The following is a 55,260-nucleotide window of genomic DNA, read 5'->3' as shown; positions in this document are numbered from 1 at the left end:
AGTCACTCCCCGTTTGCGCAGCACCCCGGTTCCCCCTCGAAGATCACTCGATCCAGCTAAGACCAGGATCCACGAGAAATCTGACAGTTCGCTGTGAAATCCGGGCCGCGGCCGGTGAACTTCTTGTCACGCGAAGAACCGCCCCGGGGAGCGGGGCGGTTCTTCGCGTTCGGTTGGAGTGAGCGCGGCGGGGTGCCGGAGTTCGCGGGCAGGCTGGGCACGACCCGCCGCGCTCGACCGGCCGGCACGCGAGGGGGAGGGCGGCGCCGGACGGCTGGACTTGTGGACCGGACCGGGGTCAGGAAGCCGCCGTCGAGGTGGTCCCGGCCGAGCGGGCGAGCGCCCAGGACGGCGGACCGCACTGCGGCCGCCACGTGCCCAGGTGCACCCACTGCCGTCCCCAGCTGAACCCGGCGAGCACCACCTGGCGGTGGCACCGCGAGCAGGGCTGCGGCGGCGAATCGACCTTCATGACCACCCCTCCGGTGTTCTCGGCTCCGGTCGCGAATACCAGAGTGCCCGGGAAGAGGAGCCGGGGAACCGGGAGTCCTACGCATCTGGGTACGTAGAACCGGGCTACGTACCGTCCCCCGGTGCGGCGCGCTGCTCGGCCAGCCACGCGCCGATCTGGGCGCGTGAGGTGAAGCCCAGCTTGGTCAGGATGTTCTCCACGTGGGTCTCCGCGGTGCGCTGCGCGACGACCAGCCTGCCGGCGATCTGCTTGTTGCTCAGGCCGTCGGCGACCAGCTCGGCGATCTCGCGCTCGCGCCGGGTCAGCCCGCCCGGGCTGCGCTGCCTGCTCCGGCGCGGCGCCCGCGGCCCGGCCGGCTTCTCGGCCAGCGCGTACGCGATCGCCTCGTCGACGTCGAACCCGCTGGTCGCGGCGAACGCGCGGGTGTAGCCGTCGTCGCCGAGGGCCTCGCGGGCCCGCGCTTCGCACTCCTCGTCGAACTGCCGGTGCGGACCGGTCTCGGCAACGCCGGCGCCGCTGATCCGCCACATCGCGCTGGACGCGCCGAGCAGCCCGGCGGCGCGCTCGTGCTCCCCCGCGGCGCCCGCGCACCAGGCCAGCGCGGTCATCGTGAAGGCCAGCTGGGTGCGGTCGGTCTGCCGCATCGCGATGGCCTCGCGCAGCAGGGCCGACGCGCGGCGGTGGTCGCCCCGCCGCCAGGTGTTGATCGCCACCGCCCACAGGGCGTAGGCCCGGGACCAGTCGGCGTGGTGTTCCTCGCACTGCGCGAGCGCGGCCTCGGCCACCACCAGGCCCTCGGGGTCGTCGACGAAGAACAGCGCCGCGGCCAGCAGGATCCGCGTGTTGCACGCCTGCACCTCGTCGCCGGTGCGCAGGAACCCGTCCAGGGCCTGCTCCATCAGCTCGCGGCCGCGGTCGACCCTGCCGAGGAACATCGAGCCCATGCCGGCGCACTGGGCCCATCCGGCGCGCAGGTTGTCGTCGTCCAGCGCCTCGGCCAGCTCACGCAGCTCGGCGAGCATCGCGCGGGCCGCTTCCTCGTCGCCGATCTGCGCGGCCACGAACGCGGCGCCCTGCAGGGCACGGGCGTGGGCCGGGGTGTCGCGGGCGACCTCCTGGGCCAGCGGCGCCCGCAGCCCGCGGTAGCCCTCGGGCACGAAGCCGCCGGCGAACCAGTAGTCCCACAGCGGTCCGGTGATCTCGGCCGCGCGGCAGGCGCCCTCCGGGCCGCCGGCCAGGCAGTGCTCCAGCGCGACGCGGATGTTGGGCTGCCCGCGCCGCATCCGGCCGACCCAGTCCAGCTGGTGCGGGCCGAAGCTCTCCGCGCGGTAGCGGCGGGCCAGGCGGGCGCAGTGCTCGACCTGGCGGCCCCGCACGGCGTTCTCGCGGCCGGACCGCATGAGCCGGACGTGCCCGTACTCGCGGACGGTCTCCAGCATCCCGTACCACGCGGCGCGCCCGAAGGTGCCGTCCCCGCGGACCAAGATGGACTTGTCCACCATGGCGGCGATCAGGTCGAGCACCTCGTCCGGGGCGATCCCGACCGCGGCGCACACCGCCTCGGCGGCCTCCAGGTCGAAGCCGCCCGCGAACACCGACACCGCCGACCACACGGCCCGCTCGGCGCGGCTGCACAGGTCGTAGCTCCACGCGATCGCCGCCTCCAGCGTCTGCTGGCGGTCCGGCGCGGTGCGGCTGCCGTCGGTGAGCAGCCGGAACCGGTCGTCCAGGCGCTGCAGGAGCTGTTCGACCGAGAGCACCCGCAGCCGGACCGCGGCCAGTTCCAGCGCGAGCGGGATGCCGTCCAAGCGGCGGCAGATGCGGACGACGGTGTCCCGGTTGGACGCGTCGATGGTGAACCCGGGCACCACGGCGGCGGCGCGCTCGGCGAACAACGTCACCGCCTCGACCGCGGGCTCCCCTTCCGAGGGCACCGGCGGCAGCACGACGAGGACCTGTTCGCCGTCGGCGCGCAGCAGCTGGCGGCTGGTGGCCAGCACCCGCACCGACGAGGTGGCCGACAGCAGCTTGGCGACCAGCACCGCGCACGCGTCCAGCACGTGCTCGCAGTTGTCCAGCACCAGCAGGACGCGCTGGTCCTCGAGGTACTCGGCGAGCCCGCCCACCTGCGCGCCGGCCTCGTCGGTCAGGCCGAGCGTGGTGGCGATCGTGTGGGCCAGCAGGGCCGGATCACGCAGCTCGGCCAGCGGCACGAACCACACGCCGTCGGGGAACGCCCGCCGCACGTCGGCGGCCGCGCGCAGGGCCAGCCGGGTCTTGCCGACACCACCGACCCCGGTCAGCGTGACCAGCCTGGCGGCGGCCAGGAGGCGGCGGGTTTCGGCGAGCTCGCGGCGCCGCCCGACGAAGCTGGTAAGTTCGCTGGGCAGGTTGCCGGCGCCTCGCGAGACGTCGGGCATTCCCCGAGTCTAGGCCGGATTCGGGGTTGATCAGGCGGTTCGGCGGTGGCTGTGCCGCCGCAGCAGGGTCACCAAGTGCGCGTTGACCGGCTCCGGGTGCTCCAGCGGGAAGGCGTGGCCGGCGTCGGGCAGGACGACCAGATCCGCGCCGGGCACCGCCCGCGCGATCGCCTCGCTGTTCTCCGGCGGCGTGACCACGTCGTGCGAGCCGGCCAGGACGAGGCAGTCGACCCGGTTCAGCGCGGCCAGTGCGGCGGTCTTGTCGTGCACCCGGAACTGCGGGAAGAAGTCGGCCAGCACGTCCAGCGGCGTCTGCCCGATCTGCTCGACCAGGAATTCGGCGACGTGCGGCGGGACGTCGGAGGCGAACGCGTGCCGGGGCACGACCGCGCCGGTCAGCTCGCGCAGCGGTCCGGCCAGGACGGTGGCCCGCTGCAGCAGCGCCAGCGCCCACGGGGTGACCCAGTGCAGCGCGCGCATGCCGTGCCGGGGCAGGCCGAGTCCGCCGAGCACCGGCTCAGCGCTGGTGGCGAGCAGCGCCACGGCGGCGACGCGGGTGCCGAACAGCTCCGGCTCCTGCTCGGCCAGCGCCATGATCGTCATGCCGCCCATCGAGTGCCCGGCCAGGACCACCGGCCCGCGGGGGGTGGTCTCGTCGAGCACCGCGCGCAGGTCTCGGCCGAGCTGGTCGACGGTCGCGTGCGCGGCCGCGCCGCGCTGGGAGCGGCCGTGCCCGCGCTGGTCCCAGGTGACGACCCGGGCGTGGCGGGCGAGCTCGGCGATCTGGAAGCACCAGCTGGCGCTGGACAGGGCGTAGCCGTGGCACAGCACGACGGTCACCGGCGCGGCCGGGTCGCCGAAGACCTCGGCGTGCAGCTCGACGCCGTCGTCGGTGATGACGGTCCGGGACTGGCCGCGGCCGCGGGTGACCGGGATGGCCGGCCCGGTGCGGGACGCCGGGCCGGCCAGGCCGCCCGTCGCGGCGCGCAGCGCGGTCTTGGTCAGCACCAGCCCGGCCACCAGGCCCAGCTCGACCGCCTTGACCGCTCGCATCGTCACTCCTCCGGGTGCGCAAACCACGACAGAGTGACCCTGCCTGGTCGCGGCCCAACCCGGCACCGGGAAAGTACGTATTCCGGTACCGAGATGTCAGCAGCCGGAATAGCGGTGGGCGGGCAGGCCCCGCACGCCGGGCCGGAGGCGGAACAGGGCCCCGGCTTCGGGCTGCGTGCCCTCCTCGACGCCCTGTCGCGACGTCGTGACGTACAGCTCGGCCAGGTCCGGCCCGCCGAAGGCGCACGCGGTGACCTGGGTGACCGGGAGCTCGGCGCGGGCGACCTGCTCGCCGGCCGGGGTGTAGCAGTGCACCGCGCCGCCGCCCCACAGCGCGACCCAGATGTTGCCCTCCGCGTCGACGGTGAGGCCGTCCGGGGAGCCGATCCCGGCCGGGATGGTGACCACGGGGCGACGGCGTGTGAGCCCGGCCGCGGCGGTGTAGTCGAAGGCGTCGATCCGGCCGGTGGGCGTGTCGACGTAGTAGGCCGTGCCGCCGTCCGGGCTCCAGGCGAGGCCGTTGGAGATCGTCACCGCGGTGAGCACCGTGGTGACGGCGCCGTCCGGGTCGAGCCGGTACAGGGCGCCCCCGCCCGGGGTTTCGTCGTAGGCCATCGAGCCGCAGTAGAACCGGCCGTCCGGATCGCACCCGCCGTCGTTCATCCGCACCCCGGCGCCGGTCCATACCTCCCCCAGCGGCCGCACCTCGGTGAGCGCGGCGTCGGCGAGGGCGAACCCGCGCTCCAGCGCCAGCACGACCCCGCCCGCGGCGCCCGGCCGCAGCGCCGCCGCGACCGCGCCGACGTGGTGGCGGCGGACCTCGCCGCCGTCGAGTTCCAGCACGTCCCCGGCGAGCATGTCCACCCACCGCACACCCGGCCACTCCGGCGCCCACACCGGCCCTTCGCCGTGCGCGGCAACCGGTTCCGTCACCTGGTCCACTGTGGACACCGCGTCAGTCCCCCTCGGGCGTCATCCGCCGCACCGCGTCGGTGGTGGTCTCGATCAGCTTCCGCATCGCCCGCGCGGCCGCCGTCGGCCTGCGGGCGCGGACCGCGACGAGCACCGCCTGGTGCAGGGGCAGCGTCGCGGACACCCCGCCGGGCGCGTGCGAGCTGGCCGCCAGGCCGTGGTGCAGGCTCGCCTCCAGCAGCCGGCCCAGCTGCTCCACGAGCTGGTTGCCGCTCGCGCGCAGCAGGGTCAGGTGGAAGGCCAGGTCGGCCTCGACGAACGCGGCGGAATCCGCGTCGACCCGGCCCGCCTCCTCCGCCATCCGGGCACAGGCGTTCTCGAGCACGGCGAGCTGCTCGTCCGTCGCGCGCTCGGCGGCCAGCTGCGCGGCGGCGGGCTCGACCATGAGCCGCAGCTCGAGCAGGTCCCGCAGGAAGGCCGCGTCGGAGAGCTGGCCGTGCCAGCTGATCACCTCGCGGTCCATCAGGTTCCACTGCTCGCGCGGCAGCACCCGGGTGCCGAGGCGGGGCCGCGGCTCGACGAGCCCCTTGGCGGCCAGCGCCTTGACCGCCTCGCGCACCCCGCCGCGGCTGACGTTCAGCTGGGCCGCCAGGTCGGCCTCGTTGGGCAGCTGGCTACCGTTGGCGAGTTCGCCGGACACGATGCGCCGCCCCAGCCACTCCACGACCTGGCCGTGGAGGGTGCGGTGCCGCCCGAGCGGCCCGCTCTGACTCCTGCTCACGGAGTAATCCTCAAATCATTGATCCATAAAGTCAATGCACCCATCACACGACAGGGGTCGGCTGTATCGAGGAATCATCCAATCATTCATGCAGGTAACGACCAGATCAGCCTCACCTCCAGGCGGAGCGCCCTGAAATTCCTCGGAGCAGGCGGCGGAGCCGTGGGGCGCCTCGGCCCTGCTGGCAGCCTGCCAAGGCGTCCGCGACAGCCCGGGATCGGGCGGCGGCGGCGCGTTCCCGGAAACCCCGGCCCGGCGCTTCGTCTTCGTCAACCACGTCACGACCAACTCGCACTTCGTGCCGACCAGGACCGGGATGGCCGACGTGGCCCGGCTGGTCGGCATCCCTGGCCGAGCTGCTCGAGCTCGTGCACGCCGAGTACCGGCTCCAGCAGTGACCGAGGAGAGCCCTCATGCGAAAGCTCGTTCCGATCGCGTGCGCCACAATCCTTTCCGCGGCGGTAGGGTTGCCCGCCGTGACCTCCTCTGGTCAGCCCCGACGGCGACCAAGGCTACCCCGGCACCCTGACCACCACCGTGACGTACACAGTGGACAGCCGCAACCGGCTCACCGTCGACTACCGCGCCACCACCGACAAACCGACCGTCGTGAACCTGACCAACCACACCTACTGGAACCTGGCGGGCGAGTCCTCCGGCGACATCTACGGGGTGAACCGGCCGCCGGCGATCCGGTTGGCGTAGCGGCCGATTAGCGAGCCGAAGTACGGTCCGCCGCCTCCGGCCGGGCTGTTCTTCGCCACGTAGTCGGCCAATGTCGGGAACCCGAGCACGACATTCGCGGCGCGCCCGCGCTTGTCGGGCGCCTCCAGCGTCTGGATCGTGCCGCCGTAGGTCAGGATCCGCACCCGCATCCCGTTGCCGCTGGTCAGCGTGTACCGCTCGACGGGCTGGCCGCCGACGCTGCCGAACGCTTTCTTCGAGATCGCCGGAGCCGTGGGCCGCGGGGCGGCGGACCGTGCTACGGCCCGGAGGGGTGTACCACACCACGACCGTCTTCGCCCTGAGCGCGGAGTGAGCCGGATAGGCTTCGGGGCATGGACGCCCGCGAATTCGCCGGAGCCTGGGCCAAGGCCTGGAACGCACACGACCTCGACGCGCTGCTGGCGCATTTCACCGACGACGTCGTGTTCACCTCACCGGTCGCGGCGCAGCTGATCGGTACCGCGGTGATCCGCGGCAAGGACGCCCTGCGCGCCTACTGGAGCGAAGGCCTGCGGCGCATCCCGGACCTGCGCTTCGAGGTGGTCGGCGTGTACTCCGGTGTGGACACCGTGGTCATCAACTACCGCAACCAGAAGGGCGGCCTCGTCAACGAGGTGCTGCACTTCGACGGCCCGCTGGTCCGCGAGGGCCACGGCACCTACCTCGGCGACTTCACCAACCCCGCCGGAGCGAAGGACTGAGAACGTTGACGGCTTGACGCGGCGGTGCCGGCCACTCGGGCGGCACCGCCGCTTCAGGCGCGCACGGCGACCACCGCGAGCGTGGTGAACGTCTTCGTGAACGCGCCGCCGAGGTCGTCGATCGCCGCGCCGACCGCGGTCAGGATCTCCGCTTGCGCGGCGGCGGGCAGGCGGGTCAGGCCGCCGGTCGTGGGGAGCAGGTCCAGCCACTCTTCGCGGGTGTAGGTGCGTTCCAAGTCGAACCGCCAGTGCTCCGGCTCGGCGAACGCCCCGGTCTTCCGGAAGGATTCGGCGAACCGCTCGAAGCCGGCGCGGTAGGCCGCCACCGCGTCGCCGCCCGGTAGCCCGGCGAACGGCGAGTCGGGCACCACCCGGCGGAACACCTCGGCGAAGGCCTCCGCGACCTGGGGCGGCGGTTCTAGGACGTGCGCGAACACCGCCAGGGGCCCGCCGGGCCGCAGCACCGCCGCCGCTTTCGCCGCGCCCGCCTCCGGCGCCACCCAATGCCACGCCTGCCCCGCCACCACCGCGTCGAACTCGCGACCTGCCGGGTCCCAGTCCTCGAACGTCGCGACCTCGACCTCGATCCCGTCGCGGCGCGCGAACTCCGCCATCCGCGGATCCGGGTCGACCCCGAGCACGCGGCAGCCCGCCGCCCGGAACTGCCGGGCCTCGATGCCGGTGCCGCAGCCGACGTCCAGGACCACCAGCCCGTGGGGCGAGGCGTCCTCGAACGTGGAACTCGCGCCGCCAAGCGTGGGACTCGCGGCGTTGAGTGTGGGACTCGCGAGGCTGAGGGTGGCGATGCGGTTGATCAGCGCGTCGGGGTAGGGCGGCCGAGCGCGGTCGTAGCGGCCTGCGTCGACCCCGAATGACTCGGCCATCTCTTTGACCTCGTGCGAAGTGGGCATGCGCCCACCTTAGTGGGCAATCGCCCACAACGGCAAGGAGGACAATGGGCGCATGCCAACCGGGGTGCACATCCGCGACGCGCGCCAGCAGCTGTTCGACGCCGCCGAGCGCGTTCTGCTCCGCGACGGCGCGGCCGCGCTGACCAGCCGCGCCGTCACCACCGAAGCGGGCGTCGCCAAAGGCGTGCTGCACCGGCACTTCGCCGACTTCGACGCCTTCCTCGCCGAACTCGTCCAGGACCGCGTGCGCCGCATCGGGGACCAGAGCGCCATCCTGCGCGCGTCGGCGGGCACCGGCACCGTCACCGGCAACCTCACCGCGGCCCTGACCGAGCTGTTCGACCCGGTCGCCGTCGGCATCGTCGGACTCGTCGTCTTCCGGGACGAGCTGCGGGCCCGGCTCGGGCGCGGCATCCCGGTCCTCACCGACGCGGCGGCCATGCTCGCCGGTTACCTGACCGAGGAGCGCGCACAGGGCCGCATCGCCGCCGACGCCGACGTGGACTCCCTCGCGCTCGCCCTGATCGGCGCAGCCCACGTGCTCTTCGCCGACCGCGCGCACCGCCCGGCGGCCGGCGACGTCGGCCGGGTCGTGGAGACCGTCGTCGCGGACGTCGTGCAGCGCCGCCTGCTCTGACTCACCGGCTCAGCCGCCGCACGGCGATCCCGGCGCCGAGGATCAGCACCAGCACGGTGAACGACCACCCGTGCTTCTCCTCGGTGCGCTCCTGTGTGGACACCTGCGCCACCGGTGGCGGCGGCGGAGCAGGACGGGGCGGCGGTGGCGCGGGCGCCCGCGGGCACCCGGCACTGTCCGGTTCGGACAGCGGCACCCCGGCGGATACCCCGGCCACCGGTTCGGAGCCGTCCCGGGCGACCCGGAGCGTGCGGCTGCGGCCGGCTCTGCGGCGTGCCGTCCCGTACAGCGTCTCCCCCGCCAGCACGATCGAGCCGTACGCGGTCGCCGGCGGCAGCACCGGCCCGGACGCCGGGTGCGTCCACCCCGACACCGGGTCGATCCGTACGACCCGCCCGCTGAACGGGAACGTGTTCGTCACCCCGTAGAGCTTGCCCCCGGCGAAGTCGAAGTCGTCGATGCCGGACGTGAACAGCGCAGGCCACACGCCGACACCGCGCACCGCCGAGAGGTACCTGTCGCCGCCCGGGTCGATGTGGATCACGTACAGGTCGTCGTCCCGCCGGGCCACTCGCTTCCCCTACCGCCCCCTCGGGTCATCCATCAGCCAAGCGGCACCGCCGGATCACCTGACGCCAGCGGAAACACGCAACCGCCCGCGGTGCCCCCTCCCGGACAACACCACGAACCGTTCACTCCCCCTACCGCCCCTCGCGCCATTCACCAGCCAAGCGGCACCGCCGGATCGCCTGACGCGGGCGGGAACCGCGGAACGGCCCGTGGTGCCCCTCACGCACAACACCACGGGCCGCTCGCTTCCCCTACCGCCCCTCGGGCCGTTCGCCGGCCAGGGGGACGTCCGGGTCGTCGTCCGCAGGCGGCTCCGGGTCGCGCCACTCCTCGGCGCGGCTGGACCGGTTGCCCTGCAAGGTGCCGCGCAGTTCGGCCTTCAGTGCGTCGTCCTCGCGCGGGCTGTGCTTCTCACTGCCGCGTTCCATCAGCCGGCCCCTTTCAACGGGTCGTGCCCGATCGTCATCAGCCGGTGGCGCCAGTTCTCCTGGCCCGCCGTCGGCTCCAGGTCGTCCCGCCGTTCGGCGTGCACCCTGTCCACCACCTTGCGCATGACGCGCTCGTCGTCCTCGGTGAGGTCCGTCCGGCGCTTGCCGAGGATCTCCAGGACGTGCTGCCCGGTCTTCGTGCCCGACTGGTCCGGCAGCTCCTCGCTGTCCGTGCCGGCCGAGCGGACCCGCAGCCAGTCCCCCAGCTCCCGCGAGGTCATGTTCACCACGCGGTGGAACTCGTCCCACAGTGCTTCGTCCACATGCGACTGCGTCGCCATCGTGTCACCTCCGGGCGGTCAGCCTTCGCACGATCACGAAGACCAGCGCCAGGATCCCGATCCCGGCACCGGTGCCGAGCGCGATCCGCTGTGTCCTGTGGGCGGTCTCCCGCACCTTCCCGGCCAGTGCCTCGGCGGTCTCGCCGAGCTCCTGGCGGGTCAGTTCGAGGTCGAGCCGCGCCTGTTCGGCGTCGCGCGGGACGGTGTCCTTCTTCGTGGTCATCGGCGCACCCCCTCCCGCAGGGCCGCCACGTCCTTGGGCACCCCGGACGCCGCCTCCTGCGGCACCGGCGGCACCGCCGCCGACAGCTGCTTCCTGCCTGCCAGTCCGGCCACCCCGCCGATCAGCAGCAGCGCGCCACCGACGATCAGCGCGGCTGCCCACCCCGGCACCACCAGTGCCAGCGCCAGCACCGCGGCCGCGACCAGCGTCGCCGCCCCGAACAGCGCGAGCATCCCGGCCGCGCCGGCCAGGCCCGCGCCGGTCCCGACGCGCTTGCCCTTCCGCCGCAGCTCCTCGGCCGCCAGCCGCATCTCGTCCCGGACCAGCCGCTGGACCTGCTGCGACATGTCCTGGACGAGCTGCCCGATCGAGCGGTCGTCGACCGCGGTCGACCCGCGGCCCGTGCTCTCAGTCATGCCTCGCCTCCCTCGGGGTAGCTCGTAGTCCGGCTACCCCCGGGCGGAGAGCGCTAATCGTGCGCGGTGGGCGAGCCGCCCTCGCTGAGCTCCTCGGTGACCTTCTCCGACGGCGTCTTCGGCGCCTCGGAGTGCGGGATGGTCTTCCCGGTGAGGGAGATGTGTCCTTCGTCGTGCAGCCGCTCCACCAGATGCGGGTAGTGCAGCTCGAACGCGGGCCGTTCGGACCGGATCCGGGGCAGCTCGAGGAAGTTGTGCCGCGGCGGCGGGCACGAGGTGGCCCACTCCAGCGAGTTGCCGTAGCCCCACGGATCGTCCACTTCCACCGGATCCCCGAACCGGTAGCTGCGCACCACGTTGTAGATGAACGGCAGCATCGAGGCGCCCAGGATGAACGCGCCGATCGTGGAGATCGTGTTCAGCACGGTGAACCCGTCGCTGTCCAGGTAGTCGGCGTAGCGGCGCGGCATGCCCATGTCACCGAGCCAGTGCTGCACCAGGAACGTCGTGTGGAACCCGACGAACGTGGTCCAGAAGTGCAGCTTGCCGAGTCTCTCGTCGAGCATCCGCCCGGTCATCTTGGGGAACCAGAAGTACACCCCGGCGAAGGTGGCGAACACGATCGTGCCGAACAGCACGTAGTGGAAGTGCGCCACCACGAAGTAGCTGTCGGTGATGTGGAAGTCCAGCGGCGGCGAGGCGAGGATGACCCCGGTCAGCCCGCCGAGCAGGAACGTGACCATGAACCCCACCGACCACAGCATCGGCGTCTCGAAGGTGAGCTGCCCCTTCCACATCGTGCCGATCCAGTTGAAGAACTTGATGCCGGTCGGGATCGCGATGAAGAACGTCATGATCGAGAAGAACGGCAGCAGCACCGCGCCGGTGGCGAACATGTGGTGCGCCCACACCACGAACGACAATGCCGTGATGCCCAACGTCGCGAACACCATCAGCCGGTAGCCGAACAGCGGTTTCCGGCTGAACACCGGGACGATCTCGGTGATGATCCCGAAGTAGGGCAGCGCGATGATGTAGACCTCGGGATGGCCGAAGAACCAGAACAGGTGCTGCCACAGGATCGCCCCGCCCACGGCCGGGTCGAACGCGTGCGCCCCGATCAGCCGGTCGGCCAGCAGCCCGAACAGCGCCGCGGTCAGGATCGGGAACACCGCGAGCACCAGCACGCTGGTGAACAGGATGTTCCAGGTGAAGATCGGCATCCGCCACATCGTCATGCCGGGGCAGCGCAGGCACACGATCGTGGTCAGCATGTTCACCGCGCCGAGGATGGTGCCCAGACCGGAGACGATCAGGCCGGTGATCCACAGGTTCCCGCCGATGCCGGGGGAGTTCGCGGCGTCGGACAGGGGGGTGTAGGCGGTCCAGCCGAAGTCCGCCGCGCCGCCCGGGGTGAGGAACGAGGACAGCACGATCGAGCCGCCGAACAGGAACAGCCAGTAGGAGAACGCGTTCAACCGCGGGAACGCCACGTCCGGCGAGCCGATCTGCAACGGCAGGATCAGGTTGGCGAAGGCGAACACGTTCGGCGTCGCGTAGAGCAGCAGCATGATGGCGCCGTGCATGGTGAACAGCTGGTTGTACTGCTCCGGCGACAGGAACTGCATCCCGGGCCGCGCGAGCTCGCCCCGCATCAGCAGCGCGAGCGACCCGCCGACGACGAAGAAGCCCAGCGACGTGTACAGGTACATCTGGCCGATCAGCTTGTGATCGGTCGTCTTCGCCATCTTCACCAGCAGGTTGCCCCTGCGGTGCCTGGCCGGCAGCTCGTACCGGTTGCCCAGGACGATGGGACGTGCCTTCAGCTCCGTCATGCGCCCTCCCCGGGTGCCGAGTGGACGAACCCAGAGTGCTCCCGATCACACCGGTGAATCAAGAGCCTAACCCGTAGGTGGCGTGGGCGCTGCGGATGACCGGCTGGGCGACGTTGCGCACCCGCACCCCGCCCGGGGTCACGCCCTGCTCGCAGCCGACGTGCGCGTGGCCGTGCAGGGCCAGGTCGGCGCCGCATTCGTCGATGACCTCGCCCAGCTGGTAGGCGCCGAGGAACGGGTAGATCTCCGGCGGCTCGCCGCGCAGGGTCTCCGGAATGGGTGAGTAGTGGATCAGCGCGACGCGGTAGCCGACGTCGTCGAGTTCCATCATCGCGCGGCGCAGCGCGCCCGCCCGTTCGATGCTGTGTTCGAGAACGCCTTCATCTCCCGCTCGCCGAACGCGCTGGCGCACTTGCCCGCGAACCCGCCGCCGAAGCCCTTCACCCCGGCGACGCCGAGGGTCTGCCCGTCGACCTCCAGCCGGGTCGAGTCGCCCTCCAGCAACCGCCGCCACGCGGATCACCGCAGGTCCTCCCTCCGGGCCGGTTCGCGGGTGTTGGCCACCCGCACGTCGTTGTGCACCCGCAGGCCGGGCGCGACCTCGTGCAGCACGTTCTCCAGCTCGGCGCGCCGCTCGTCGCAGGTCACCTCCCCGGACAGGTGCACGTCGTCGCCGCGGACGTTGACCCGGACGCCCATCTCGGCCGTCCGGGGGTCCTCGGCGAGCGCGCGGCGCAGGTGGGCCGCGCGGTATTGGGGTGTCTCCTGCTCGGCTGCCATCACGCGGTTCCTTCGAGCTCGACGACGTCCAGCGAGTCCAGCAGCGTCAGGAACGCCTGCACGTACGGGGACTCGCCGGTCTCCTTCGCCACGCGCTCCCAGTCCACCTGTTCCCGCAGGTCGCGGGCGATGTGCAGGAGCGGGGCGAAATCGCAGCGGTGCGCGTCGAGGACGAGCAGCTTGTCGACCATGAGGTCGGTGCCGTTCAGGACCGGCGCCATGGTCGGGCCGTACCCGTGCCCCACCGGGGCAAACGGCGCGCGTTTCGCGCCCCGGCCACCGGGTATGTCCCGTCCCGTCCGCGACGGTTGGGAGCGCGATGCGCCGCAGTACCGAGCTGAGGCTGCCCAGGACACTGGACGCGGCGCGGCGGGCCCGCCGGTTCACCACCGAGGTGTGCGCGAAGTGGCGGGTTCCCGCGCTGGCGCCGGACGCGGTCGTGATCGCCACGGAGCTGGTGGAGAACACGCTGCGGCACACCCACGCGACACCCCGGCTCGGCTTGGAGCTGCACCGGGACCAGCTGACGGTCAAGGTCACCGACGACGACCCGCGCGAGGCGGTCATCCGGGAAAGCGGTTACCCGCCGGGCCTGGGGCTGCTGCTGGTCGCGCAGACCTCCGAGCAGTGGGGGTGCGACCGGGAGCCCGCCGGCGGCAAGACGGTGTGGGCGACCGTGCGGTAGCGGCGGACCGGCGGTGCGGGACCATCGCTGTCCCGCACCGCCGGTGCACCCACCACGACGACCGGTCGGCGGCCGCGAGCGGCTCGCCGTCGTGCCGACGAGCACCGGATGCCCACCCGGAACATCGCTAACCGGATGACCCGGGTTGCCAACGCGGCGCGCTGGTCCGTACGGTCGGTGGGGAGCGGTTGAGTGACCAGCCGTGCCGGGGAACGACACACCTGGCCCTTGCGCTTTCGAATTTCGACTCTTCGGATTCTTGGACGTGTGTGTGGGCTTCCCCGCTGTGCTCACCACTACCCGGGGAGACTCCCGTGTACGAAGCTCACGAACTCCGCATCGACCTCACCGACCGCGCCGACGGGATCCGGCTGGCCCGCCTCACCGGTGAACTCGACCTCGCCGCGGCGCCCGCGCTGCGCGCCTTCCTGACCGGCTGCGCCGACGACGGCCGCACGTTCATCGTCGACCTCGAATCGGTCACCTTCCTCGGCTCGGCGGGCCTGCAGGCCCTGGTCGACGCCGACGAGGCCGCCGCAGGCCGCTCCGTGCGCTGGGCGCTGGCAGGCAGCCACCGCGTGGTCATCCGCCCGCTGGAGGTCACCGGCCTGCACGAGCAGTTGCCGCTCTTCCCGAGCGTCACCGTGGCCGCGCGCCACCTCGCGCAGGGCGCGCCCGTCGCCCACTGACCGTCACGCCGCGTGCCCGAGCCGCAGGCAGCGCAGCCCGCTCCCCCGCAGCGCCGCGGGATCGAGCACGCCCCGGGTGTCCACCACGGCGTCACCCTCGGCGACGGCAGCCAGCTGGCTCCAGTCGAGCCCGCCGAATTCCGGCCACTCGGTCAGCACGACCAGCACCCGCGCGCCCTTGGCGGCCAGGACCGGGTCGTCCACGCGCTGGACGGGCCCGGCCTGGTCGCCGGTCACGCCGGGGTCGTAGCCGGTCAGCACGGCGCCCGCCGCGGCGAGCCGGCCGGCCACGGCCAGCGCCGGCGAGTCCCGCAGGTCGTGGGTGCCGGCCTTGAAGGTCAGCCCGAACAGGCCGATCCGCACCCCGTCCAGCCGCCCGCCCACGGCCTCCCGGATCCGCGCGACCACGTGGTCGTGCTGGCGGTCGTTCGCCTCGATCGCGGACCGCAGGACGGTCAGGTCCACCCCGGCCGCGGCGCCCGTCGCCACCAGCGCCCTGGTGTCCTTGGGCAGGCACGACCCGCCCCAGCCGGGCCCGGGGCGCAGGAAGTGCGGCCCGATCCGCTGGTCCAGGCTCATCGTGCGGGTGACGGCGTCGATGTCGGCGCCGGTGCGCTCGCACAGCCGGGCCAGCAGGTTCACGTACGACAGCTTCAGGGCCAGGAACGCGTTGCTCGCGTACTTGCCCAGCTCGGCGCTGGCGTGGTCGGTGCGCACCACCGGCGGGCCCAGGTCCGCGTAGAGCGCGGCGACCCGCGCCACCCCGGGTTCCTCGCCGCCGAGCACGATCCGGTCGGGGTGGCGGAAGTCGTGCACGGCATGGCCTTCGCGCAGGAACTCCGGGTTGCTCACCACCGGGATCCCGGCGGTCTCCGCGATGCGGGCGCAGGTGCCCACCGGCACGGTCGACTTGACCACCAGCACGGTGCGCGGGCCCGGGTGGAGCGCCGCGAGCACGGCCTCGACCGCACCGAGGTCGGCCGCGCCGTCCGGGCCCGCCGGGGTGGGCACGCAGGCGAACACGAACTCCCGGCCGTCCAGCGCGCCGGGGTCCGCGGTGAACCGCAGCCGTCCGGCGGCCAGCCCGTCCCGCACCAGCGGGGCCAGGTCCGGTTCGCCCAGCGAAACCTCGCCACGGGACAGCTCGTCCACTTTGGACTGATCGACCTCGGCGCACACCACTTCGTGGCCCAGTTCGGCGAGGCAGGCTGCGGTCGTCAGGCCGACGTAGCCGGCCCCGGCGACCCCGACGGCCGCCACGTCACACCTCCGCCACCGGCCGCAGCACTTTCCGGCCCGCGGCGACGACCTCGTCGACGGTGATCCGCAGCAGCCCGGCGGCTGGCGTGCCGGCGAACGGGTCGCCCTCCTCCCCCGCCCACAGCACGACGTGCCGGTCCTCGGTGCCGGGCGGCGGTCCCCACCGCCACGGCGGGGTCGGGCCGAACAGCAGCACCGACGGGGTGCCGTAGGCGGTGGCCAGGTGGCCGACGCCGGTGTCGCCGCTGATCACCAGCCGCGCCCCGGCCACGAGGGCGGCCAGCTCGGTGAGACCGGTGCGCCTGGCCAGCACCGCGTCGTCGCCGAGGCCGGCGGCTGAGGCGAGGTCTCTCGCGAGGTCCCGTTCCGCGGCGCTACCGGTGACCACGACGCGGTGACCAGCGCGGGAGAACTCGCGCGCCACCTCGGTGAAGCGCCGGGGCGGCCAGCGCCGCGACCCGAACGCCGCGCCGGGGTGCACGACGACCGCGTCCGCCGCCGGGCTCGGCAACTCGGGCCGGGCCAGCCCGAGGTCGCACGGGTCGGCCGGGATGCCGGCGAACTCCAGCAGCCGGCACCAGCGGTGCGCCTCGTGCTGGTCCTCCCGCCAGTCCGGGCCGTCGGCGTCCGGGAAGTCCGGGTGCCGGTGGGTCAGCAGCCGCTCCGGCCGCGTGGCCAGCAGGTCCGTCACGCTCTCCGGGCCGCTGCCGTGCAGGTTGACCGCGAGGGCGGGCGGCGCGCCGGTCCAGCGCAGCGCGCCGAGGCCGGTCGTGGGCAGCACCCGGTCGACAGCGCCGGTGAGTGCGGCCAGCTCGTCCAGCGCCGCGGGCGCGGCGAGGGTGATCCGCGCGTCCGGGAACGCGGCCCGCAGGCCGCGCAACGCCGGGACGGCGACCAGGAGGTCGCCCATCCCGAGCGCCCGCAGCACCAGGATGTCGCCGGTCACGGCCAGGAGCCCTCCTCCGAGTGCGCGACGACCAGTTCGCGCACCTCGCAGCCGGCCGGCTGGGTCAGCGCGAACAGCACGGTCTGCGCCACGTTCTCCGGGTTGTTCAGCTTGGCGTCCGCGGGCGGTTTGTACTGCTCGTCGCGGGAGTCGAAGAACGCGGTGTGCATGCCGCCGGGCACCAGCATGGTGACGCCGATGCGGCCCGCGGTCTCCGCGGCCAGCGCGCGGGTGAAACCGACGACGCCCCACTTCGACGCGCAGTAGGCGGTGGCGTCGCTGACCGCCTTGACGCCGAGGGTGGAGGCCACAGTGACGACCTTGCCGTGCGAGCGCTCCAGGTACGGCAGCGCGGCGCGCACCACGGCGGCGGTGCCGAACAGGTTGACCTTGACGACGCGCTCCCAGTCCTCGGTGGGCACATCGGTGAGCTTGCCGGGGAAGTCGATGCCCGCGGCGGTGAACACCGCGTCCAGCCCGCCTGCCTGCTCGGCCAGCTCCGCGACGGCCCGCTCGGTCTCGGCGGTGTCGGTGAGGTCGACCGGCATGTAGGGCACGCCGGCGACCGGGGGTTTGCGGTCGAGCACCAGCGGGGTCCCGCCGGCGTCCGCGACCGCCTTGACGGTCGCCGCGCCCAGCCCGGACGCGCCCCCGGTGATCAGTACCTTGCCTGGCGATGCAGCCATGTCTCCCCTTCTATCCGTTGGACACGGTCTCCTATCCGTTGGACACGGTCTCGATGAGCCGCGTGGTGGAGTAGCCCTCGACGGTCGGCACGAGCACGACCTTGCCGCCGTTCTCGCGGATCACCCCGGCCTCGGGAAGGTCGGCGCCCTCGTAGTCGCCGCCCTTGACCCAGACGTCGGGCCGCAGCGTGCGCAGCACCTCGACCGGGGAGGACTCCTCGAACACCACGACGGCGTCGACGGACTCCAGCGCGCTGAGCACGCGCACCCGGTCAGCAGCGGTCACGACCGGGCGGCCCGGTCCCTTCAGCCTGCGCACCGACTCGTCGGAGTTGACGCACACGATCAGCGCGTCGCCCAGCTCGCGGGCGCGCCGCAGCAGCGTCACGTGACCGGGGTGCAGGATGTCGAAGCACCCGCCGGTCGCGACGACCCGGCCGCCGCGACGCCGGACACGCTCGGCCAGTTCGAAGCCGGTCAGTCCCTCGGGCGGGCGGATCGGCTCGGCGGGCTCGGACAGCGCGGTGGCCGCGCCTGCGGCGACGAACCGGGCCGCCGACTCGACGGCGGAAGCCACGGCGTCAGGCAGCTCGGCGCCCTCGAACAGGGCCGAGGTGACGGCGCTGGCGAACCGGTCGCCCGCGCCGCAGGTGTCGGGCCGGACGCTCGCCGGGACGCGCGCGGCGCTGGGCACCGGGATGGTCCGCGTGCCGGTGCCGCCGGCGAGGACGGCGCCCTTGGAGCCGACGGTCACCGCGATCGCCTCGGCCGCCCATTCGGACCGCAGCCGCTCGGCCAGCTCGTCGGGCGTGCCGGAAACGCCGGCGAACTTGGCGGCTTCGCTGTCGTTGGGCGTGACCAGCGCGGCGCCGGGCACCGGCGGGCCGCCCCGCGGGTGCGGGTCCCACACGACCGGCGCCTCGGTCGCGGCCAGCAGCTCCCGGATCCCCGGGTGGCTCGCCACGCCGCGCCCGTAGTCGGCGACGAGGATCGCGGACGCCCCGCGCAGCACGGCCACCGTGCGCTCGTCCAGCGGCTCGTGCGCGGCGCGCCCGTCACCGTGGTCCAGCCGCACGACGGACTGCCCGGCCGCGCGGATGCGGGTCTTGCGGACGGTCTCGCCCTCCAGCGGCAGCGCGCACAGCTCGACCTCGCCGGCGAGCAGCCGGGCCAGCCGGGCCCCGCCCTCGTCCGCGCCGAGCGCCGTGACTAGCACGACGTCCGCCGCGGACCGGGCGGCCAGGCGGGCGGCGAGCCCGGCCCCGCCGGGACGGTGCCATTCGCGGCCGACGTCGACGACCGGCACCGGCGCCTCCGGGCACAGCCGGTCGGCGTTGCCGTCCACGTCGATGTCGAGCAGCGTGTCGCCGACCACCACCAGCGGGCCGGTCACGAGGGCACTCCCAGCGCCTCGTCCAGTGCGGCGCACAGGCCGTGGATCACCGCGAGGTGCGCCTCCTGCACGGTGCCGGTGCTCGGCGCGTCGATCATGACCGCGTCGTCGCTGACCGAGGTCAGCGCGTTCGGGCCGGGGCCGGTCAGCGCCCACGTCGTGATGCCCAGTTCGTGCGCCGTCTTGGCCGCGGCGCACACGTTCTGGCTGCGGCCGCTGGTGGACAGCGCCACCAGCACGTCGCCGGGACGGCCGTGCGCGCGCACCTGCCGGGCGAACACCTCCTGGTCGCCGTAGTCGTTGACGATCGCCGTGGCGGCCGAGGTGTCGGCGTGCAGGGCGATCGCCGACAGCGGCTGCCGGTCGTTGACGAACCGGCCGACCAGCTCGCCGGTCAGGTGCTGGGCCTCGGCTGCGCTGCCGCCGTTGCCGCAGGCGAGCAGCCGTCCGCCGGCCCCGAGCACCTCGGCGAGGTGACGACCCCACGCCTCGATCCTCGGCGCCAGCGCGGTCAGGTCCCGCATGGTGGCGGCCAACGCCGCGAACCGCTCCTCGATCACGCTGCACCTCCTAGTTTCTCCACGGCCCGCAGGACGTCCTCGGGCGGAACCCGATCCAGGCACGGGTGGCCGGGCACCGGACAGGTCCGGGCCCGGGTGTCACGGCAGGGGGCGTCCTGATCGCCGAGCAGGACGAGCGGCACCCCGTAGGGTGCCCACCGCGCGGCAGGCACCACCGGCGCGAACAGCGACACCACGGGGGTGCCGACGGCCGCGGCGAGGTGCGCGGGCCCGGTGTTCGGGGCGACGGTCACGCGCGCCCCGGCGAGCACGGCGGCGAGGCCGTGCAGGTCGGTCTGCCCCGCCAGGTCCAGGCCGTGGTCACCGGCGACCCGGGCGGTCAGGTCGCGTTCGGACGGGCCGCCGGTGACGACGACCCGGTACCCGGATTCGGCGAGCAGCCGGACGACCTCCGCGTTGTGCTCGGCGGGGTACTGCCGGGCGGGCACCGACGCCGCCGGGTGCACCACGACGTAACCGGGTTCGCCGACCAGGCCGGACACGTCCGGCAGGGGCTCGCGCACGGCCAGCCGCCCGTCGTCGCCGGGCGGCAGCTCGAACCCGGCGGCCCGCGCCAGCGACAGGGCGCGTTCGGCCTCCGGCGGGTCGCCCTCGACGCGGTGCCGCAGGTCCAGCAGCGACCCCGGGTAGTCCTCGCAGATCGCACCGATCCACGGCACCCCGCACTCGCGCAGGACCAGCGCGAGCGGCAGCGGCGACTGGTGGAACGACGTGACGATCAGCGCCGCGTCCGGTTGCGCGGCACGGATGTGGGCGCGCAACGCGGCCAGGTGGGCGGGGGTCGCCGCGGGCGGTTGCGGGTCGATCCACGGCGCGCACCACTCAACCACCTCGTCGACACCGGGCAGCAGTTCGGCGGCCGCGCGCCCGTGCGGCCCGGCCAGGAACGTGACCGTCTCCGCCTCCGCCACGACCGCGCGCACCAGCGGCCCGGACAGCAGGACGTCGCCCGCGTTGTCCAGCCGCGCCACGAGAACCCGTGACCTCACCACTTCCGGTCCCCCATCGCCAGCCCGACCGCGTCGGCCAGGTCACCCGCCACGTGCGCGTCCCGCCGCGCGGCTTCGATCTCCGCGGCCCGTGTGCGCGGGGTCGGCACGAGGACACCGCGCGCGCCCGCGGCGCGAGCGGCCTCGATGTCGGCGCCGATGTCCCCGATGACCACGCAGTCCTCGGGCCGCACCCCCAGTGCCAGCGCGGCGCGCGTCACCAGGCCGGGCTTGGGCTTGCGGCAGCAGCAGCCGTCGCCGTCGGCGTGCACGCACACCTGCCAGGTGCCGAACGGCCCGAGCAGCTCCTCGACTCGGGCGTTCACCGCGGCCAGCTCGTCCGGGGTGATCAGCCCGCGGGCCACGCCGGACTGGTTGCTCACCACGCCCACCGGGACACCGGCGGCTCGCAGGCGGCGCAGCACGTCCTCGGCGCCGGGCACAGGGCGGACCTTGTCCGGGTCGTTGTTGTAGGGCTCGTCGTGGATGAGGGTGTCGTCGCGGTCGAACAGGATCGCCTTGGCGACCGGGCGCGGACGGCGGACGCGCACCTCGCCGGCGAGCCGGTGGCCCAGCGCGACGGGCGGGATCAGCACGCTCGTGACCGCCATCTTCGCCAGCTCGTCCGCCGTCTTCGGCCCGGGCAGGATGCGGCGCAGCGCGAACTCCGCGGTGAGTCCCAGCCAGGCGATACCGGCGACGGCGGCCGGAGTGTCGCGGCGGGCGGCGGCGAACGCGAGCGCGGCCCCGCCGCTGAGGGTGGTGAGTGCGTGGCGGCCGAGGCGGCCGGGCCCCGCCGCGGACAGTTCCCTCCACTGTGGACCGAACTTGCGGCGCATCAGCGCGTTGTCGGCGTTGCCCCGCTGCGCCCGCACACTGGCGAAGAAACCGCCGTGCCGCGCGGGGTGCAGCGTCCGGCGGGTGCCGTGCTCCAGCCGCCACCCGGCCTGCCGGACACGCAGCGCGAGGTCGGCGTCCTCGCGGAAGGCCCGCGGGAACCGCTCGTCGAAACCGCCCGAGGCGGCGAGAACCGCGCGCCGGTAGGCCATGTCCGCGGTGATCCACTCCGCGGTGGCCAGGCCCGCGGTGTCCCGTTCCAGGTCGGTGGGGCGGCGGCCGCTGGTGGGGCCGGGCACCACGATCCGGCCCTGCGAGGCCGCCACGTCGGCGGCCAGCGACTCCAGGTCGGTCACCAGCCGCGACGGCCAGTCGGCGGTGGGGCGGACGTCGTCGTCGAGGAACGCGATCCACTCGGTGTCCGCGGCGCGCCAGCCCACGTTGCGCGCCGCGGCCGGGCCGCGGCCGCCGGAGCGCAGCACGCGCACCTTGAGGTTCGTGTCGGGCAGCGGTAGATCGCCGGGTTCGGGCCGGTCGTCGACGACGATGACCTCCGCCGGGCCCGGCCCGATACCGTGGCCGAGCGCGGACAGCAGAGCCCGGAGGCTGTCCCGGCCGGTCGTCGGGACAACCACGGTGTAGGCCGTCATGCCGGCCTCCGCACCACGAACGGGCCGATGGCGAGCAGGTCGATGGGGCTGGAGCCGAAGCACTCCAGCGCGTCGCGCGGCGAGTCGACCATCGGGCGGCCCGCGGTGTTCAGGCTCGTGTTGACGACGACGGGAATCCCGGTGCGGGCGGCGAATTCTTCCAGCATGCGCGCGACCAGCGACTCGTCGGCCGGGTCCACGGTCTGGATCCGCGCGGTACCGTCCACATGGGTCACCGCCGGGATGCGGTCCCTCCACTCCGGACGGACGTCGTGCACGAACAGCATGTGGGGACTGGGCACCGGGCCGCGCTCGAACAGCTCCCGCGCGCGGTCGGCGAGGACCATCGGGGCGACCGGGCGGAACTGTTCGCGGCCCTTGACGTCGTTGAGGCGTTCCAGGTTGCGCCGGTGGCCGGGGTGCGCGAGCAGCGAGCGGTGGCCGAGCGCGCGTGGGCCGAACTCGGCGCGGCCTTCGAACCAGGCCACGAGCTCGTCGTCGGCGAGCGCCTGCGCGACGGTGGCGGCGAGGTCGTCCGGACGGTCGTAGCGCAGCCGGGCGGTGTCGAGCGCCTGCTGGATCTCGGCGTCGGTGAAGCCCCGCCCGAGGTCGGCGCCCGGCGGCGCGGCCGGTTCGCCCAGTTCCGTGGCGAGGTGCAGGGCGGCGCCGAGAGCCGTGCCCGCGTCGCCCGCAGCGGGCTGCACCCAGATCTCGTCGAACGGACCCTCGGCGAGCAGCCGGGTGTTGGCCACGCAGTTCAGCGCGATGCCGCCGGCCATCGTGAGCCTGGACTGCCCGGTCTGGGTGTGCAGCCAGCGCAGCAGGTCGAGCAGGACCTCTTCGAGGCGCTGCTGCACGCTGGCCGCGAGGTCGGCGTGCTCGGGCCGGAAGTCCGCGCCGGGTTCGCGCCGCGGTGCGAAGCGGGTCAGATCCACCGGCGCGGCGCGGAAACCGCCGTCCGGCGACGCGGCGATCGCTTCGCACAGCTCGTCGCGGAACCGCGGTTTCCCGTACGAGGCAAGGGCCATCACCTTGTACTCGTCGCTGGACCGGGCGAACCCGAGGTGCTCGGTGAGGTCCTCGTAACGCAGGCCGAGCGAGTGCGGCAGCCGTTGCGCGGCCAGCTCGACCAGCTTGCCGTCGCGGTACTCGCCTGCCAGGTAGGACGTCGCCTCGCCGCGGCCGTCCGCGACCAGGACGGCGGCGTCGCCGAACGGCGCGGCCAGACCGCTGGACGCGGCGTGCGCGACGTGGTGGCGGACGAACCGCACCTTCGCCGGGTCGAGGCCGGGCAGCGCGGTCTTCAGGAAGTTCGGGGCGCGGCGGGCGTAGGTGGTGCGCAGCTCCTCCCAGCCCGGGTCGACGCCGTCGAGGCCGTGGTCGACCAGGTCCGGGTCGTAGGAGTAGCCCACGGCGTCCAGGTCCGCGGGCTCCAGGCCCGCCTCGGCCAGGCACCAGCGGGCGGCCTGCTCGGGGAGTTCCCAGGTCGCGAACGGGACCGGGCGCTTGCCGTGCTTGCGGCGGCTGAACCGCTCCTCCTCGGCGGCGGCGACCACCCGGCCGTCCACCACGAGGGCGGCGGCCGGATCGTGGAACACCGCGTTGATCCCGAGGATCCGCAAGCTCGTTACCTCCACATCCGGTTACCACTGCTACTTAGCGCTACCCCTGCTACTCCTCGTCTAAACGAGACTGAGGTGGGTCGCGAACCACTTCAGGGTCCGGCGCAGACCCTCGTGCAGCTCCACCCGCGGCTGCCAGCCCAGTTCCCGTTGCGCCACCGCGATATCGGGGCAGCGTCGTTGCGGATCGTCCACCGGGGCGGGGATGCCGCGCACCAGCACGCTGGTGCCCGCCAGCCGCTGGATTTCCCCGACCAGGTCCCGGATGCGGAGTTCGTGCGGGTTGCCGAGGTTGACCGGCCCCGGGAAATCGCTGTCCGCCAGCGCCAGCAGGCCGTCGACGGTGTCGTCCACATAGCACAGGGAGCGGGTCTGGGCGCCCTCACCCGCGACGGTGACCGGCTCGCCGGTGAGGACCTGCTTGACGAACGTCGGGATCGCGCGGCCGTCGTCGGCGCGCATGCGGGGGCCGTAGGTGTTGAAGATGCGGGCGATGCCGGTGTTCACGCCGCGGGCTCGGCGGCAGGCGGCGGTGAGGGCTTCGGCGTAGCGTTTGGCCTCGTCGTAGACGCTGCGCGGGCCGACCGGGTTGACGTTGCCCCAGTAGGTCTCGCGCTGCGGGTGTTCCCGCGGGTCGCCGTAGACCTCACTGGTCGACGCCAGCACGAACCGGGCGCCGTTGGCCTGCGCGAGGTCCAGCGCGTGGCCGGTGCCGACCGCACCGACCTGCAGCGTCTCCACCGGCAGGCGCTCGTAGTCGCGTGGCGAGGCGGGGCTGGCCAGGTGCAGCACCAGGTCGACGTGGCCGGTGATGTCCAGTCCACGCGCGACGTCGGCCTCGACGAAGTGGAAGTCGCCGTGCAGGTGCGCGATGTTGTCCGCGCGGCCGGTGGACAAGTTGTCCACGCAGGTGACGCGCAGGCCGCGGGCGAGCAGGCGCTCGCAGAGGTGGGAGCCGACGAAGCCCGCTCCACCCGTGACGACCGCATGCCCTGGCACGCACTCCTCCTACCCGGCGGAGTCACTACGAAACGCTACGGAGGTACTTCTCCTACGCCAGGGCCAATAGGGCGAGTGCCGCGGCGGCTCCGCAGACACCCAGGGTCTGCTTGCGGCTGAGGCGTTCACCCAGGAAGAGCAGTGCGAGCACCACGGGGATCGCCGGGTAGAGGGCGGCCAGGACGGTCGCGACCGCGAGCAGTTGCTGGTGGGTGGCGACCCAGTAGAGCACGATCGCGACGCTGCCGAGCGCGCCCGCGGCCGCGGCCGGCCAGGCGAGGCGAGGCCGCAGCGCGAGCGGGGTGCCCGTGGCGAGCACGAGGGGCAGGATGACGGCCACGGACGCGGCGCGGCTGACGACGATCGGCCAGAGTCCGGCGTCCAGCGGCACGGGTTTCATGGCGAGGAATTGCATCGCGAAGCCGGCACCCGCGACGAGCGCGTCCCGGATGCCCGGCCCGGCAGGCCGCCCGCCGCCAGAGACGAGCCAGATGGCGGGCAGGGCGAGCACGATCCCGGCGATCGCCGCGGGCGAGGGCCGCTCCCCGAGGAAGGCCAGCCCGGCGACGACGGGCAGCGCGACGGCCCCGATGTCGCTGACGGGCACCACGACGCTCAGCGCGTCCCGGCTCATGGCCCGGTAGAGGAACCCGACGCCGATCCCCGTGCCGACACCGGAGAGCGCGCCCCACCAGATGCCGTGGCTCGTGGGAGCCGACCAGACCAGGGCGACGAGCAGGGTGACGAGGGTGCCGCCGAGCTGCGCGTAGAGGGAAACGGTGAGCCCAGGCGCCCGGCGCGCGATGACGCCGTTGACGAAGTGGGTGACGCCGAAGCACCCAGCCGAGGCGAGGGCGAGCAGCTCCCCGGTCATCGGCGACCCCCGATGCCGGCGAGACCACCCGCGACGGCAGCCGCGCCCAGGCGCATCGAGCCGCCGCGCCCCCTGGAAGACAACTCCGCGGCGCCCGCTCCCGCCGGAGCCACCACACCCCGGTGGCACCCCGCGCCACGGCGCCGCGCGGCCACCGCTCGCCCCGGACCAAGGTTTTGCCCAGGGGTCATCAGGGGCCTCCCGCGCCCAGCATCACCCACGCCACCGCGCCGCCCCGCCTCCGCTGCGCGGCATCGGCGGCCTTCCGGCCAAGGCCCCGGCGGCCACCGCCCCACATCGCGCCGACGCAAGGGCCGGCAGCGGCCTCCCGCGCCCAACAGTCGGTTCTCCGGTCAGCCGCCCGGCCCAGGCCGAGCCACCCCAGCCCCGCTCAGCGGTCATCAGCGGCCTCCGCTGCCCGGCTGGGCTTTCGGGGCCGAGCTGCCCCAACCCCACTCACCCCTCATCGGCGGCCTCCCTCGCCCGGCAGGCCGCCCCCACCGGACACACCTCCCCCTCCGCCACGCACGCCGAGCGGTCGCACAGCCGGCACAGGCGGTCGGCCTCCGGGAGCTGCTCGTAGGCCGCCGTCAGCAGCTTCCCCACCAGCTCCGCGAACACCTCCCGCTCCCGCTCGTCGAGCGCGGCCGCCAGCGAACCGAGCCGCCCGCCGCGGCGGCCCAGGATCCGCGCCGCGGCCTCGGCGCCGGCCGGGGTCAGGTGCACGGCGACCGCCCGCGCGAGGGTGGGCCGCCGCTCGACCAGGCCCCGCCGCTCCAGCACGTCCACCATCCGCGCGGCCGCCGGCTGGCTCAGGCCGACCCGCCGCCCCAGCTCGGTCACCGACAGCCCGGGCGCTGTGGACAGCACCACCAGCGCGGCCGACCCGCTCACGCTCGTGCCCGCGGCGGTCGTCGCGTCGGTCAGTGCGAGGTCGTTGACCGTCAGCGCGAGAGCGCCGAGCAGGTTGGCCAGCCGTTCGTCATGCATGACTCATGCATAAATCATCAGTGTGGATTCCGCAAGTCGGGCGGACGGACACGAATAACCCGCACGCCCGCGGGAAGCCCCCCGGTCTGCGTACGCGTACCGACTACAACTTTTCCTTCTTTTTCAAGGGAGATCTCTGTGTTCCGACACACGAAACTGCTGCAGTTCGAGGCGAAGCCGGAGCGGCCGGACCCGTACTACGCGCGCAAGCTGCAGGAGCTCATCGGTGGGGCCTACGGCGAGATGACGGTGACGATGCAGTACCTGTTCCAGGGCTGGAACTGCCGCATTGAGGGCAAGTACAAGGACCTGATCATGGACACCGCGACCGAGGAGATCGGGCACGTGGAAATGCTGGCCACCATGGTCGCCCGGCTGCTGGAGGGCGCGCCTGCCACCGCGACCGCCGAAGCCGCCCAGGATCCGGTGATGGCCGCGGTGCTGGGCGGCATGGACCCGCAGCAGGCCATCGTCGCCGGCGGCGGGGCGGTTCCGGCGGATTCCAATGGCACCCCGTGGAACGGCAAGTACATCGTGGCCTCCGGCAACCTGCTGGCGGATTTCCGGGCCAACGCGGCGGCGGAGGCGCAGGGCCGGTTGCAGACCGCCCGGTTGTACAACATGACCGACGACCCGGGCGTGAAGGAGATGCTCAAGTTCAACCTGGCCCGCGACACCGTGCACCAGAAGCAGTGGCTGCGCGCCATCGAGGAACTCCAGGCCGACGGCCTCGAATCGGACATCGCCCCCGGCGCCCTGCTCGACGAGGAAGACCAGACCCACAACAACACCATCTGGCACCTCTCCGACGGCCCCGACGGCAACAAGGGCACCTGGTCCACCGGCGAGGACCGGATCGAATACCTGATGGACCCCAAACCCCTCGGCGGCCCCGGCAGTGCACCCAAGCCCGACCCCGAGCTCTACGCCACCTACTCGCCCACGCAGGACGCGATGGGCACGGTCAAGGGCAAGGCCCAGTCCGCGGTCAACAAGGTGACGTGACGGAAAAGCCCCTCGGGACCACGATCCCGAGGGGGCTTGCCGTTCGTCCTCTCAGACCGGGCTCGCCGCGGCGTCCGCGGGCACGACCGCACCAGCGGGCACCTTGTCCCCCAACGCCTTTTCGTAGACCCGCATGATGTCGATCGCGGTGCGGTCCCACGAGTACCGCGACCGGGCCCGGTCGCGGCCCGCGATCCCGTAGGCCTCGCGCTGCGCGGGGTCGCCGAGCAGGCGGCGCAGGGTCGCGGCCAAGGCCTCCGGGCGCTTCGGCGGCACCAGTTCCCCGGTCACGCCGTCCACCACGGTGTCGATCAGCCCGCCGACCGCCGCCGCGACCACCGGGACGCCGCACGCCATGGCCTCCAGCGGCACGATGCCGAACGGCTCGTACCACGGCGTGCACACGACCAGGTCCGCCGAGCGCAGCAGCGACGGCATCTCGTCCCGGGTCACCTGGCCCAGCAGTCGAACGCGATCGGCCACGCCGAGCCGCTCGGCCCGCTCCACCAGGCGCTTGGCCTCCGGGTCGTCGGCGAGCCGGCCCCGCTCGGGGCCGCCTGCGATGACCAGTTCGGCGCCGGGCACGGCGGGCAGCGCGGCGATCGCCGTCGCGAACCCCTTGCGCGGCACCAGCCGCCCGACGCTGACGATCCGGCGCAGGTTGCCGCGCGGCGCGACCGGCCCGTCCGGGGTGAACCGTTCGAGGTCGACCCCGCACGGCGCGACCGACATCCGCGAGCGCGGCAGCCCCATCCTGGCCAGCTCGAAGACCTCGTCCGAGCAGGTGGCGGCGACGCGCGCGGCGTTCTTGCCGATCAGCCGCTCCAGCTGCACCCGCTCCGGCGGGCTGGTGTCCGCCGTACCCTGGTAGCGCTTCTTCACCACACCCAGCGCGTGGAAGGTCTGAACCACCGGTACGTCGGTGCCGCGCGTGGCGAGCAGCGACGCCAGCCCGGACATCCAGAAGTGCGCGTGAACCACGTCCGGGGCGTCCCGCTGCCACGCCTTCGCCAGGTAGCGGCCGAACTCGGTCATGTGCGGCAGCAGCTCGTCCTTGGGCAGGTGCTCCGCCGGGCCTGCCGGCACGTGCACCACCCGGTAGCCCGCGGGCGCCCGGACTTCCTCCGGCTGCTCCGGGCCGTCGCGCCGGGTGTAGACGGTGACGTCGTGGCCCTGGCGGCACAGCGCCGCGGACAGTTCCGCCACGTGCAGGTTCTGCCCACCCGCGTCCACCTCGCCCAGGACGGCCAGGGGGTTGGCGTGCTCCGACACCATCGAGATCCTCATGCGCTACCTCCACTCGTCACCCGGCCGAGCTGGACGTCCCACTTGCGCAGGAAGGCGTCCAGGCCGTAGCTGGCCAGCGCGCGCTCGCGCGCTTGCTTGCCCATCCGGTGCGCCAGTTCCGGATCCGCCACCAGGTCGGCGGCCGCGCGCACCAGCTCGTTCACATCCGCCGAGACGAAACCCGCCTCCGGCGGCACCGCGCGGGACGCCTCGGTGCTGGCCACCGCCAGCACCGGCATCCCGAGGTGCATCGCCTCGATCAGCGACAGGCCCAGCGACGTCCAGCGCGGCGTGTGCAGGTACACCCGGCACCGCGCCAGCCCCGCGTGCAGGGCGTCCTGCCCGAGGTCGCCCCGCGTGCGCAGGCGCTCCCCCAGGCCGAAGTGGTCGTCGAGCTTCTCGACGCCGATGCCCCACACGTCCAGCGGGGCGACCTCGGCGAAGGCGGGCAGCAGGTCGGTGCCGACCGCGCGGCCGCGGCGCACCGGCTCGTTCATGACCAGGCCGATCGAGGCTTCCTCGCCGGTGTACAGCTCGCCCGGGTCGACCACCCCGTGCTCGATGACCGTGGCCGGCGCCCGGCCGGAGTCCCAGATCAGGTTGTTGAAGTGCGTGACGTGCACCAGCGGGATCTCGTCCTGGTCGGCCAGCGGGTGCCGCGTGCGCGGCACGTCGCCGGTCGGGGTGTTGTGCTCGACGAACACCGCGAGCACGTCCCGGCCGGGCCGCCGCCCCGTCCAGCGCTCGGTCAGCTCGATCTCGTCCGGGCGCTGGAGGACGACCACGTCGATGTCGGCGTTCCGAAGCTCGGCCGGACTCACCTCTCGCGCGGACGGCCACGCTCGGTCACAGCGGCCCCGCCCCCAGGGACCGCCCTCCGGTAGCAGCGGAACGAGGTACTCGTGCCGTCCGCGCACGAAGGAACTGGTCCATGATCCGTGTACGTGCCACAGCAGTATTCGCAGCGGATGGTCCTCTGCCCGTCTCATGGAGGAGTTCTTTCACCCTGGCAGAGGAACTAAACACGCTGCGCAATGCCGCTACTCTCGGTATTCGTCATACGCGTTCGGTGGTCCTCGACCGGGCGGGCATCAGGAAGACGACGAGCCCCAGCACCGCGACGACGCCGTGCAGCGCGTTGTCCGCCCAGGTCGGGTCGAACAGTCGCCGGACGTCGGCCGGGTTTCCGGTGCCCGCCGAAAGCAGGCCCCACACCGTGATGCCCAGCAGCCCGAAGAAGACCACCAGCCCGATGATCCGCGCGGACGGTCCCTTCCAGGCCGCCACCAGCGCGAGCAGGCCCACCGCGGTCCGCGTCAGGTTCAGCAGCGTTCCGGTGTGGAATCCCAGCAGTTCGCCCGAAGTGGCGAACCCGCCGATGCCCAGCGCCAGGAACACCACGCCGACCAGCAACGCGAAACCTTGTGCCACCGGCGCCCGCCCCGTGGTGCGCTCAGCCATGGAAAGACCTCCTTGCGTCGTTCCTCTCGGCGCGGGGTTCCCCGGAGCGGGCCCGTGCAACCAGGTGTGGCGAACGGCGGCACGGGGTAGTCCGGGCCATGACCAGATCGGCACGAGACAGCGGGGGGAAGCAAAACGTTGGCTGAGACGCGCCTCGCGGGCACCGTCGAGGACAACGATTCCTCGGAGGAGAACACCCCCACTTTCGCCGATCTGGCGGCCGCCGCGCCGGACGATCCGTGCCGGGCACGGCTCCGCACCGCGCTGGTCACCCAGTACCTGTCGGTGGCCGAGCACATCGCGCGCCGGTTCAGCGGGCGCGGCGAGGCGTACGAGGACCTGTTGCAGGTCGCGCGGGTCGGGCTGATCAACGCCGTCGACCGGTTCGAGCCGGAACGCGGCACCGACTTCCTGTCCTTCGCCGTGCCGACCATCATGGGCGAGGTCCGGCGGCACTTCCGCGACGCCAGCTGGTCGGTGCGGGTGCCGCGGCGGCTCAAGGAACTCCACCTGCAGATCGGGCAGGCCAGCAACGAACTGGGCCAGCGCCTCGGCCGCGCGCCGACGCCGACGGAGATCGCGCGCGAGCTGGACCTCACGCCGGACGAGGTGAGCGAGGGCCTGCAGGCGGGCAACGCCTACTACGCGGTGTCGGTCGACAAACCGGCCGGTGAGGACGACGAGGCCGCGTCGCTGGCCGACACCCTCGGCGAAGAGGACTACGGAATCGAGACGGTGGAGAACCACGAGGCGCTGCAACCGCTGCTTCGCGACCTGGCCCCGCGCGAGCGGACCATCCTGATGCTGCGGTTCTTCGGCAACATGACGCAGACGCAGATCGCCAAACGCGTCGGCATCTCCCAGATGCACGTGTCGCGACTGCTCGCGCAGACCCTGCAGCACCTCCGGGAAAAGCTCACCGAAGAGCCCTGATGCGTCGTTTCGCCCCGCCCGGGCCCGGGTAGCCGACGGCGGTGGACGACCCGGGCCCCGCTCCGTCCGAAGTGGAGCACCGGGCCCGCACCCCCGACGGCTGAGGAGCGTTCCCCTGATGACCGGCTTTTTCGCAGGCGGGCCCGACAGTCCGTTCGACCAGTTCCTGGCACAGTTCTTCGGCAACGCCGTGCCCAGCAGGCGGCCGAACGCAGTCGACATCACCCGGCTGATGTCCGACCAGGCGCGGGAACTCGTCGCGCACGCCGCCGAGAAGGCGGCCGCACAGGGCCGGGCCGACGTCGACACCGAACAGCTGCTGTGGGCGGCCACACAGGCCTCGCCGACGCGGCAGCTGCTGGAGAGCGCGGGCGCGAAACCCGAGGAGATCGCGCGGGAGATCGACCGGCACAGCAGTGGCGAAGGCGAGCGCACCACGCCGACCATGCTGGCGCCGGGCGCGAAGCGCACGTTGCTGGACGCGCACGGCATCGCCCGCACCCTCGGCTCCAGCTACATCGGGCCGCAGCACCTGCTGCTCGCGCTCGTGGCCAACCCGGACTCCGCGGCCGGCCGCATCCTCGCCCGCGCCGGGGTCACCCCGGAGGCGTTCCAGGGCCCGCCGCAGGGGCAGCCGATGCCGCGCGGCCGTGCCGAGCAGCGGCCGCAGCCGCGCACCGACACCCCGACGCTGGACCAGTACGGCCGCGATCTCACCGCGGAGGCGGCCGAGGGCAACATCGACCCGGTCGTCGGGCGCGACGACGAGATCGAGCAGACCGTCGAGGTGCTGTCGCGGCGCACCAAGAACAACCCGGTCCTGATCGGCGAACCGGGCGTGGGCAAGACGGCGATCGTGGAGGGCCTGGCGCAGCGCATCTGCGACGACGACGTGCCCGACCTGCTCGCCCGCCGCCGGGTGGTGCGGCTCGACCTGACCGCGATGGTCGCGGGCACCCGCTACCGCGGCGACTTCGAGGAGCGCATGACGAACCTCCTCGACGAGATCCGCCGCAACCGCGACCAGCTGATCGTGTTCATCGACGAGCTGCACACCGTGGTCGGCGCGGGCGCGTCGGAGGGGTCGATGGGCGCGGGCAACATGCTCAAGCCCGCGCTGGCCCGCGGTGAGCTGCACATCGTCGGCGCGACCACGCTGGACGAGTACCGGCAGCACATCGAGAACGACCCGGCGCTGGAGCGGCGGTTCCAGCCGATCCTGGTGCCCGAGCCGTCGGTGTCCGACACCGTCGCCATCCTGCACGGCCTGCGCGACCGGTACGAGGCGCACCACCAGGTCCGGTTCACCGACGAGGCGCTGGCGGCCGCCGCGGACCTGTCCGACCGCTACCTGACCGACCGGTTCCTGCCGGACAAGGCGATCGACCTGATCGACCAGGCGGGCGCGCGGGTGCGGCTGCGGTCCGGCCGCCGCCCCAACGACGTGCGCGAACTGCAGGCCCGGCTGGAGGAGCTGTCCCGCGACAAGGACCAGGCGGTCGCCGAGGAGAACTTCGAGCGCGCCTCGGCCCTGCGCGACGAGATCGCCGGGCTGCGCGAGCAACTGCGCACCGCCGACAGCGACGGGCGGCCCAGCGGCGTGCAGGAGGTGACGCCGCAGGACATCGCCGAGGTGATCGCGCGGCTGACCGGGGTGCCGGTGAACCAGCTGACCGAGGACGAGCGCGACCGGCTGCTGCGGCTGGAGGAGCACCTGCACGAGCGGGTCATCGGGCAGGAGGAGGCGGTGGACGCGGTCGCCGAAGCCGTGCGCCGCTCGCGCGCCGGGTTCGCACCGCCGGACCGGCCCTACGGCAGCTTCCTGTTCCTCGGCCCGACGGGCGTCGGCAAGACCGAACTGGCGCGGGCGCTGGCCGCGGCGCTGTTCGGCGACGAGGACCGGATGATCCGGCTGGACATGTCGGAGTACGGCGAGCGGCACACGGTCAGCAGGCTGATCGGCGCTCCCCCGGGCTACGTCGGGTACGAGGAGGCCGGCCAGCTGACCGAGGCGGTGCGGCGGCGGCCCTACTCGGTGGTGCTCTTCGACGAGATCGAGAAGGCGCACCCGGAGATCTTCAACGTGCTGCTGCAGGTCCTCGACGACGGCCGCCTGACCGACGGGCGCGGGCGCACGGTCAACTTCACCAACACGGTGCTGATCATGACCAGCAACATCGGGTCGGAGATCATCTCCAGCAGCACGCAGGGCGCGCTCGGGTTCGCCGCCGACCGGGGCGACTCGGAGCAGCCGCTGCGGGAGCGGCTGATGCGGCGGCTGCGGGAGCAGTTCCGCCCGGAGTTCCTCAACCGGATCGACGAGATCATCGTGTTCCGCAAGCTCGAGGCCGCGCAGCTGGAGCAGATCACCGAGCTGATGCTGGAGCAGACGAAACGGCGCGCGCACGCGCAGAACATCACGCTGGAGTTCACGCCGGAAGCCGTGCAGTGGCTGGCGCGGGCCGGGTACCAGCCCGAATTCGGCGCGCGCCCGATGCGCCGCACGATCCAGCGCGAGGTCGACAACCCGCTGTCGCGGATGATGCTGCGCGGCGAGCTGACCCCCGGCGCGCGGGTGCGCGTGAGTGCCGGTGACAAGGGCCTGTCGTTCGACGTGTCGGCGTCGGCAGGAAGGGAAGACCGATGAGCAGTCCCGATCCGCGGTCCACCCCGGGGAGCGAACGCGGCGGCGGCGTGCCGGGCGGCACCCCGCCCGACCCGGATCCCGCCCGGACGCCCGGACTGGAACCCGGCGGCGGCGTCGCGCCCGGCGACACGCCCCCGGACTCCGGCCAGACCTCCGGACTGTCGCACCACCAGCAGAAACCGCCGCGGGCGCTGCCCGTGGTGACGATCGTGATCTCCGTGGTGCTGGCGATCCTGGTCGCGGCGCTGCTGGTCTCGTCGGCGGTGGGCTGGCTGCAGTTCTGAGGCGGGCCGCCGGCGGCCGCGGAAGCCGACGGCTCGCGGCAGGCTCGCCACGCAATGTAAAGACAGAGCCACCGCGCGCCCAACGGCCCGGCCCCGCCCACAAACCTGCCGCGCATCAGCACCCCCACGGGCCGCTCGGCAGCGCATCCGCGCCCGCACCGGCTCGCCACGCGACGCCCACCGCGCAGCGGGCGCAGGGGCCCGCGCTCGCAATTCGGCCCATGGCTCAGGGCGTGGGCGCTCCCACCGGATTCGGGTGCGGCACCGGGACCGGCACGAGCTTGCGCGCGATCGGCCGCAACCAGCCGTCCACCGCGGCCAGCTCGTCCTCACCCACCACCGAGTACGGCACCGCCGCCAGCTCGTCCGTGCGCCGCTCGATGTGCTCGCGCAGGCGGGCGCCGCGATCGGTCAGGCCGCGTCCGTCGATCAGGCCGCGCGCGGCCAGCCGGTCCCGGGCCGCGTTCCACTCCTCGTCCGTCCAGTCGCGGTTGGGCGCCACGACGCTCCGGCTTCCGTCCGCCGCGTCGCGCAGGGCGTGCGCTTCCAAGCCGTCGACGCCCTCCGCGGCCAGCACCGCCACGTGGCCGTCGCCGCGGTGCTCGCGCAACGTCGTCGCCGCCTGCCACAGCGCCGCGAGCGGGTTCTCCGGCCACGGCAGCGCGGCGTTCGCGGCCCCCAGCGGCCGCCCGGCCCAGCCGGCCGCCGCCACGATCCGCCGCAGCACCGGCAGCACCCGAGCCGGCACCTCGCGCACGTGTTCCCGCAACGCCGCCACCGCGCCCGCGCTGCGGGCGGCCAGCGCCTCCGCCGGGGTCACCACCTCCCAGATGGACGGCACCGACCGCGCCAGGAACGACGGCGCGAAGCCGTAGAACACGGCGGTCACCACGCCGAGCCCGGCCGCCCCCAGCGGCGCCGCCCGCGTCCCGACGTAGCCGCGCCAGAACCCGCGCAGCCCCGCCGCCTCGTGCGCGGCCTTGGCCTGCGGCGCGAAGTACGTGACGTCGTGCAGCGTCTCCAGCACCACCCACAGCTCCCGCACCCTCACCGCGCCACCGCCGGCCGCCGCTGGGCCGCCCCGGTGGCCTGCTCGAACGCGTGCCCCAGCTGCAGCACGGCGAAATCCGCGCGGTGCGGCCCGACGATCTGCAGCCCGACCGGCAGGCCGCCGGGCGTGAACCCGGCCGGCACCGACAACGCGGGCGAGCCGCTGACCGTCACGAAGTAGGCCGAGCGCATCCAGTCGAGGTAAGTCACCATGTCCTGGCCCGCGACCCGCACCGGGTACTCCAGCTCCGCGTCGAACGGCGGCACCTGGCTGACCGGCAGCAGCAGGAAGTCGTAGCGCGTGAAGAACTCGCGGAAGCGGTGGAACAGCTCGGTGCGCAGGACCTCGGCGCGGCCCACGTCGGTCGCCGACAGCCGCAGCCCCTCCTCGGTGTTCCACACGATGGTGTCCTTGATCCGGTCCCGCTCGGTGTCCAGCAGCGGCCCGTACTTCACCGCGAACTGCCAGGCCCGCAGGATCCGGAACGCCTCGTCCGCGCCGGCGAAGTCCGGGCAGTCGCGCTCCACCACGCACCCCAGGTCGCCGAACACCTTCGCCGACGCCTCGACCACGTCCGCCACCTCCGGCTCCACCGGCACGCTGCCGCCCAGGTCGGGCGACCACGCGATCCGCAGGCCCCGCACGTCGCGGTCCAGCGGCCGGGCGAAGGTCTCCCCCGGTTCGTCCAGCGCGATCGGCGACCTCGGGTCCGGGCCGGCGAGCACCGACAGCAGCAGGGCCGCGTCGGCGACCGTGCGGGCCATCGGACCGGCCGTGGCAAGCCCGGACCAGCCCAGCGGCGCCGGCCACGACGGCACCCGCCCGATCGACGGCCGGAAGCCGACGACGTTGCAGAACGACGCCGGGTTGCGCAGCGACCCGCCGAGGTCGCTGCCGTCGGCCAGCGGGTGCATCCCGGTGGCCAGCGCCGCCGCCGCGCCACCGCTGCTCCCGCCCGCCGAGCGGGATAGGTCGTATGGGTTGCGGGTGGCGCCGAAGACCGGGTTGAAGGTGTGCGAGCCCGCGGCGAACTCCGGCACGTTGGTCTTGCCGATGCTGATCACCCCGGCGGCCCGCATTCGCTCGACCACCAGCTCGTCGCGTTCCGGCACGTGGTCGGCGTGCAGGGGCGAGCCGAAGGTGGTGCGGATGCCCGCCGTCTCGTGGGTGTCCTTGTGCGCGACCGGGATGCCGTGCAGGGGCGGCAGTTCCGCGCCGCGGGCGGCGCGTTCGTCGGCCGCGGCCGCCTCGGCCAGCGCCCGCTCGGCGACGAGCGTGACGACGGCGTTGACGTCCGGGTTCACGCGCTCGATCTGGTCCAGATGCGCCTGCACGACCTCGCGGGCGGACAGCTCGCGCGCCCCGAGCGCGGCGCGCAGTTCCCGTGCGGTGCGGAAGGGGATGTCGGTCACGGTGTGATCCTGCCAGCCCGCGGGCGCGCGTGGATGAGACGATTCCGGGGTGGCAGGTGAGGCGGAACGCCGGGTGATCGACGGCCCGGCCGTCGAGGCGGCGCTGGACGGCCTCGGCGACCGCGACGTGGTGCGCGAGTGGGCCGAGCGGTTCTCGGTGCTGGCCGACCCGTCGCGCCTGACGTTGCTCGTGTGCATCCACTACGCGCGGGAGATCTGCGTGTCCGACCTGGCGGTGGCGGCGGGCATGACGGACACCGCGGTGTCCCAGGCTTTGCGGCTGCTGCGCGCGCACGGTCTGGTCACCGCGCAGCGCACCGGGCGGATCGTCCGGTACCGGCTGGCGGACGCCACCGTCCACGAGCTCATCCACCACGTCCGTCCGCATCCGGAGCACTAGAGCGGCGCGGTATAGGTCGTTATACGGCCGCAGCACGCGGCGAACGCGCGAGTTCGCAGGTACCGTGCAGGCATGATCGGGTTGCCCGACGGCATCACCGCGTGCCTGTTCGACCTGGACGGTGTCCTGACCGGCACCGCCGCACTGCACCGGGAAGCCTGGAAGCAGACGTTCGACGCGTTCCTGCGCGAACGGGACGGAAGCGGTTTTCACCCGTTCACCGACGCCGACTACGCCCGCTACGTGGACGGGCGGCCGCGGCTGGACGGGGTGCGCACGTTCCTCGCGTCCCGCGGGATCGAACTGCCCGAGGGCGGTCCCGACGACGAGGTGACCGAGCACACCGTGCACGGCCTGGGGAACCGCAAGAACGACCTCGTGCTGCGGATCATCGCCGAGCGCGGGCCGAACCCGTACCCGGGGTCGCGCCGGTACCTGGAGGCCGCGCGGGACGCCGGGCTGGCGATCGCGGTGGTGACGTCGTCGGCGAACGCGCAGGCGGTCCTGGACGCGGCGGAGTTCACCCCGTTCGTGCAGGCCCGCATCGACGGGCTGGTCATCACCCGCGACGGGCTGCGCGGCAAACCGGCGCCGGACTCGTTCCTCGCCGGGACGAAGGCGCTGGGCGTGGAACCCGCGCGGGCGGCCGTGTTCGAGGACGCCCTGGCCGGTGTGGCAGCGGGCCGGGCCGGGAACTTCGGGTTCGTCGTCGGCGTGAACCGGGCGAACCAGGCGGAGGCGCTGCGGGAGCACGGCGCCGACGTGGTGGTGGACGATCTCGCGGAACTGCTGGGGGACGACGCATGAGCCTCGTGACACGCGGCTACGAGTGCGCGCCGTGGGAACTGCGGTGGCGCGGCCTCGCGGTCGACCAGTTGCAGCGCACGGAATCGACGTTCGCGTTGTCGAACGGGCACATCGGCCTGCGCGGCACTCTCGAAGAGGGCGAGCCGCGCGGCCTGCCCGGCACGTACCTGAACGGCTTCTACGAGGAGCACGAGCTGCCCTACGCCGAAGCGGGGTACGGCTACCCGGAGGCCGGGCAGACGGTCGTCAACGTGACCGACGGCAAGATCATCCGCCTGCTGGTGGAGGACGAGCCGTTCGACATGCGTTACGGCACGGCGCCTTCGCACGAGCGGGTGCTGGACTTCCGGACGGGCACGCTGACCCGCACCACCGAATGGTCGTCGCCGACGGGGCGGCACGTCCGGGTGCGCACGCAGCGGCTGGTGTCGTTCACCCAGCGCGCGGTGGTGGCGATCCGGTACGAGGTCGAGCCGCTGGACGGGAAGATGCAGCTGGTGCTGCAGTCGGACCTGCTGGCGAACGAGCCGATCGAGTCGGACAGCAAGGACCCGCGGGTGGCCGCGGCGCTGCAGTCGCCGCTGGAGTCCGAGTTCTTCCTCGCCGACCACTACCGCGCGGTGCTGGTGCACCAGACGCGGCGGTCCGGGCTGCGCGTGGCGGCGGCGATGGACCACCAGATCGAGTCGCCGGACGGGTTGCGCACCGACATCCTCGCCGAGGAGGACCTGGCGCGACTCAGCATCGCGGTGGACGTGCCGCAGGGCAAGGTGCTGCGGCTGACCAAGTTCGTCGGATACGGGTGGTCGGCGCAGCGTTCGGTGCCCGCGTTGCGCGCGCAGGTCGACGCGGCGCTCGCCGGGGCGCTGCAGACCGGCTGGGACGGGCTGCTGGCCGAGCAGCGCGCGTTCCTCGACGACTTCTGGGAGACCGCCGATGTCGAGATCGACGGCGACCCGGAGCTGCAGCAGGCGACCCGGTTCGCGTTGTTCCACATCCTGCAGGCCGGGGCCCGCGGGGAAAGCCGCGCGATCCCCGGCAAGGGGCTGACCGGGCCGGGCTACGACGGCCACGCGTTCTGGGACACCGAGTCGTTCGTGCTGCCGGTGCTGACCTACAGCGTGCCGGAGGCGGCGCGGGATGCGTTGCGGTGGCGGCATTCCACGCTGCCCAAGGCGCGGGAGCGGGCGCGGCAGCTGGGCCTGCGCGGCGCGGCGTTCCCGTGGCGGTCGATCAACGGCGCGGAGTGCTCGGCGTACTGGCCCGCGGGCACCGCGGCGTTCCACGTCACCGCCGACATCGCCGACGCGGTCGCCCGCTACTACTGGGCCACCGGCGACGCGGAGTTCGAGCGCCAGTGCGGCACCGAGCTGCTGCTGGAGACCGCGCGGCTGTGGATGTCGCTCGGGCACTTCGACCGGCACGGCCGGTTCCGCATCGACGGGGTGACCGGGCCGGACGAGTACTCGGCGGTCGCGGACAACAACGTGTACACGAATCTGATGGCGCAGCGGAACTTCCGCGAGGCGGCGGCGTCCTGCGAGCGGGTGCCGGAGGTCGCGTCACTGTTCGGTGTGGACGGAACCGAGGTGGCGGGCTGGCGGCGGGCCGCCGAGCAGATGTATGTGCCCTACAACGAAGAACTGGGCGTGCACCCGCAGTCGGAGGGCTTCACCGAGCACCTGGACTGGGACTTCGCCGGCACGCCGATGGAGAACTACCCGCTGCTGCTGAACTACCCGTACTTCGACCTGTACCGCAAGCAGGTGGTGAAGCAGGCCGACCTGGTGCTGGCGCTGCACCTGCGGGGCGACGCGTTCACGCCGGAGCAGAAGCAGCGCAACTTCGCCTACTACGAGGAAAGGACGGTGCGGGACTCGTCGCTGTCGGCAGGCACGCAGTCGGTGATCGCAGCCGAGGTGGGGCACCTGGACCTGGCCTACGACTACCTGGGCGAGGCGGCGCTGACCGACCTGCACGACGTGCACAACAACGTGCGCAACGGGCTGCACATGGCGTCGCTGGCCGGGGCGTGGATGGGTGTGGTCGCGGGCTTCGGCGGGATGCGCGACCACGACGGCAAGCTGACCTTCGCGCCACGGCTGCCGCCCGCGCTGGAGCGGATCCAGTTCCGCATGTGCTTCCGGGAGAGCCGCTTCCTGGTGGAAATCCACCGCGACGACGCGACGTACCGGCTGCTGTCCGGGAAGCCGGTGGAGATCCGGCACCACGGGGAGCCTATGTCGGTCACCGAGACCGCCACGACGAAACCGATCCCGCCGATCGACCCCGGCCCGCCACCGCACCAGCCCGCGGGCCGCGAGCCCACCCGCAGGGACCCCGCCCAGGTGCGGCGCAACATCGCCGCTTCCCGGTGAACGCCCCGGGGCTGGACTGTCTCCGGGGGCTGGGCCGCCGGCCGGACGCCGCCCCGCGGCGAACACCGCCGCTTCCCGCAGGGTGGGCCGCGGTGGGCTGAGAATCAGGCCCAGCCCACACCGCCGCCACCGAGACGGCGCACCGCGCCCGGCCGCCGGCCGGTGTGAAACCTAGGGCGGGACTGCCCTCGGGCCAGGTGATGGGGCGCGCAGCCCCGGCGCCAGTCCGGCACCACCGCGCGGCGCGCCGCCGCGGTGTCAGTCCGCGCCCCGCACGCAGCCGCGGCGTCAGTCCGCAGGGTGCAGCTTGTCCGGCTTGGGCACTGCGGTGCGGCCGGACTTCTCGCTCTTCACCAGGTACTGCGGGGCGTCCTCGGAGGCGCGCACCTGGCGTCCGCCGGCGTGGGTGTCCTCGGTGATCTTCTCCTCGACTGTGCCGACCGAACTCTCGTTGCCCGCGTCCCAGCGGACCCGGTCGCCCTTCTTGAACTCCGCCATCGTCCCTCCTGCCACTTCGGCGACGGCCGCGCGGCACCGGGCTTCCTTCGCCCCTGGGCTGCACCCGCATCGCCCCGCGGGGTCAGTCGGGCGGTTCCGGGATCCCCTCCTCCGGCTTGACCTCTTCGGTGTTCGGCGGCTTCTCGACGTCCTCGGTGGGGCCCATGTCCAGATCGGGGTGCCGGACGTCGGGGAAGTCCGGCGACAGGGGTGGTTCGGGGCTGACCGGCTTCTTCTCGTCGTCCTTGTCGTTCATGGCACCGGCTTACCCCTTTTCCGCCGACTGTCAACCGCACCTAAATTCATCACCTGTTGATTTCCGCGAAGCGACCGGGCATGCTGAACACATGGTGCTGTCGAAGAGGGTCGCCCGGTTCAACCGCGTGGCGACCAACCGCGTGCTGGGACCACTGACGAAGGGACTCCCGGGGTTCGGGACGATCGTCCACCGGGGCCGCAAGTCCGGGAGGACGTACCGGACGCCGGTGAACGTCTTCCGCGCCGGGGACGGCTTCGTCGTCGCCCTCACCTACGGGCCGCAGGCCGACTGGGTCAGGAACGTGCTGGCCGCGGGCGGGTGCGGGATCGAGATGCGGGGCCAGGTCGTCGAAACGACCCGGCCCCGGCTCGTGCACGACGAGAAGCGGACCAGCATGCCGGCCGGTGTCCGCCAGGTCCTGTCGGTCGTGGGCGTGACCGACTTCCTGTTCCTCGACCGGGTCAGCTGAGCAGTTCGCGCAGCTCGCTCACCACGCCGACGCGGCGCGCGGGGTCGGGTTCGAGGAACGTGACCTGCAGGGTGGTGACCCCGGCCTCGCGCAGGGCGGCCAGGCGCTCCTTGACCTCCCCCTTCGGCCCGACCAGGGAGATCGCCCGCAGCAGCTCGGCAGGCACCGCCGCGGCGGCCTCCTCCTTCTTGCCGTCCAGGTAGAGGTCCTGGATCAGCTTGGCCTCGGCCTCGTAGCCGTACCGGCAGGCCAGCTCGTTGTAGAAGTTCTTGCCGCGGGCGCCCATGCCGCCGACGTACAGCGCGACCACGGGGCGGACCCAGTCGAGCATGTGGCCGACGTCCTCGCCGATCGCCACCGGCACCCCGACCGCGACGTCCAGCTCACCCAGGGACGGGTCGCGCTTGGCCTTGCCCTCGGCCAGCGCCTCGCCCCAGACCTCGGACGCCCGCTCGGGGTGGAAGAAGATCGGCTGCCAGCCCTCGGCGATCTCGGCGGTCAGTGCCACGTTCTTCGGCCCGATCGCCGCGATCTGCACCGGGATCCGCTCGCGCACCGGGTGGTTGATGATCTTCAGCGGCTTGCCGAGACCGGTGCCCTGCTCGGCGGGCAGCGGAATCTTGTAGTGCTTGCCGTCGTGGACGACCCGCTCGCGACGCCACACCTGGCGGCAGATCTCCACGATCTCGCGGGTCCGGCCGAGCGGCGCGTCGTAGCGCACCCCGTGGAAGCCCTCCACGACCTGCGGCCCGGACGCGCCGATGCCGAGGATGAACCGGCCGTCGGAGACGAAGTCCAGCCCGGCCGCCGTCATGGCGGTCAGCGTCGGGGTGCGCGTGTAGATCTGCAGGATGCCGGACGCGAGCTGGACACGTTCGGTCTTCGCCGCGACGTAGCCGAGCTGGCTGACCGCGTCGAACGAGTAGGCCTCGGGGATGGTGACGACGTCGAGCCCGGCCTTCTCCAGCTCGACGACGTCCCGGACGCTCTCGGCGAACCCGCCGGAGTACGAGATCTGGGTGCCGATCCGCATCGATCCAACCCTTCTAAGCGATCGCTTACCTGATTGCCGAGCACATTACCGGCTGGTAATCCAGTTCGAAACCACCCGGTCGAGGACCGGCAGCGGGAGGATGCCGTGCCGCAGCACGACGTCGTGGAAATCCCGGATGTCGAACCGGTCCCCCAGCGCCCGCTCCGCGCCGGCCCGGATCCGCTCGATCTCCAGCCGTCCCGTCATGTAGGACAGCGCCTGGCCGGGGCAGCCCGCGTAGCGGTCGATCTCCTCCTCGATCTCCACCGGGGCCATCGGCGTGTTCTCCCGTAGGTAGTGCACCGCCTGCTGCCGCGACCAGCCCAGTGCGTGCAGGCCGGTGTCCACCACCAGCCGCGCGGCGCGCATCGCGTCCTGGGTCAGCATCCCCAACCGCGCCACGTCGCCGGTGTAGAGCCCCATCTCCTCGGCCAGCCGCTCGGCGTAGAGCCCCCAGCCCTCGGTATAGGCGTTGACGTCGGCGATGCGGCGCAGCAGCGGCAGGTCCAGCTCGAGCGCCAGCGACAGCTGGAAGTGGTGCCCGGGGATCGCCTCGTGGTAGGCGACCGCCTCGCTGACGTGCCGGAACCGTTCTCCGGCGTGGAAGGTGTTGGCGTAGTAGATCCCCGGCCGGGAGCCGTCGAGGGCTGGTTCGACGTAGTAGGCGATGGTGCCCGCGTCGGCGTCGCTCTCCGGCACCGGGCGCACCTCGCAGCGCGCGGAGGGGATCGTGCGGAACCACCGGGGCGCCTCGGCTTCCGCCCGCGTGATGGCGGCGCGCGCGGCGGCCAGCAGCTCCTCGCCGCTGCCCCACCGCAACGCGGGATCGGTGCGCAGGCGCTCGAAGATCGCGGCCAGGTCGCCGGTGCCGAACACGCGGCGGCCCAGGGTCCGGAACTCCCCGGCGAGGTCGGCGATCAGCGCCAGCCCGATGTCGTGCAGCTCCTGGGCGGTGCGCTCGGTGGTGGTGTGCGCGCGGATCAGCCCGGCGTAACGCAGCAGGCCGCCCGGCTGCCAGCACAGTCCGGCCTCCTCGGCGGGCCGGGCTCGCGGCCGCAGGTCCTCGGCGAGGAACTCGCGGTAGCGGGCCAGCGCGGGCCGCACGAACTCCGCCAGCAGCGCGTCCCGCTCGGCGGCCAGCGTCGCCGAGCCCACGTCGAGCTGGAGCGATGTCAGCTCCGGCGCCGCCAGCATCCGGTCGAAGTAGCCGATCGCCGAGTCCACCAGGAAGTCCGGCGGCACCGGGCCCGCCGCCTGCCGTTCCACCACCTGGTCCACGAAGGCCGGGAACGCGGCGAGCCGGGCCAGGAAACCCCGCGCCCGGGTCTCGTCGGTCAGCTCGACCATCGGCAGGGTCATCAGCAGCAGCTGGAGCGGAGAGGTGAAGGCGTCGCTGACCGCGAACTCGGTCAGCCGCGCGTCGAGGAGGTCGACGGCAGCCCTGGCCTGCTGGACCACGACGTCGCGGGTCAGCGCCTCCTCGGCGTCCGCGGGCGTGGCCGCTTCCGCCCGGGCCGCCACGTCCAGGTAAGCCGTCCGGTGCCGCTTCTCGGCGCTCGCGGTGAGGTCGGGCAGCCGGTCGTGCGCGCCGGGCAGGCCGAGCACCGACGGGCGCAGCGGGTCGGCCTCGAATAGCAGGCCGGTGAGCTCCTCGGCGAGGGCGTCCACTTCGCTCATGCCTGCGCGATCCACTCGTCGACGACCGCCTCCAGCACCGACAACGGCAGCGCGCCGCCGCCGAGGACCAGGTCGTGGAAGGCGCGGATGTCGAACCGCTCCCCCAGCGCCTGCTCGGCCCGCGCCCGCACGCGCTGGATCTCCAGGCGCCCCACCATGTACGACAGCGCCTGGCCCGGGTAGGCGATGTAACGGTCCACTTCGGACTCGATCTCGACCTGCGGCATCGGGGTGTGCTCCCGCAGGTAGTCCACGGCCTGCTGACGGCTCCAGCCCTTGGCGTGCAGGCCGGTGTCGACGACCAGGCGGCCGGCGCGCATCGAGTCCATGGTGAGCATCCCGAGCAGCGCGACGTCGTCGGAGTAGAGGCCCATCTCGGCGGCGAGCCGCTCGCTGTAGAGGCTCCAGCCCTCGGCGTAGGCGTTGAAGTCGCCGATCCGGCGCAGCAGCGGCAGGTCGGTGAGCGTGAGCGCGGTGGAGAGCTGGAAGTGGTGGCCGGGGATGGCCTCGTGGAAGGCGGTCACCTCGGCGGCGTGCCGGAACCGCTCGGTCACCTCGTGGGTGTTGGCGAAGTAGATGCCCGGCCGCGACCCGTCGACCGACGGTTGCAGGTAGAACGCCGCCGGGCCGCCGGGCGCCTCGGCCGCGGGCACCGGCTCCACGACCCATTTGTGCGGCGGGATGCGGCCGAACCAGCGCGGCGCGGCCTCCTCCGCGCGGCTGATCGCCGACCGGGCGGTGTCGAGCAGTTCCTCGGCGCTGCGCCAGCGCAGCTCCGGATCGGTGCGCAGCCGCCGGAAGATCTCGGCGAGGTCGCCGGTGCCGAACACGCGCGAGCCGATCTCGCGGTACTCGGCGGCCAGTTCGCCGATGATGCGCAGGCCGGTCTCGTGCAGCTCGTCCGGCGTGCGGTCGGTGGTGGTGTGCGTGCGGGCCAGCGAGGCGTAGATGCGCTCCCCGTCGGGCAGCCAGCACACGCCGGGCTTCTCCGGCGGGCGCCCGTGCGGCGCGATGTCCGTGGCCAGCGCGTCCCGGTAGGCGGCGAACGCGGGCCGCACCACCTCGGCCAGCACCCGTTCGCGCTCGGCGGCGAACTCCTCGCTCGGCGCGGGCTGGCGCAGCAGCGGGTCGGAGTCCGGCGCGGCCAGGTAGCGGTCCAGGTGCGCGATCGCGGCGCGCACCAGGTGCTCGACCGGCACCCGCCCGGCCGCGACGCCCGCGCGGTGCCGGTCCGCGGCCTGCTCCAGGTACCGCGGGATCGCGGCGAGCCGGCCGAGGTGGCGGCGGCCCTGCTCGTCGTCCGGCAGGCCGACCATCGGCAGGATCGTCAGCAGGCTGACCGCAGGGGCCACGAAGATGTCGCTGATCGTGAACTCGACCAGGTGGCTGTCCAGCCGGTCCAGGTTGCCGCGGGCCTGGCTGAGCAGCACGTCGCGGGTCACCCGGTCCTCCGCGCCGAGCCCGGCCGGGTCGATCTCCTCGGCGCGCCGGACGAACCCCTCGAGCCGGTCGCGGTAGGCGGCCTCGGCCTCCTCGCTCAGGTCGCCGAGCCCGTCCCGGTCGGACTCCAGCCCCAGCACCGCGGGCCACAACGGCTCCGCGTCGAACAGGGCGTCCACGAACTCGTCGGCGAGCTTCACGACCTCGGTCATCCATCCATCCCAGCTTCGTCGGGTAAGCGTGCCGCCAGCCTAGAACCTCCGGGCGCCGCGCCGGGGTGATCGACCGGGCCGGGAAGGTCAGCGGGTAGCGTTTCCGGACGTGGCCGTGACCGATCCCGCCGATGCCCGCCTGCTCGCCGCACTGGCCGAACTGGGCAAGGTGGCCGTGCACGAGCTCGCGGCGCGCGTCGGCATGGACCCGCGCGAGGTGGCCTACCGGCTGGTCGCCCTGTCCGGCAGCGGGCTGCCGCTGCTGGTCGGCGTGGAGAGCGACCCGCAGGGCCTGCGCGCGGCGCTCGCCAGCGCGTTTCCGCCCGCGCAGCCGCAGACGCCGAACCCTGGGCCCTACCACGCACCGCCCTCCGGCGCGGTGCCGTTCGCGCCGTCCGGCCCTGTGCCCGGGTACCCGCCGCCCGCGCATCCGCCGCAGGGCGTGCCGCCCGCCCGGCCCGGCGGGGGCTACCCGCCCGCCGACCCAGGTCGCACCGCGCCGCCCGCCGGCGCGCCCTCCGGGCCGTACCAGGTCCAGCAGGGTGTCGCGTCGGGGCCGTACCAGGTCGCGGGGGTGGCGTCCGGGCCGTATCCGGCGCCGCTGGACCCGGTGATCAGCACGTGGGGCCCGCCGCAGACGGCGTCGTGGGCGCGGGGCGACCAGCGGCCCGCGCCGCCGGCGGGGTCGCGTACCGGAAGGATCGGCGACAGCCTGGCCGGGCAGGGCCTCGACGGTGAGCAGCTCACCGTGCAGCTGCTCGAGGTGCAGGACCCGGCGGACTACCTGTTCGGCGCGGCCGGGTACCGGCTCGAACCGGGCGAGCGGGCCGTCGTGGTGCACACCGAGGTCACCAACAAGGGCCCGATCCCGTTCGTGTCGCTGCCGGACAACTACCTGGAACTGCTCACCGCCGACGGCAAGCCAGTCGGGAAGGCGCCGGTGTCGCTGACGTCGCGGCCGCCGCACAAGATCGGGGTCCAGCCCGGCGAGACGGCGGGGGGCCACACGGTGTACGTGCTGCCCGAGAACACCCGGGTGGTGGCGGTGCGCTGGAGCCCCCGCCCCGAGCCGGACGAGCGCTCCCTGACCTGGTCCCTGGAGGACTAGGTCAGAGAGCCGTAGCGGGCGGCGATCGCGGCGGCCCGATCGCGCAGGGCGGCGCGCAACCACCGCGGCGCCAGCACCTCCGCGTCCGTGCCCAGCTGCCACAACGCCCACTCGGCGTGCCGGGCATCCTGAAAGACGGGCGCCACCCGCAGCAGCCCGTCCGGCTCGGCTTCTTCCGCCTGGACGGCCACCGCGGTGCGCACCAGCTCCTCCCGCCGCGCCGGGTCCACCCTGACCACGACGGTGACCTGGTCGCCGCCCGCCCGGAACCGCGCGCTGCGTTCCCGCCAGGCCCGCTCCAGGTCGGCCCGATCCGGCCGGTTCGCGGGTTCGGCGAGTGCCTCCGCGGCCCGGATCCGGGACAGCCGGTAGGTGCGGTCGGCGCCGGAGCGGGTGGCCAGCAGGTAGCCCTGGCCGCGCACGGTGACCAGGCCGATCGGGTCGACGGTGCGCCACTTCGGGCTCTGGTCCGCGGCCGCGTAGTGGATGCGCAGCTTGTGCCCGGCGAACACCGCCCGGCGGACCTCGGCCACGACGGCGCCGGGCACCTCGTCGTCGGCGACCCGGCGGGCGAGCAGGTCGGTCTCCGGGTCGATCAGCAACCGCTCCGCCGCGCCGGCCGCGATCTCGCGATGACCTTCCGGCAGCGCGTCGACCACCTTGAGCATGGCGGAGGCGAGCGCCGAGCCGAGGCCGAACGCCTGCGCGCCGCGCCGCGACCCGGCGATCAGCAGGGCGAGAGCCTCGTCGTGATTCAGCCCGGTCAGTTCGGTCCGGAACCCGGGCAGCAACGCGAAACCGCCGTGCCTGCCGCGTTCGGCGTAGACCGGGACACCGGCCGCGGACAGCGCCTCGACGTCCCGCAGCACCGTGCGGGTGGACACCTCCAGCTCGCGGGCCAGCGCGGTCGCGGACAGCCGGCCGTGCCGGCGCAGCAACAACACCAGCGAGACCAGGCGGTCGGCGCGCATTCCGCGAACTCTAGCGAAATACACGACACAGGATGTCGTGGTTCGCTGCGAGGCTTCGTCCCGTAACAGCACTGATCCGAAGGGAGCTGATGTGGGAGTGAAGCGCACCGCGGTCGACCCGTGGACGTGGTCGGCGGAGCTGGGGTACCACCAGGGTGAACTGGTCGCCGGGCACACCCGGACCCTGTTCTGCGCCGGGCAGACCGCGATGAGCGGCGACGGAGAACCCCAGCACGCCGGGGACATGGCGAAGCAACTGGCGCTGAGCCTGGACAACCTGGAGGCCGTGCTCGCCGAGGCCGGCATGTCGCTGGCGAACCTGGTCCGGCTCAACGTCTACACCACCGACGTCGATCAGCTGTTCCCGCACTACGGCCTGCTGGCGGCGCGGCTGGGCGCGGCCGGCGTCGCCCCGCCCACCACGATGCTCGGCGTGACGCGGCTGGCGATCCCCGGGCTGATGGTCGAACTCGAAGGGACCGCGGTCGCCTAGTTCTCCGCGCGCAGCACTTCCAGCGCGTGTGCGAGGTCGTCCGGGTACGGCGACTCGAACTGGACCCACCGGCCGTCCGCGGGGTGGGCGAACCCGAGGGTGCGGGCGTGCAGCCACTGCCGGGTCAGGCCGAGCTTGCGGGCCAGCACCGGGTCCGCGCCGTAGGTGAGGTCGCCGGCGCACGGGTGCCGCAGCGCCGAGAAGTGCACGCGGATCTGGTGGGTGCGCCCGGTTTCCAGCTTGACGTCCACCAGCGACGCCGCGCGGAAGGCCTCGATCACCTCGTAGTGCGTCACCGACGGCCGGCCGCCCGCGACCACGGCGAACTTGTAGTCGTGCCGCGGGTGCCGGTCGATCGGGGCGTCGATCGTGCCGCGCGTCGGGTCCGGGTGGCCCTGCACGACGGCGTGGTAGCCCTTGTCGACGGTGCGTTCCTTGAACGCCCGCTTCAGGACGGTGTACGCGTGCTCGCTCTTCGCCACCACCATCACGCCGGTGGTGCCGGCGTCGAGGCGGTGCACGACCCCCTGGCGCTCCGCCGCGCCGGAGGTCGAGATGCGCAGCCCGGCCGCGGCGAGCCCGCCGACGACCGTGGGCCCGGTCCAGCCGGGGCTCGGGTGCACGGCGACGCCCACCGGCTTGGACACGACCACGATGTCGTCGTCGTCGTGGAGGATGCGCAGGCCGTCGACCGGTTCGGCGACCACCTCGACCGGGTTGTCCGGGTCGGGCAGGGTCACCTCGAGCAGCACACCGGCGGAGAGCCGGTCGGACTTGCCCGCCGGGCGGCCGTCGAGCAGGACGTCGCCGGACTCGGCCAGCTCCGCGACGACCGTGCGGGACAGCCCGAGCAGCTTCGCCAGCCCGGCGTCGACGCGCATGCCGTCGAGCCCGTCCGGGACGGGCAGCATCCGGGCGCTCAACGCTTGGCCCTCTTGACCGTGCCGTCGTACTCGCGGCCGAGCAGGGACAGCAGCACGATCAGCACGCCGCCGACGCAGATCGCCGAGTCGGCCACGTTGAAGACCGGCCACACGTCCCCGTTGGGCGCGAACAACGACACGAAGTCGACGACGTGGCCGCGCAGCACGCCGGGCGCGCGGAAGACGCGGTCGGCCAGGTTGCCGAGCGCGCCGGCGAGGATGAGCCCGAGGCCGATCGCCCAGCCGGCCGACCGCAGCCGCTTGGCGAACCAGATGAGCGCGATCACCACCCCGCACGCGACGATCGCGAACACCCAGGTCATGCCCGTGACGCCCATGCCGAAGGCCGCGAACGGGTTGCGGATCAGCTGCAGGTAGACGAGCCCGCCGAGGACCCGGACCGGCTCGTGCCCCTCCAGGGTCGCCACGACGACCGACTTGGTCACGACGTCCGCCGCGAACACGACGATCGCGATCACGGCCAGCAGCAGGGCGCGCCGCTTGGGCTGGGCGGCCTGCTGCTCGTCCGGCACGGTGTCCGGTTCCGGGGAGGGCTGGGGGTCACTGCTCACCCCGCCATTGTCCACGCCTGCCGCGACCGCCCCGGCGCAGGCCGGGAAACCCGGTCAGCGCGCTGCCGCGCCGCCCAGCGACTGCCTCGAACTCCGGGCAACACCCCACCCCAGCCAAGGGGTCATCATCCGACCCCGGGAACAGCCGCGGGACAAGGCGCCCGGGCCGCGCCGCCGCTCAGCGCAGGAAGTCCGGCAGCGGCCGCGGGTCCGGGCACGGCGCCCACCGGCCGTCCACCACGCCGTACGTCCACCGCGCGCCCCGCGCGACGATCTGCCGCAACGCGGTCACCAGCCGGTCGACGTGCTCGGTCGTGGTGCCCAGGCCGAGGCTGACCCGCAGCGCCTGCTTGCCCTCCCCGCCGTTGCGCTCGACGAGCCGCCGCACCGCGATGTGCGCGCAGAACGCACCGTCGCGGACGCCGATGCCGTACTCGGCCGACAGGACCGCCGCCACCCAGCCCGGCTCGAACCCGTCGAGCACGAAGCTCACCGTGCCGACCCGCTCCGCCGCGCCGTCGAACAGGCGCAGCTCCGCGAGCCCGGGCACCGCGGCGAGACCCCGCGTCAGCCGCTCGAGCAGCTCCCGCTCGTGCGCGGCCACCGCGTCCCACGACGCCGCCAGCTGCTCGCACGCCACGCCCAGCGCGTACACGCCGACGGTGTTGGGCGAACCGGCCTCGTGCCGCTCCACCCCGCTGTGCCACGCCACCCCGATGCCGTCGCCGTCGCGGCGCACCAGCTTCGTGGCCCCGCCACCGGCCAGGTACGGGTCCGCCGCGCGCAGCCAGTCGCCGCGCCCGATCAGCGCGCCCGCGCCGAACGGCGCGTACAGCTTGTGCCCGGACAGCACGACGTAGTCGACGTCCAGCTCACGCACCGAGATCGGCCGGTGCGGGGCGAGCTGGGCGCCGTCCAGCGCGACGCGCGCGCCGTGCCGCCGGGCCACCGCCGCGATCTCCGCCACCGGCAGCAGTTCCCCGGTCACGTTCGACGCGCCGGTCACGACCACCAGCCGCGGCCCCTCCGGGCACTCCGCCAGCGCACTGTCCACAGCGGACACCGCGGCCAGCCGTGTGTTCGGCAGCGGGATCCTGCGCACGTTCGGGCCGCGCCAGGGCAGCAGCGCGGCGTGGTGCTCGGTGTCGAACAGCACCACCGACGTGTGCCGCGGCACGCTGCGGGCCAGCAGGTTCAGCGCGTCGGTGGTGTTGCGGGTGAACACGACCGCGTCCGAGGGCCGGGCGCCGACGAACCGGCGCAGCACGTCCCGGGTGCGCTCGTAGACCTTTGTGGACACCTGGGAGGCGAACCCCGCCCCGCGGTGCACGCTCGCGTAGTGCGGCAGGAACTCGTCCACCGCGCGGCGCACGGCCTCCAGGCAGGGGGCGCTGGCCGCGTGGTCGAGGTTGGCGTAGTCCCGCTCCCCGCCGGTGACCAGCGGGACGGCCGCGGCGGCGGTGACGGCGGGGGTGGTGACGCGTTCGAGAGCGAGAGTCATCGAAAGGCTCCTCGGGTCCAGGGACCCGCAAGGGGGTCCGCGCTTGCCCGCCGCACCTCGCGACGAGCCAGGTCCTCACCCGGGGCACCCCACCGCGGAAGGAGGGTTGCCGGCCAGCGAGCCGGGGCTTGGCGCTGGCACTCATGACCTACGGAGACACAGTAACCGATCGCCCCCGCCGCGCGCCAGCGGGTCTCAGGTCCCGGACTCGCCCTTCCAGCGGGCCAGCGGCCCGGCCCGGTCCACCGCGCGGATGCGCCGCTCGGCGGCCTCCCGGGCGGACTCGGTGCTCACGATCAGGATCTGGTCGCCGCGCTGCAGCCGGTCGGTGCGCTGCGGGGTGAAGCTGCGGCCGTCGCGGACGATCAAGCTCAGCGACGCCCCGGCGGGCAGCCGCAGCTCCGACAGGTACACGCCGTGCAGGCGCGAGCCGGGCTGGATCTTGACCTGGAGCAGCTCGGCCTGCAGCTCGTCCAGCGGCGCGGCGTCGACCTCGATCTCCTTCGGCTCGGTGTCCGCGTTCAGCCGCAGCACCCGCGCCAGCGGGCCGAGCGTGAGGCCCTGCACCAGGGTGAGCACGATCACCAGCACGAACACCGCGTCCACGAGCCGTTGCGCGCCCGGCATCGCGTGCGAGAGCGGGATCATCGCCAGCACGATCGGCACCGCGCCCCGCAACCCCGCCCAGGACAGGAACACCTGCTCGCGCAGCGGCACCTTGAACGGCAGCTGCGACACCAGCACCGACACCGGCCGCGCGAACACCAGCACCACCGCGGCGGCGATGAGCCCCGGCACGATCGACTCGAGCAGCCGTTCGGGCGAGGCGAACAGGCCCAGCAGCACAAACAACCCGATCTGGGCCAGCCAGCCGAGCCCTTCGGCGAAGGACAGCGTGTCCGAGCGGTGCGGCAGCCGGGAATTGCCCAGCACGACCGCCGCGACGTACGTGGCGAGCAGGCCGGAGGCGTGCAGCAGCTGCCCGGACGAGTAGGCCACCACGCACACCGCGACCGTCGCGAGTGGATAGAGGCCGGTGGCGGGCAGCGCGGCGCGGCGCAGCGCCCACGCCCCGGCCAGGCCGAGCAGCAGCCCGAGGAGCAGGCCCGCGCCGAGTTCGTAGACCACCAGCAGCGGCAGCGACCAGTCGATGCGGGTTCCCTCGGCCAGCACCACGACGGCGATGTAGGCGGGGGCGTCGTTGATGCCGGACTCCAGTTCCAGCGCCCCGACGATCCGCCGGGGCACGCCGACGCCGCGCAGCACGGAGAACACCGCGGCCGAGTCGGTGGAGGCCAGCACCGCGCCCCACAGCAGCGCCATCCGCCAGTCCAGGCCGAGCAGCCAGTGCAGGGCGGGGCCGGTGATCGCGATACTCAGCCCGACCGCCACTGTGGACAGTGCCACTCCCTGGCCCAGCGCGGGTTTCACCGCCGACCACCGGGTGGTCAGCCCGCCCTCGGCGAGGATCATGACGAGCGCGGCCAGGCCGAGCGCCTGGGTGAGGAACGGGTCGGAGAACTGGATGCCGAACCCGGCTTCGCCGAGCAGCACGCCGATCACGAGGTAGAGCAGCAGCGACGGCAGGCCGAGGCGGGTGGAGAAGCGGACCGCGAGCACGGCGGCGAGCAGGACGGCCGAGCCCAGCCCCAGCACGACCGGCAGCTCGCCCACCCGCACCTCCCCTGCCCGGATTGTCAGGCTTCAGGATAAGGAACCGAGGAGCCCGGCCGCGCCCCGGTGGGCACCCCGGCTCGTCACGCCCGCCTTCCCCTTGCCGGGCAACAAGATCGCGGGCGGGTTCACGGAGTGCCGGGGCGAGCACCTTGCGCACCGCCTGGTCGGCCTCACCTCGGCGGCGGGTGGTTGCCGGTGCGACGAGGGGCGTGGCCGGGTGGCGCCGCGCGGGACCGGCTTACGGTGGCGCTCCTGCAGGGGCACCACGCACCAGCCGGAGCCCACCGTCCCGCGGGGCGCGGCGAGCCGGCCGGCCCCGCCACCCGCTGCACCGTCCGCCACTCCCGATCCGGCCGAAACCGCGGTCTGCCGGTGGCCAGCGGGACCCGGCAGGGGCGCCCAAGCGTCAGGCCGCCCCGGGGCCGTCGGCGGGCAGCTGCGCGCCCAGGTGCGCGAGCGGCTCCCCCGCGGCCTCGGTCACCACCACCGCCCGGTCGGGCCGCCGCACGAACCAGCCGGCCTCCACCCCGCGCTCGAACAGCGCCGCCGGGAGCGCACCGCCCAGGTGGTCGCGGCGCTCGGTCCAGTCCAGGCACGCCCGCAGCAACGGGCGCCGCCCGGCGGGGATCGTCACCCCCAGCTCGCCGAGCACCGTCCGGCCGCGCGCGGTCAGCGCGAGGCCGTCCCCGTCGGAGACCAGCCCCGTCCGGATCATGCCGTCGCGCAGGGCCACGCCCACCGTGCCCGCCAGGTGGTCGTAGCAGGTGCGCGCGAACGCCAGCCGCCGCACGCGGAGGGACTCGCGCAGGCCCGAGGCGGACCGGTGCCCGGCGTGCTGCGCCAGGTGCTCGATCAGCTCCGCCACCCGCGGGTCGGCGATCCGCACGTAGGCGTGCCGCCCCTGCTTCACCCCCGCCACGAACCCCGCCTCCTTCAGGCGGCTGACGTGCTCGCTCGCCGTCGACGGCGCGATCCCCGCCGTGCGGGCCAGCTCCCCGACGGTCCACGCCCGCCCGTCGAGCAGGGCGAGGCACATCGCCGCCCGGCTCGGGTCGGCGAGCACCGCGGCCACCTCGGCCAGCGCGATCGTCTCCACACGGGCCACGGTAGCCCGCCGCCATGTCGGCCGCGGCCGAAACGTCAGCCCAGCGCGCCGAGGAAGGCCGAGGACACCGTGACGGCCGGCCTGGAGGAGTCCGACCCGAGCAGCAGCACCGCGAACGCCACGTCGTCGCGGTACCCGGCGAACCACCCGTTCGCCTGGCTGCCGTCGCCGAACTGGGCGGTGCCGGTCTTGCCGTACACGACACCGTCGCCACGCAGCCTGGTCGCGGTGCCGCCGGTGACGACCTCGCGCATCATCGTCCGCAGCGCGGCGATCACCTCCCGGGACGGCGCCCGGTAGCCGGTGTTCACCGACGTCGCCAGCTCCTGCCACAGCCGCGGCGTCACCTCGTCGCCACGGGCGACGGTGGCCGCCATCAGGGCCAGGCCGAACGGGCTCGCCTGCACGGTGCCCTGCCCGATCGCGGACTCGACCTGCTCGGCGCCGCTGGTGGTGGCGACCACCTTGCCCGCCTCGGTGGTGATGCCCGGGATGGTGAAGTCGGCGTTGAGGCCGAACCCGCTCGCCGCGTCGGCCAGCGCGTCCGGCGGCAACGTCGAGGCGAGCTGCGCGAACGTGGTGTTGCACGAGTGCGCGAACGCGGAGTGCAGCGGCAGGGGCGGGAAGGAGAACTGGTCGTCGTTCGGGATCGTGCGCTGCCCGATGCGCGCGGTGGCCGGGCAGTCCGCGATCGTGTCCGCGGTGGCCGCGCCCGACTCCAGCAGCGCCGCCGCGGTGGCGATCTTGAAGGTCGACCCCGGCGCGTACAGGCCGTTCAGCGCCTTCGGCTCGGCCCCGGCCGCCGCGTTCTGCGCCACCGCGAGCAGGTCGCCGGTGGAGGGCTGGATCGCCACCAGCATCGCCGGGTACGCCGCCGAGTCGACCGCCCGCTGCGCCGCCGCCTGCGTGGGCAGGCTCAGGGTCGTGGTCAGCGGCGCCACCTCGACGTCGCCCTGGCCGAACAGGGTTTCCTGCACCGCGCCGTCGACATCCGTGGCGACCACCGACCAGCCGCCCTGCGACCGCTCGGACACCGTCCGCTGCAACGCGGGCACCAGCAGCGGCGCCACGCCCGGCTCCGCCACCTGCGTGCCCGCCGCCTGCCAGGTCAGGACTGGCCTGCCGTTGCGGTCGACCACGGCGTTCTTGCCCGCCCGCGTGCGCACCGCCAGCTGCTGCCCGGCCCGCAGTTTCGGGTGCACCACCGCGGGGCTCCAGTGCACGAGCCAGCGGCCGTCGGCGGCGACCAG

Annotated in this window: 58 protein-coding genes, 2 pseudogenes and 1 riboswitch (2 of these 61 cut by a window edge); of the genes and pseudogenes, 15 read left to right on the top strand and 45 right to left on the bottom strand. The window is 73.5% G+C overall.

The window, feature by feature from the left end; all coding sequences use genetic code 11:
* From AMETH_RS12975 to AMETH_RS12955, 6 genes are all read right to left on the bottom strand, one after another.
* Positions 1–6 carry the start of an LCP family protein gene (locus tag AMETH_RS12975; protein ID WP_017981914.1) on the bottom strand. It extends 1,215 nt beyond the left edge of the window, so only the first 6 of its 1,221 coding nucleotides appear in the window; the start codon lies at positions 4–6; the stop codon falls past the left edge of the window.
* Positions 7–298: 292 nt separating this feature from the next.
* On the bottom strand, positions 299–472 hold the full coding sequence (locus AMETH_RS37935; protein ID WP_017981913.1) for a hypothetical protein: 174 nt from the start codon (positions 470–472) through the stop codon (positions 299–301).
* Between the two features lie 104 nt (positions 473–576).
* Positions 577–2,892 (bottom strand): ATP-binding protein, encoded by a 2,316-nt coding sequence (locus AMETH_RS12970; RefSeq protein ID WP_017981912.1) that lies wholly within the window; start codon positions 2,890–2,892, stop codon positions 577–579.
* 30 nt (positions 2,893–2,922) lie between these two features.
* Positions 2,923–3,945 carry an alpha/beta fold hydrolase gene (locus tag AMETH_RS12965; protein ID WP_038532087.1) on the bottom strand — a complete coding sequence of 341 codons (1,023 nt, stop codon included), beginning with the start codon at positions 3,943–3,945 and terminating at the stop codon, positions 2,923–2,925.
* 96 nt (positions 3,946–4,041) lie between these two features.
* A complete protein-coding gene (locus tag AMETH_RS12960) occupies positions 4,042–4,887 on the bottom strand; it encodes an SMP-30/gluconolactonase/LRE family protein (RefSeq protein ID WP_017981910.1) in 846 nt (281 codons plus the stop codon).
* A 13-nt stretch (positions 4,888–4,900) separates the two neighbouring features.
* Positions 4,901–5,638, bottom strand: coding sequence for a FadR/GntR family transcriptional regulator (locus AMETH_RS12955; RefSeq protein ID WP_017981909.1), 738 nt, complete (start codon positions 5,636–5,638; stop codon positions 4,901–4,903).
* Between the two features lie 537 nt (positions 5,639–6,175).
* On the opposite strand from AMETH_RS12955, the gene AMETH_RS36685 reads away from it, so the two are divergent.
* Entirely contained in the window at positions 6,176–6,343 is a 168-nt protein-coding gene (locus AMETH_RS36685) for an aldose epimerase family protein (RefSeq protein ID WP_410468207.1), read from the top strand.
* Here the strand turns inward: AMETH_RS36685 and AMETH_RS41435 are convergent.
* Positions 6,304–6,513 (bottom strand): aldose epimerase family protein, encoded by a 210-nt coding sequence (locus AMETH_RS41435; RefSeq protein ID WP_017981907.1) that lies wholly within the window; start codon positions 6,511–6,513, stop codon positions 6,304–6,306. The genes AMETH_RS36685 and AMETH_RS41435 overlap by 40 nt on opposite strands.
* 183 nt (positions 6,514–6,696) lie before the next feature.
* On the opposite strand from AMETH_RS41435, the gene AMETH_RS12945 reads away from it, so the two are divergent.
* Positions 6,697–7,065 carry a nuclear transport factor 2 family protein gene (locus AMETH_RS12945; RefSeq protein WP_017981906.1) on the top strand — a complete coding sequence of 123 codons (369 nt, stop codon included), beginning with the start codon at positions 6,697–6,699 and terminating at the stop codon, positions 7,063–7,065.
* A gap of 53 nt (positions 7,066–7,118) precedes the next feature.
* On the opposite strand, the gene AMETH_RS12940 is transcribed toward AMETH_RS12945, so the two are convergent.
* Positions 7,119–7,949, bottom strand: a complete 831-nt coding sequence (locus AMETH_RS12940; RefSeq protein WP_017981905.1) for a class I SAM-dependent methyltransferase — start codon at positions 7,947–7,949, stop codon at positions 7,119–7,121.
* Positions 7,950–8,028: 79 nt separating this feature from the next.
* On the opposite strand from AMETH_RS12940, the gene AMETH_RS12935 reads away from it, so the two are divergent.
* Positions 8,029–8,613: a TetR/AcrR family transcriptional regulator gene (locus tag AMETH_RS12935; RefSeq protein WP_017981904.1), complete on the top strand. Its 585-nt coding sequence runs from the start codon at positions 8,029–8,031 to the stop codon at positions 8,611–8,613.
* A gap of 1 nt (position 8,614) precedes the next feature.
* On the opposite strand, the gene AMETH_RS12930 is transcribed toward AMETH_RS12935, so the two are convergent.
* The 9 genes and pseudogenes from AMETH_RS12930 to AMETH_RS12895 all read right to left on the bottom strand — a co-directional run.
* The gene (locus AMETH_RS12930; RefSeq protein ID WP_017981903.1) at positions 8,615–9,184 is read right to left on the bottom strand and encodes a hypothetical protein; all 570 of its coding nucleotides are present in this window, start codon (positions 9,182–9,184) and stop codon (positions 8,615–8,617) included.
* 250 nt (positions 9,185–9,434) lie between these two features.
* A complete protein-coding gene (locus AMETH_RS38695; RefSeq protein ID WP_017981902.1) occupies positions 9,435–9,611 on the bottom strand; it encodes a hypothetical protein in 177 nt (58 codons plus the stop codon).
* Positions 9,611–9,952 carry a DUF3140 domain-containing protein gene (locus AMETH_RS12925; protein WP_017981901.1) on the bottom strand — a complete coding sequence of 114 codons (342 nt, stop codon included), beginning with the start codon at positions 9,950–9,952 and terminating at the stop codon, positions 9,611–9,613. The genes AMETH_RS38695 and AMETH_RS12925 overlap by 1 nt, the downstream gene beginning before the upstream one ends.
* Before the next feature lie 4 nt (positions 9,953–9,956).
* Positions 9,957–10,175: a DUF3618 domain-containing protein gene (locus tag AMETH_RS12920; RefSeq protein WP_017981900.1), complete on the bottom strand. Its 219-nt coding sequence runs from the start codon at positions 10,173–10,175 to the stop codon at positions 9,957–9,959.
* Positions 10,172–10,591 carry a phage holin family protein gene (locus tag AMETH_RS12915; RefSeq protein WP_017981899.1) on the bottom strand — a complete coding sequence of 140 codons (420 nt, stop codon included), beginning with the start codon at positions 10,589–10,591 and terminating at the stop codon, positions 10,172–10,174. The genes AMETH_RS12920 and AMETH_RS12915 overlap by 4 nt, the downstream gene beginning before the upstream one ends.
* Before the next feature lie 53 nt (positions 10,592–10,644).
* On the bottom strand, positions 10,645–12,426 hold the full coding sequence (gene ctaD, locus AMETH_RS12910; protein WP_017981898.1) for an aa3-type cytochrome oxidase subunit I: 1,782 nt from the start codon (positions 12,424–12,426) through the stop codon (positions 10,645–10,647).
* A 58-nt stretch (positions 12,427–12,484) separates the two neighbouring features.
* Positions 12,485–12,930, bottom strand: a pseudogene (locus AMETH_RS12905) (metallophosphoesterase family protein); the annotation flags it as partial.
* Between the two features lie 15 nt (positions 12,931–12,945).
* Positions 12,946–13,206 (bottom strand): BON domain-containing protein, encoded by a 261-nt coding sequence (locus tag AMETH_RS12900; protein WP_017981897.1) that lies wholly within the window; start codon positions 13,204–13,206, stop codon positions 12,946–12,948.
* Positions 13,206–13,436, bottom strand: a pseudogene (locus AMETH_RS12895) (hypothetical protein); the annotation flags it as partial. The gene AMETH_RS12900 and the pseudogene AMETH_RS12895, both read right to left, overlap by 1 nt.
* A gap of 89 nt (positions 13,437–13,525) precedes the next feature.
* On the opposite strand from AMETH_RS12895, the gene AMETH_RS12890 reads away from it, so the two are divergent.
* Both AMETH_RS12890 and AMETH_RS12885 read left to right on the top strand, forming a co-directional pair.
* On the top strand, positions 13,526–13,891 hold the full coding sequence (locus tag AMETH_RS12890) for an ATP-binding protein (RefSeq protein ID WP_017981895.1): 366 nt from the start codon (positions 13,526–13,528) through the stop codon (positions 13,889–13,891).
* A gap of 314 nt (positions 13,892–14,205) precedes the next feature.
* Positions 14,206–14,580 carry an STAS domain-containing protein gene (locus AMETH_RS12885; RefSeq protein WP_017981894.1) on the top strand — a complete coding sequence of 125 codons (375 nt, stop codon included), beginning with the start codon at positions 14,206–14,208 and terminating at the stop codon, positions 14,578–14,580.
* A 3-nt stretch (positions 14,581–14,583) separates the two neighbouring features.
* Here AMETH_RS12885 and AMETH_RS12880 read toward each other — a convergent pair whose 3' ends face one another.
* The 11 genes from AMETH_RS12880 to AMETH_RS12830 form a co-directional block, all read right to left on the bottom strand.
* Entirely contained in the window at positions 14,584–15,840 is a 1,257-nt protein-coding gene (locus AMETH_RS12880) for a UDP-glucose dehydrogenase family protein (protein ID WP_017981893.1), read from the bottom strand.
* A 1-nt stretch (position 15,841) separates the two neighbouring features.
* Positions 15,842–16,786, bottom strand: a complete 945-nt coding sequence (locus tag AMETH_RS12875; protein WP_017981892.1) for a glycosyltransferase family 9 protein — start codon at positions 16,784–16,786, stop codon at positions 15,842–15,844.
* Positions 16,783–17,472, bottom strand: coding sequence for an SDR family oxidoreductase (locus tag AMETH_RS12870; protein WP_017981891.1), 690 nt, complete (start codon positions 17,470–17,472; stop codon positions 16,783–16,785). The genes AMETH_RS12875 and AMETH_RS12870 overlap by 4 nt, the downstream gene beginning before the upstream one ends.
* A gap of 31 nt (positions 17,473–17,503) precedes the next feature.
* The gene (gene rfaE2, locus AMETH_RS12865) at positions 17,504–18,865 is read right to left on the bottom strand and encodes a D-glycero-beta-D-manno-heptose 1-phosphate adenylyltransferase (RefSeq protein WP_017981890.1); all 1,362 of its coding nucleotides are present in this window, start codon (positions 18,863–18,865) and stop codon (positions 17,504–17,506) included.
* Positions 18,862–19,425: a D-sedoheptulose-7-phosphate isomerase gene (locus tag AMETH_RS12860; protein WP_017981889.1), complete on the bottom strand. Its 564-nt coding sequence runs from the start codon at positions 19,423–19,425 to the stop codon at positions 18,862–18,864. The genes rfaE2 and AMETH_RS12860 overlap by 4 nt, the downstream gene beginning before the upstream one ends.
* The gene (locus AMETH_RS12855; RefSeq protein WP_167345545.1) at positions 19,422–20,435 is read right to left on the bottom strand and encodes a glycosyltransferase family 9 protein; all 1,014 of its coding nucleotides are present in this window, start codon (positions 20,433–20,435) and stop codon (positions 19,422–19,424) included. Before AMETH_RS12855 ends, AMETH_RS12860 begins: the two co-directional genes overlap by 4 nt.
* Entirely contained in the window at positions 20,432–21,922 is a 1,491-nt protein-coding gene (locus tag AMETH_RS12850) for an HAD-IIIA family hydrolase (RefSeq protein ID WP_017981887.1), read from the bottom strand. Before AMETH_RS12850 ends, AMETH_RS12855 begins: the two co-directional genes overlap by 4 nt.
* Positions 21,919–23,544: a carbamoyltransferase family protein gene (locus AMETH_RS12845; protein WP_017981886.1), complete on the bottom strand. Its 1,626-nt coding sequence runs from the start codon at positions 23,542–23,544 to the stop codon at positions 21,919–21,921. Before AMETH_RS12845 ends, AMETH_RS12850 begins: the two co-directional genes overlap by 4 nt.
* A 60-nt stretch (positions 23,545–23,604) precedes the next feature.
* The gene (locus AMETH_RS12840; protein ID WP_017981885.1) at positions 23,605–24,543 is read right to left on the bottom strand and encodes an NAD-dependent epimerase/dehydratase family protein; all 939 of its coding nucleotides are present in this window, start codon (positions 24,541–24,543) and stop codon (positions 23,605–23,607) included.
* A gap of 52 nt (positions 24,544–24,595) precedes the next feature.
* Positions 24,596–25,417: an EamA family transporter gene (locus AMETH_RS12835; protein ID WP_017981884.1), complete on the bottom strand. Its 822-nt coding sequence runs from the start codon at positions 25,415–25,417 to the stop codon at positions 24,596–24,598.
* A 456-nt stretch (positions 25,418–25,873) separates the two neighbouring features.
* Positions 25,874–26,407 (bottom strand): MarR family winged helix-turn-helix transcriptional regulator, encoded by a 534-nt coding sequence (locus tag AMETH_RS12830; protein WP_017981883.1) that lies wholly within the window; start codon positions 26,405–26,407, stop codon positions 25,874–25,876.
* 138 nt (positions 26,408–26,545) lie between these two features.
* Here AMETH_RS12830 and AMETH_RS12825 point away from each other — a divergent pair, with 138 nt between their 5' ends.
* Positions 26,546–27,412 (top strand): manganese catalase, encoded by an 867-nt coding sequence (locus tag AMETH_RS12825; RefSeq protein WP_017981882.1) that lies wholly within the window; start codon positions 26,546–26,548, stop codon positions 27,410–27,412.
* Between the two features lie 51 nt (positions 27,413–27,463).
* Here the strand turns inward: AMETH_RS12825 and AMETH_RS12820 are convergent, their stop codons facing one another.
* From AMETH_RS12820 to AMETH_RS12810, 3 genes are all read right to left on the bottom strand, one after another.
* A complete protein-coding gene (locus AMETH_RS12820; protein ID WP_017981881.1) occupies positions 27,464–28,699 on the bottom strand; it encodes a glycosyltransferase in 1,236 nt (411 codons plus the stop codon).
* Positions 28,696–29,520, bottom strand: coding sequence for a glycosyltransferase (locus AMETH_RS12815; RefSeq protein WP_017981880.1), 825 nt, complete (start codon positions 29,518–29,520; stop codon positions 28,696–28,698). The genes AMETH_RS12820 and AMETH_RS12815 overlap by 4 nt, the downstream gene beginning before the upstream one ends.
* 235 nt (positions 29,521–29,755) lie before the next feature.
* On the bottom strand, positions 29,756–30,160 hold the full coding sequence (locus AMETH_RS12810) for a DUF4383 domain-containing protein (protein ID WP_017981879.1): 405 nt from the start codon (positions 30,158–30,160) through the stop codon (positions 29,756–29,758).
* A 138-nt stretch (positions 30,161–30,298) separates the two neighbouring features.
* Between AMETH_RS12810 and AMETH_RS12805 the strand changes: the two genes are divergently transcribed.
* The 3 genes from AMETH_RS12805 (at position 30,299) to AMETH_RS12795 (ending at position 34,024) form a co-directional block, all read left to right on the top strand.
* On the top strand, positions 30,299–31,093 hold the full coding sequence (locus AMETH_RS12805; protein ID WP_017981878.1) for a SigB/SigF/SigG family RNA polymerase sigma factor: 795 nt from the start codon (positions 30,299–30,301) through the stop codon (positions 31,091–31,093).
* A 118-nt stretch (positions 31,094–31,211) separates the two neighbouring features.
* Complete coding sequence (locus AMETH_RS12800; RefSeq protein ID WP_017981877.1) at positions 31,212–33,740, top strand: ATP-dependent Clp protease ATP-binding subunit; 2,529 nt, start codon at positions 31,212–31,214, stop codon at positions 33,738–33,740.
* Positions 33,737–34,024 (top strand): DUF6480 family protein, encoded by a 288-nt coding sequence (locus tag AMETH_RS12795; RefSeq protein WP_017981876.1) that lies wholly within the window; start codon positions 33,737–33,739, stop codon positions 34,022–34,024. Before AMETH_RS12800 ends, AMETH_RS12795 begins: the two co-directional genes overlap by 4 nt.
* Positions 34,025–34,250: 226 nt before the next feature.
* On the opposite strand, the gene AMETH_RS12790 is transcribed toward AMETH_RS12795, so the two are convergent.
* Positions 34,251–35,075, bottom strand: coding sequence for an SCO6745 family protein (locus AMETH_RS12790; protein WP_017981875.1), 825 nt, complete (start codon positions 35,073–35,075; stop codon positions 34,251–34,253).
* Complete coding sequence (locus tag AMETH_RS12785; RefSeq protein ID WP_017981874.1) at positions 35,072–36,487, bottom strand: amidase; 1,416 nt, start codon at positions 36,485–36,487, stop codon at positions 35,072–35,074. Before AMETH_RS12785 ends, AMETH_RS12790 begins: the two co-directional genes overlap by 4 nt.
* A gap of 49 nt (positions 36,488–36,536) precedes the next feature.
* Between AMETH_RS12785 and AMETH_RS12780 the strand changes: the two genes are divergently transcribed.
* The 3 genes from AMETH_RS12780 to AMETH_RS12770 all read left to right on the top strand — a co-directional run bounded on the left by AMETH_RS12780 (position 36,537) and on the right by AMETH_RS12770 (position 40,072).
* Positions 36,537–36,887 carry an ArsR/SmtB family transcription factor gene (locus AMETH_RS12780; RefSeq protein ID WP_017981873.1) on the top strand — a complete coding sequence of 117 codons (351 nt, stop codon included), beginning with the start codon at positions 36,537–36,539 and terminating at the stop codon, positions 36,885–36,887.
* Positions 36,888–36,959: 72 nt separating this feature from the next.
* Positions 36,960–37,694 (top strand): HAD family hydrolase, encoded by a 735-nt coding sequence (locus tag AMETH_RS12775; RefSeq protein ID WP_017981872.1) that lies wholly within the window; start codon positions 36,960–36,962, stop codon positions 37,692–37,694.
* Positions 37,691–40,072, top strand: a complete 2,382-nt coding sequence (locus AMETH_RS12770; protein ID WP_017981871.1) for a glycoside hydrolase family 65 protein — start codon at positions 37,691–37,693, stop codon at positions 40,070–40,072. The genes AMETH_RS12775 and AMETH_RS12770 overlap by 4 nt, the downstream gene beginning before the upstream one ends.
* 288 nt (positions 40,073–40,360) lie before the next feature.
* Here AMETH_RS12770 and AMETH_RS12765 read toward each other — a convergent pair whose 3' ends face one another.
* The gene (locus AMETH_RS12765; RefSeq protein WP_017981870.1) at positions 40,361–40,570 is read right to left on the bottom strand and encodes a hypervirulence associated TUDOR domain-containing protein; all 210 of its coding nucleotides are present in this window, start codon (positions 40,568–40,570) and stop codon (positions 40,361–40,363) included.
* An 82-nt stretch (positions 40,571–40,652) separates the two neighbouring features.
* Positions 40,653–40,826: a hypothetical protein gene (locus tag AMETH_RS38690; protein ID WP_017981869.1), complete on the bottom strand. Its 174-nt coding sequence runs from the start codon at positions 40,824–40,826 to the stop codon at positions 40,653–40,655.
* Between the two features lie 91 nt (positions 40,827–40,917).
* Between AMETH_RS38690 and AMETH_RS12760 the strand changes: the two genes are divergently transcribed.
* Positions 40,918–41,298 carry a nitroreductase family deazaflavin-dependent oxidoreductase gene (locus AMETH_RS12760; protein ID WP_017981868.1) on the top strand — a complete coding sequence of 127 codons (381 nt, stop codon included), beginning with the start codon at positions 40,918–40,920 and terminating at the stop codon, positions 41,296–41,298.
* Here the strand turns inward: AMETH_RS12760 and AMETH_RS12755 are convergent.
* From AMETH_RS12755 to AMETH_RS12745, 3 genes are read right to left on the bottom strand one after another with little or no spacing between them, the layout of a single operon-like run.
* Positions 41,291–42,331 carry an LLM class F420-dependent oxidoreductase gene (locus AMETH_RS12755; RefSeq protein WP_017981867.1) on the bottom strand — a complete coding sequence of 347 codons (1,041 nt, stop codon included), beginning with the start codon at positions 42,329–42,331 and terminating at the stop codon, positions 41,291–41,293. The genes AMETH_RS12760 and AMETH_RS12755 overlap by 8 nt on opposite strands.
* A gap of 45 nt (positions 42,332–42,376) precedes the next feature.
* On the bottom strand, positions 42,377–44,008 hold the full coding sequence (locus AMETH_RS12750) for a DUF885 domain-containing protein (protein ID WP_017981866.1): 1,632 nt from the start codon (positions 44,006–44,008) through the stop codon (positions 42,377–42,379).
* A complete protein-coding gene (locus tag AMETH_RS12745) occupies positions 44,005–45,660 on the bottom strand; it encodes a DUF885 domain-containing protein (protein WP_017981865.1) in 1,656 nt (551 codons plus the stop codon). Before AMETH_RS12745 ends, AMETH_RS12750 begins: the two co-directional genes overlap by 4 nt.
* Positions 45,661–45,769: 109 nt before the next feature.
* Between AMETH_RS12745 and AMETH_RS12740 the strand changes: the two genes are divergently transcribed.
* Entirely contained in the window at positions 45,770–46,768 is a 999-nt protein-coding gene (locus AMETH_RS12740) for a hypothetical protein (RefSeq protein ID WP_017981864.1), read from the top strand.
* On the opposite strand, the gene AMETH_RS12735 is transcribed toward AMETH_RS12740, so the two are convergent.
* Positions 46,765–47,739, bottom strand: a complete 975-nt coding sequence (locus tag AMETH_RS12735) for a helix-turn-helix transcriptional regulator (RefSeq protein ID WP_017981863.1) — start codon at positions 47,737–47,739, stop codon at positions 46,765–46,767. The genes AMETH_RS12740 and AMETH_RS12735 overlap by 4 nt on opposite strands.
* 97 nt (positions 47,740–47,836) lie before the next feature.
* Here AMETH_RS12735 and AMETH_RS12730 point away from each other — a divergent pair, with 97 nt between their 5' ends.
* Entirely contained in the window at positions 47,837–48,232 is a 396-nt protein-coding gene (locus tag AMETH_RS12730; protein WP_017981862.1) for a RidA family protein, read from the top strand.
* On the opposite strand, the gene AMETH_RS12725 is transcribed toward AMETH_RS12730, so the two are convergent.
* The 6 genes from AMETH_RS12725 to AMETH_RS12700 all read right to left on the bottom strand — a co-directional run.
* The gene (locus AMETH_RS12725) at positions 48,229–49,155 is read right to left on the bottom strand and encodes an RluA family pseudouridine synthase (protein WP_026153058.1); all 927 of its coding nucleotides are present in this window, start codon (positions 49,153–49,155) and stop codon (positions 48,229–48,231) included. The two genes, AMETH_RS12730 and AMETH_RS12725, sit on opposite strands and share 4 nt — an antisense overlap.
* On the bottom strand, positions 49,152–49,727 hold the full coding sequence (lspA, locus tag AMETH_RS12720) for a signal peptidase II (protein ID WP_017981860.1): 576 nt from the start codon (positions 49,725–49,727) through the stop codon (positions 49,152–49,154). Before lspA ends, AMETH_RS12725 begins: the two co-directional genes overlap by 4 nt.
* 178 nt (positions 49,728–49,905) lie before the next feature.
* Positions 49,906–51,228, bottom strand: a complete 1,323-nt coding sequence (locus AMETH_RS12715; RefSeq protein ID WP_017981859.1) for an aminotransferase class V-fold PLP-dependent enzyme — start codon at positions 51,226–51,228, stop codon at positions 49,906–49,908.
* A 34-nt stretch (positions 51,229–51,262) separates the two neighbouring features.
* Positions 51,263–51,377: riboswitch (SAM riboswitch) on the bottom strand.
* Between the two features lie 46 nt (positions 51,378–51,423).
* Positions 51,424–52,902, bottom strand: coding sequence for a potassium/proton antiporter (locus tag AMETH_RS12710; protein WP_017981858.1), 1,479 nt, complete (start codon positions 52,900–52,902; stop codon positions 51,424–51,426).
* Between the two features lie 409 nt (positions 52,903–53,311).
* Positions 53,312–54,001, bottom strand: a complete 690-nt coding sequence (locus AMETH_RS12705; RefSeq protein ID WP_017981857.1) for an ArsR/SmtB family transcription factor — start codon at positions 53,999–54,001, stop codon at positions 53,312–53,314.
* A gap of 44 nt (positions 54,002–54,045) precedes the next feature.
* Positions 54,046–55,260: the 3' portion of a penicillin-binding transpeptidase domain-containing protein gene (locus AMETH_RS12700; RefSeq protein ID WP_017981856.1), read on the bottom strand. Its footprint extends 363 nt past the window's final position; the window shows 1,215 of its 1,578 coding nt (coding positions 364–1,578); its start codon lies beyond the right edge, outside the window; its stop codon occupies positions 54,046–54,048.

Origin of the sequence: Amycolatopsis methanolica 239 (assembly GCF_000739085.1) — a bacterium.
Classification (GTDB): Bacteria; Actinomycetota; Actinomycetes; order Mycobacteriales; family Pseudonocardiaceae; genus Amycolatopsis_E; species Amycolatopsis_E methanolica.
Note: the sequence above shows the minus strand (reverse complement) of the source record. Positions and strands in the feature narration are given on the sequence as shown.

Bases quoted from the DNA above. Each gene is read 5' to 3' on its own strand.
- AMETH_RS37935 (WP_017981913.1), bottom strand. From the start codon at position 472: ATGAAGGTCGATTCGCCGCCGCAGCCCTGCTCGCGGTGCCACCGCCAG.
- AMETH_RS12970 (WP_017981912.1), bottom strand. From the start codon at position 2,892: ATGCCCGACGTCTCGCGAGGCGCCGGCAACCTGCCCAGCGAACTTACC.
- AMETH_RS12965 (WP_038532087.1), bottom strand. From the start codon at position 3,945: ATGCGAGCGGTCAAGGCGGTCGAGCTGGGCCTGGTGGCCGGGCTGGTG.
- AMETH_RS41435 (WP_017981907.1), bottom strand. From the start codon at position 6,513: ATGCGGGTGCGGATCCTGACCTACGGCGGCACGATCCAGACGCTGGAG.
- AMETH_RS12945 (WP_017981906.1), top strand. From the start codon at position 6,697: ATGGACGCCCGCGAATTCGCCGGAGCCTGGGCCAAGGCCTGGAACGCA.
- AMETH_RS12940 (WP_017981905.1), bottom strand. From the start codon at position 7,949: ATGGCCGAGTCATTCGGGGTCGACGCAGGCCGCTACGACCGCGCTCGG.
- AMETH_RS12935 (WP_017981904.1), top strand. From the start codon at position 8,029: ATGCCAACCGGGGTGCACATCCGCGACGCGCGCCAGCAGCTGTTCGAC.
- AMETH_RS38695 (WP_017981902.1), bottom strand. From the start codon at position 9,611: ATGGAACGCGGCAGTGAGAAGCACAGCCCGCGCGAGGACGACGCACTG.
- AMETH_RS12925 (WP_017981901.1), bottom strand. From the start codon at position 9,952: ATGGCGACGCAGTCGCATGTGGACGAAGCACTGTGGGACGAGTTCCAC.
- AMETH_RS12920 (WP_017981900.1), bottom strand. From the start codon at position 10,175: ATGACCACGAAGAAGGACACCGTCCCGCGCGACGCCGAACAGGCGCGG.
- AMETH_RS12915 (WP_017981899.1), bottom strand. From the start codon at position 10,591: ATGACTGAGAGCACGGGCCGCGGGTCGACCGCGGTCGACGACCGCTCG.
- ctaD (WP_017981898.1), bottom strand. From the start codon at position 12,426: ATGACGGAGCTGAAGGCACGTCCCATCGTCCTGGGCAACCGGTACGAG.
- AMETH_RS12900 (WP_017981897.1), bottom strand. From the start codon at position 13,206: ATGGCAGCCGAGCAGGAGACACCCCAATACCGCGCGGCCCACCTGCGC.
- AMETH_RS12890 (WP_017981895.1), top strand. From the start codon at position 13,526: ATGCGCCGCAGTACCGAGCTGAGGCTGCCCAGGACACTGGACGCGGCG.
- AMETH_RS12870 (WP_017981891.1), bottom strand. From the start codon at position 17,472: ATGGCTGCATCGCCAGGCAAGGTACTGATCACCGGGGGCGCGTCCGGG.
- AMETH_RS12850 (WP_017981887.1), bottom strand. From the start codon at position 21,922: ATGACGGCCTACACCGTGGTTGTCCCGACGACCGGCCGGGACAGCCTC.
- AMETH_RS12835 (WP_017981884.1), bottom strand. From the start codon at position 25,417: ATGACCGGGGAGCTGCTCGCCCTCGCCTCGGCTGGGTGCTTCGGCGTC.
- AMETH_RS12830 (WP_017981883.1), bottom strand. From the start codon at position 26,407: ATGCATGACGAACGGCTGGCCAACCTGCTCGGCGCTCTCGCGCTGACG.
- AMETH_RS12820 (WP_017981881.1), bottom strand. From the start codon at position 28,699: ATGAGGATCTCGATGGTGTCGGAGCACGCCAACCCCCTGGCCGTCCTG.
- AMETH_RS12810 (WP_017981879.1), bottom strand. From the start codon at position 30,160: ATGGCTGAGCGCACCACGGGGCGGGCGCCGGTGGCACAAGGTTTCGCG.
- AMETH_RS12800 (WP_017981877.1), top strand. From the start codon at position 31,212: ATGACCGGCTTTTTCGCAGGCGGGCCCGACAGTCCGTTCGACCAGTTC.
- AMETH_RS12795 (WP_017981876.1), top strand. From the start codon at position 33,737: ATGAGCAGTCCCGATCCGCGGTCCACCCCGGGGAGCGAACGCGGCGGC.
- AMETH_RS12775 (WP_017981872.1), top strand. From the start codon at position 36,960: ATGATCGGGTTGCCCGACGGCATCACCGCGTGCCTGTTCGACCTGGAC.
- AMETH_RS12770 (WP_017981871.1), top strand. From the start codon at position 37,691: ATGAGCCTCGTGACACGCGGCTACGAGTGCGCGCCGTGGGAACTGCGG.
- AMETH_RS12765 (WP_017981870.1), bottom strand. From the start codon at position 40,570: ATGGCGGAGTTCAAGAAGGGCGACCGGGTCCGCTGGGACGCGGGCAAC.
- AMETH_RS38690 (WP_017981869.1), bottom strand. From the start codon at position 40,826: ATGAACGACAAGGACGACGAGAAGAAGCCGGTCAGCCCCGAACCACCC.
- AMETH_RS12760 (WP_017981868.1), top strand. From the start codon at position 40,918: ATGGTGCTGTCGAAGAGGGTCGCCCGGTTCAACCGCGTGGCGACCAAC.
- AMETH_RS12755 (WP_017981867.1), bottom strand. From the start codon at position 42,331: ATGCGGATCGGCACCCAGATCTCGTACTCCGGCGGGTTCGCCGAGAGC.
- AMETH_RS12750 (WP_017981866.1), bottom strand. From the start codon at position 44,008: ATGAGCGAAGTGGACGCCCTCGCCGAGGAGCTCACCGGCCTGCTATTC.
- AMETH_RS12745 (WP_017981865.1), bottom strand. From the start codon at position 45,660: ATGACCGAGGTCGTGAAGCTCGCCGACGAGTTCGTGGACGCCCTGTTC.
- AMETH_RS12735 (WP_017981863.1), bottom strand. From the start codon at position 47,739: ATGCGCGCCGACCGCCTGGTCTCGCTGGTGTTGTTGCTGCGCCGGCAC.
- AMETH_RS12715 (WP_017981859.1), bottom strand. From the start codon at position 51,228: ATGACTCTCGCTCTCGAACGCGTCACCACCCCCGCCGTCACCGCCGCC.